This window comes from Azospirillum sp. UENF 111221 (genome assembly GCF_058780625.1).
In genome coordinates, this window is sequence record NZ_JBSNCH010000001.1 from 555128 (window position 1) to 612798 (window position 57671).

A 57671-nucleotide genomic window follows, 5' to 3' on the forward strand; every position below is an offset into this window, starting at 1 on the left:
AGTGCCGCCACCCCGTCCAGATCGTTGTGCTGGTCCAAATCGGGCCAGTGATGCAGCACGGTGCCGAAGCGGTGCAGGGCCTCCTCCCGCTCAGCCTCGTGACCGTCATATTGCAGGCTGACGAAGGCGATGCCGGGGATGCCGAAGATCGGTGACCATTGTGCGATCCGGCTGTAGGCGCCGGCCCGGTCCGCCGTCATCCGGCTGCTGCGCCAGCAGATGCCGACCCGCAAGCCCGGGCCGAGTGCTGCCAGCCTTTCGCGCCAATCCACCGCCAGCCCGGGGTCGGCGGTGAGGAGCGGACCGGTCGCACCGGAATCGACTCACGTCCGGCCGCAGCCGTGCCGCGACGCTGCCCAGCGGCGCGTGGCAATCGGCATCCCGCGGATCCGCGCTGGGCGCCCGGACCTCCGCCGCCGGCAGGGCGCGGGCGAAAAGCCCGACGAGGCGCGGGTCGCATTCGACGATGACCCTCCCCGCCTGACCGAGCAGATCGGGCAGCGCCGTGCCGAACAGGATCTCGTCGCCCAGACCCTGCTCTCCCCACACCAGGATGCGGCGGCCGGCCAGCGGTTCGCCCTGCCATTCGGGGATGCCGACGCGGCGGGACACGGCGTCGCCGGTGGCGAAGCGGTGGGCATAGTCCGCCCAGCCGCCGTCCAGATCGCCATCGGCCAGCCGCAGCAGGGCCCGGTTCATCCGCGCCTCGGCCCGGCCGGGGGCCAGCCTCAGCGTGCGGTCGGCCAACAGGGCGGCGAGCCGGCGCTCTCCCCGCATCAGCAGCGTGTGGCCGTGGTTGACCAGCACATCCGGCAGGTCGGGGGCGAGCGCCATCGCGTGGCGGTGGGCAGATAGCGCCTCGTCCCAGCGCCCGAGCCCGGCCAACGCCATGCCCAGGTTCGACCAGCCCTTGGGCGATGCCGGGACGAGGCGAAGCGACCGGTGGGACTGGCGGGCGGCCTCGGCGAAGCGGCCCAGTCCCTTCGCAGCCGCGCCGGCCGTGGTCAGCACCCCGGCAAGGGAGGGCGCCAGGGCCGCCGCACGGGTGCAGGCGTTTGCCGCCTCGGCGAAGCGGCGGGCGGCGAGCAGTGCGGCGGCGAGGTTGCCCCAGCTTTCCGCCTGCATCGGCCGCAGCCGGACGGTGCGGCGGTGCAGCGTGGCGGCCTCGGGCGCGGCGGCATCGGCCTGGAGCGCCACGCCGAGATTGCCCAGCGCCTCGGCAAAGGCCGGGTTCAACGCCACCGCAAGCCGGTGCCAGCGGATGGCTGCCTTGACCCGCCCGAGCCGGAGCAGGGTCAGGCCGCCGTTGGTCCAGGCGGCCGGCTGGGTCGGAAGCAAGGCGACGGCCTGCCGGTGCAGCATTTCGGCCTTCGCAAACCGGCCTTGCCGGTGCAGAGCGACAGCCTGTTTTGCGAGAACTCTCGCCTTCCAGGGTAATCCCCCTCTCCCCCGGGGAGAGGGTCGGGGTGAAGGGGACGCGGCGCGTTGTTTTCCCGAGAATCCGTGCTGTGCGGCCCCCTCACCCAGCCCTCTCCCCGGGGGGGAGAGGGTATCCGTTTGGGGGAGAGTGACTTCAACACACGCGCCATGTCGGCCATCGTCGCCGACAGCGGCTCGCCGGGGCGGGGCTGGAACAGCCGCATCGACGGATACCATGGGCGCACGCCGGCTCCCAACTGCGTCCAGTCGCGGGTGCCGAAGCGCCAGACCGGGGTGCCCAGCGCTCCAGCCAGTTCGCCGATCGACATGGCGGGCGAGATGACGAGGTCCAGCCCGGCGATCAGGGCGGCGACGCCGTCGAAATCGTCCTTGCGGTCGAGGTCGTCCCAGCGGTGCAGGCGGATGCCGAAGCGTTTCTCGGCCCGAAGGACCTCCTCCTCCACCTCGCCATATTGCAGCAGCACCCAGTGGATTCCGGGCAGCGCGAACAGCGGCGCCCAAGCGTCCAGCGCCAGATAGGCGGCGCTGCGTTCGGAGGTCATCATCTGGCTGCGCCAACCGATGCCGATGCGCAGCCCCGGACCGAGGGCCGCCAGCCGCTCGCGCCACCGCTCCACCAGCCCGGCATCGGGCACCAGCCAGGACGGTCGCGCTGGAAAATCGGCCAGCCGGCGGCGGAGAACACGGGGCAAGGACCCCATCGGCACGTGGCGGTCATAGTCCGGGATCGCCATCGCTTCCCGCCCCTGCCCGTCCAGCGCCTCCGCCCGCACCCTCAGGGTGGGAAAGGAGCGGGCGAACAGCGGGACCAGACGGCGGTCGATTTCCAGAATGGTGGAGACGGCCCGTCCGGCAAGCTCCGGGCAAAGGGCGGAGAACAGGATGGTGTCGCCCACCCCCTGCTCCCCCCAGATCATCAGGCGACGGCCGGTCAGATCCTCGCCACGCCAGGCCGGGGCATGGGGCTGGCGCCCCTGTCCGACCTGACCCGATCCGAATCGCCAGCCATAGCCGGGCCAGCCCCGGTCGAGATCGCCGGCTTCCAGCCGCAACAGGCCCTTGTTGAAGTGGGACAGCGACAGGTCCGGCCGCAGGGTCAGCGCGCGGTCGTAGCAGCGCTCCGCCTCACCGCTGTCGCCCAGCCGCTGGCGGGCCAGCCCCAGATTGCTCCATGCCTCGCCATAGGCAGGGTCGAGCGCCAGGGCGCTGCGGTAGCAGCCGGCGGCACCGGCATAGTCGTGCCGGCCCTGGCGCAGATGGCCCAGATTGTTACGGGACGGCGCCTCCAGCGGAGCGAGGCGGATGGCGCGGCGCTGGGACCGTTCTGCCTCGGCGAAGCGCTCGGCGCTGCGCAGGGCGTTGCCGAGGTTCGTGTGGGTTTCCGCCAGCACCGGGTCCAGCGCCAAGGCCGCATGCCACGCCCTCCAGGCATCGGCGGTGCGGCCGGCGGCGTGGCGGGCATTGCCCAGATTGTTCCAGGCGCCGGCGAAGTCCGGCCGGTGATGGACTGCCTGCCGGTGCAAGGTCTCCGCCTCGGCTGGGCGGCCCTGAGCGGCGCGGACGCTGCCGAGATTGTCCAGCGCATCGGCATGGTCGGGCTGGATGGCGGTTACTGCGTCGAAGCAGGTCGCGGCGTCCTCCAGCTGACCAAGAGCCTTAAGGCAAAGTCCTAAGCCATTGAGACAGAAAGGATCTCTGGGGTCGAGCCGCAGGGCATCGGCGTAGCGTTCCGCCGCGTCCTCCATCCGCCCCGCGGCGTGGAGTGCGGCCGCCAAGGCGGACAAGGCGGAGGCGTCGGCGGCCCCTCCGCCGAAGGCCGAGGCCATCCGCAAGGCCTCGACAGCCTCGTCCAACCGGCCGAGCTGGCGCAGGCTGACGGCGCGGTTGGTCCAGGGGCGGGGATCTCCCGGCAGCAGATCCGCGGCGCGGATGTGGGACGCCAACGCTTCGTCCGCTTTTCCGAGACTTTGCAGGGCGGCGCCGAGATTGAGATGGGCGTCGGCCAGGTCGGGCGACAGCCGTGCCGCCTCCGCATAGCGGTCCGCCGCCTCCGCCATCCGGCCTTGTGCCGCCAGCACAAGCCCGAGATTGAAATGGGCGCCGACATGGCCGGGATCGCGCTCCAATGCCCGGCGCTGTGCTGCCTCGGCCTCGGCAAGCCTGTCCAGACGCTGCAAGACGATTCCGAGATTGGCGTGATAATCCGCCACTCCGGGGACTAGATCGACGGCTTTGGAAATCAGATCAACGGCTTGAAGGTTGTCTTTGCGCTGATGGTTGAGAACGCCGAGCAGATGCAGGGCGTCGGCATGGAGCGGTTCGGCTTGCAAAACCCGCCGATACAGGGGCTCCGCAGCGTCCAGCGCTCCTTGCTGATGATGGCGCAGTGCCTCGGCAAACCAGTCGGCAGGATTCACAGTTCACCTGAGGAAAGTCTGGTAAGCAGCTGAACTGCCTTTTGTATGGCGTCTTTGACGCCATCGCCGGCATTGGGCTGGATGCAGCGCATGCAGGGAAACCAGGGGCGAACCGCGGTGCCGAGCTGGGTCCAGTCGCGGCGGCCCAAACGCCAAACCGGAGTGCCGAGCGCTGCCGCCATCTCCCCGGCGGACGACGCCACGGTGACCACAAGGTCGAGGTTCGCCATCAGGGCGGCGGTGCCCTCCAGATCGGCGATCAGGTCAAGGTCGGGCCAACGGTGGAGGCACACGCCCAGGCGCTCCTCGATGGCGGCGATCTCCGCTTCCCGCCCGTCATATTGCAGGCTGACGGCATGCAAGCCGCGCAGGCGCAGCAGGGGCGCCCAATCCTCCAGCTCCGTGTAGGAGTGGCGGCGTTCGGTGGTGAGGCGCTGGCTGGTCCAGGCGATGCCGATTTTCAGGCCGGGTCCGAGAGCGTCCAGACGCGACCGCCATGCCGCGGTCCGCATCGGGTCAGGCTTCAGCCAGCCGGCGGGCGGCGGTGGGACGGGAGCGGTCCGCCAAAGCAGGCGTGGCAAGGAGCCGAAGCCCAGATGGCAGTCGGCGTCGGCCGGCCGTCGCGTCGGTTCCCGCACGGTGGTGCCGGGGAAAGAGCGCTGGAACAGCGGGACCAGCCGCGGTTCGCATTCGACGATGGTGCCGGGAAAGCGTGCCAGTGCCTCCGGCAGCAGGGCGCCGAACATCAACTCGTCGCCCAGCCCCTGTTCGGCCCACAACAGCAGACGGCGTCCGGCGAGGTCGCCACCGTCCCATTCCGGGACGTTAAAAGGGCGCTTCGGCTTCAGTCGGCCGGACTCGAAGCGGACGGCGTAGTCTTTCCACCCCTCGGCCAGCCGACCCTGGCGCAGGCGCAGGATGGCCCGGTTGAAGCGGGCAAGCGCCTGCGCCGGATCGGCCTCCAGGGCGTGGGTGAACGCCTGCTCGGCAGCTGTTTCGTCACCGAGATCCTGAAGGGCGAGCGCAAGATTGGTGTGGGCGGCGGCATAACCCGGCCGCAGATCCAGCGCCCGGCGTTGCAGATCGGCGGACTCCAGAATCCGTCCTTGCAGGCGGCGGATGGTGCCGAGATTGGTCATCGCCTCCGCCATTGTCGGGTCGAGCCGCAGGGCGCGGGCGAAGGCCTCGCCGGCCGGGGCGTTCCGGTCGGCAGATTGGAAGGCAAGGCCATGGGCGTTCCAGCCCTCGGCATCCGCCGGCTCCAGCATCAGATGGCGGCGGTGGGCCGACAGAGAATCGACACCGCGGCGTTGCAGCGATCCCGCCAGGGCGAGGGCGGCCGGCGCATGATCCGGCCGGTGGGCCAGCACAGCACGCAAGGCCGCCTCCCCTTCCTCGCTCCGTCCCAGATCGAGCAGGACAAGGCCGAGTGCGGCGCGCGCTTCATGCAGGGAGGGGTTGGCAGCCACTGCATGGCGCAGCAGCGGCTCCGCCTCCGCCGAGCGGCCGAGACTGCGCAGCACGGTGCCGAGGTTGCCCTCTGCTTCCGCATAATCGGGACGGGCGTGCAGGGCGGCACGATAGGCGTCGGCAGCGTCTGCCGCCTTGCCCTGGGCATTCAGCGCGTTGCCCAGCGTGTTCGCCGCCTCCGGAAACGGGCGGCGCAGGCGCAGGGCGTTGCGGGCGGCGCGTTCCGCCTCGGCGGGGCGGCCGAGCGCCTGGAGGGCGTAGGCGAGGTTGGCGTGGTAATCGGGAACGTCGCGTCTGGCTGATACCGCCTGCCCGATCAGGTCGGCGGCATCGGTGAAGCGGCCGGTCTGGCAGGCGATCATGCCCAGCAGGTGCAGGGCGTCCGGTTGGCGTGGCTGGGCGGCGAGCGCTTGGCGGTAAAGCGCATCGGCTTCTGCCAAACGGCCGGACTGGTGCAGCGGCACGGCCTGCGCGACCAGCGCTGCGGCGCTTGCCGCAGCGGTGTTGCCGGATTTGCGCTGCCCGGAAATGCGCTGGTTACTCATGCCCCGTGCCGTTCCTGTTGGCTACGGGTAAGGGATAGCACGATTCCAGTGCGGTGGAATGGGGGCGCGGCAGTCACCGCGCCCCCAGCCCTCCCTTGAGTTACGCCCCCACGCCGACAGGCGGGGTGGGAGCGGCGTTGACCGGGTCGGCAAGCTGGGCATCGACCACGGCGACGGCGGTCATGTTGACCAGGCCGCGGGTGGTGACCGACGGGGTGACGATGTGGACCGGCCGCTGGACGCCCAGCAGGATCGGACCGACATTCTGCGCCTCGCCCAGGATCTTCATCATGTTGAAGGCGATGTTGGCGGCGTCCAGGGTCGGCATGACCAGCAGGTTCGCCTCTCCCTTCAGCCGGCTGTCGGGCAGCACTTCCTTGCGGATGGCCGGGGCCAGGGCGGCGTCGGCATGCATCTCGCCGTCGATCTCGACATCCGGCATCTGCTCGGACGCCAGCTCCACCGCCGCGCGCATCTTGCGGGCGGACGGGGTGTCGGCGCTGCCGAAGTTGGAGTGGGAGAGCAGGGCCACCTTCGGCTCGATGCCGAAGCGCTTCACCTCGTCCGCCGCCAGCCGGGCGATCTCGGCCACCTGCTCGGCGGTCGGGTCGGGGTTGACGTAGGTGTCGGTGATGAAGTGGACGCCCTTCTGCGAGATCAGCGCGTTCATCGTCGCGGCGACCTTCACGCCGTCGCGCAAGCCGATCAGGCCGCAGATGTGCGCCCAATGCTCGTTGAAGCGGCCGGTGGTGCCGCAGACCAGCGCGTCGGCTTCGCCGCGGCGGACCATCAGGGCGCCGAAGACGGTGGGCTGGGTACGGACCACGTTGGCGGCATGGCTGGGCGAGACGCCGCGGCGGCCCATCAGCTTGCGGTAATGTTCGGTGAAGTTGTGATAGCGCGGGTCGCGGATGATCTCGATGACCTCCACGTCCTGGCCGATCTTCAGGCGCAGGCCCATCTCGGCAATGACGCGCTCGATCACCTCGCGGCGGCCGATCAGCACCGGATGCGCGATGCCGTCGTCAACCACCACCTGGGCGCAGCGGATCACGCGCGGATCCTCGCCCTCGGCATAGACGACGCGCTTGGGCGCGGTCTTGGCCTTGGTGATGACCGGCTTCATGAACAGGCCGGACCGGATGACGTACTGGTTCAGCTGGTCCTGATAGGCGCGGAAATCGGCGATCGGCCGGGTGGCGACGCCCGAATCCATCGCGGCCTTGGCGACGGCCGAGGAGACTTCGACGATCAGGCGCGGGTCGAAGGGCTTGGGCAGGATGTAGTCGGGGCCGAAGCGCAGCAATTCACCGACATAGGCCGCAGCCACCACGTCCGACGGTTCGGCGCGGGCGAGGTTGGCCATCGCGTGTGTCGCCGCGATCTTCATCGCCTCGTTCACCGTGGTGGCGCCGACGTCCAGCGCACCGCGGAAGATGAAGGGGAAGCACAGGACGTTGTTGACCTGATTGGGGAAGTCGGAGCGGCCGGTGGCGATGATGGCGTCCGGACGGGCCTCGCGGGCCAGATCCGGCATGATCTCCGGCTCCGGATTGGCGAGCGCCAGGATCAGCGGCTTGTCGGCCATGCGGGCCAGCAGCTCCGGCTTCAGCACCTTCGCACCCGACAGGCCGAGGAAGATGTCGGCGCCGTCGATGACGTCGGACAGCGTGCGCGCCTCGGTATTGTGCGCGTAGGCGTCCTTGTACTCGTTCATCTCCTCGTTGCGGCCCTTGTGGACCACGCCGATGCGGTCGACCAGCCAGACATTCTCGCGGCGAACCCCCAGCGACAGCATCAGGTCCAGACACGCGATGCCGGCGGCCCCGCCGCCGGTGGAGACGACCTTGACTTTCGAGATGTCCTTGCCGACCAGGGCCAGCCCGTTCAGCACGGCCGCACCCACCACGATGGCGGTGCCGTGCTGGTCGTCGTGGAACACCGGGATCTTCATGCGCTCGCGGCAGCGGCGCTCGATCTCGAAGCAGGCCGGGGCGGCGATGTCTTCCAGGTTGATGGCGCCGAAGGTCGGCTCCAGCCGGACGATGGTATCGACCAGACCATCGACGTCCAGCTCGTTCAGCTCGATGTCGAAGCAGTCGATGCCGGCGAACTTCTTGAAGAGGACGGCCTTGCCTTCCATCACCGGCTTGGCGGCCAGCGGTCCGATGTTGCCCAGCCCCAGCACCGCGGTGCCGTTGGTGACGACGGCAACCAGATTGGCGCGCGCCGTCAGCTCCGCCGCCTTCGACGGATCCTCGGCAATGGCGGTGCAGGCATGGGCCACGCCCGGCGAATAGGCCAGTGCAAGATCGCGCTGGTTGGCCATGGGCTTGGTCGCGACGACTGCCAGCTTGCCGGGCCGCGGGTTGCGGTGATACTCGAGCGCCATCGCCTCAAAATCGCCGGACATCGGGTCTCTTCCTCCGGTTAACGAGATTTCAGTTAATTCTTTGGGTTCACTTCACCTGGATGGCGGTTATAGCCCATTCGGACTGATGCGCCAACCACTGGGAATACAGAAAGGGACGATTCGAACCAAATCGAAGCGTCCCCCTGATCTTACAGGAACCTTTGCCGGGCCGGATGGATCATCTTTGGAATTTCCAAAACCGGCCCGCGCATGCTTGCCGCGCGTCTTGTGCAGCTGCTCACAGACGGGCCAGGGCCGGCTCCTTGAAGTGCTGCTGGTATTCGGCGACCGCCTTGCTCTCGTCGAACTCGCCTTCCATCTTGGCGACGACCACGGTGGCCACGCCGTTGCCGATCAGGTTGGTCAGCGCACGGGCTTCCGACATGAAGCGGTCGACACCCAGCAGCAGCGCCAGACCTTCGATCGGCAGGACGCCGGTGGCCGACAGGGTGGCGGCCAGCGTCACGAAGCCGCCGCCGGTGACCGCCGCCGCACCCTTGGAGGTCAGCATCAGGATGACCAGGATGTAGAGCTGCTGCCAGATCGTCAGGTCGACGTTGAAGGCCTGGGCGATGAAGATCGCGGCCATCGACAGGTAGATCGAGGTGCCGTCCAGGTTGAAGGAGTAGCCGGTCGGGATGACGAGGCCGACGACATGCTTGGAGCAGCCGAACTTCTGCATCTTCTCCATCATCCGCGGCAGCACGGATTCGGAGGACGAGGTGCCGAGGACGATCAGCAGCTCCTGGCGGATGTAGCGGATGAAGTTCCAGATGCTGAAGCCGTAGGCCTTGGCGATGCTGCCCAGCACGACGAAGATGAAGATCGCCATGGTGAGGTAGACCGAGGCCATCAACTGGCCGAGAGCGGTCAGCGACGAGATGCCGTACTTGCCGATGGTGAAGGACATGGCGCCGAAGGCACCGACCGGGGCGACGCGCATCAGGATGCCGATCACGCCGAACAGCGCATGGCTGATCTTGTCGAAGATGTCCTCGACGACCTTGCCCTTCTGGCCCATGGCGGACAGTGCGACGCCGAACACCACCGCGAAGAACAGGATCTGCAGCATGTCGCCCTGGACGAAGGCGCCGACCACGTTGTCGGGAACGATGCCGACGACGAAGTCCATGAAGCCGTGTTCCTTGGCGGAGGTGGCGTATTTCTGCACCGCGTCGGCCTTCAGCTGGCCGGGGACGATGTTCATGCCGGCGCCGGGGCGGACGAGGTTGACGACGATCAGGCCGATGCCGAGCGCGAAGGTGGTCACCACCTCGAAATACAGCAGGGCCTTGCCGCCGACCTTGCCGACCTTCTTCAGGTTGCCGATGGAGGAGATGCCGGTCACCACCGTCAGGAAGACGATCGGGCCGATGACCATCTTGACCATCTTGATGAACAGATCGCCCAGCGGCTTCATCTCCACCGCGATGGACGGGTAGAAGTGCCCCAGCAGGATGCCGATGCTGATGGCGGTCAGAACTTGGAAGGTCAGGTTGGTGTAGAAGGGCTTTTTCACCGTGCCCTGGTTCATTGCACCCCGGTGGCCGGCGGTCGCGTCTGCGCTCATGCTGCTCTCTCCTCGTGGCGTTCCTCAGAACGGCGTTCCTGGCGGGGTGCCCGTTCTTTCGTCCGGCATTCGGCGCCGGCTGGGCGGGCGGCCCCCAACTGATTGCCTATGAAAGCAAGCGATGGGCCAATTGCTGAATCCAGCAACATCAAGCATTTGGCGAAATGGCGAGGGCGAGAATCCGCACGACACGGGGTCCGGCGATGTGCGAAAATCCACACACTTCACAGCGCTGCGGCATCATTGTTGCGGCGCAGCATGATCAGGGGCCGCGTTGCTTATCCATCCGGGCGAACAGGCGACAGAATTCAACCACCATCCCCACCCCGGCCGTGACGCTCTCGCCGGCGGCGCAGCTGGTGGCGCGGGCGCTGGAACGGCCGCGCCGGCTGCTGCTGGCCGCCCTGCTGCTGGGCGTGCCGGTGGCGGCCGGGCTTGCGGCGGGCTGGGCCTCGTCGCTGGCGCAGGAGGATCTGCGGGAGAGCGCCCGGGCGCAGCTGGCGCTCTACAACGCCAATCTGCGGGCGGAGCTGGAGCGGCATGCCGCCGTACCGCTCGCCCTGGCGCAGGATGCGGAGGTGCGCGCTCTGCTGGCCAACCCGACGCCGGATGCCGTCGACCGGCTGAACCGCAAGCTCCAGGACATCGCCCGCGCGCTGGATGCGCTGGCGCTCTATGTGATGGACGCCAAGGGAACGACGGTGGCCGCCAGCAACTGGAACAGTCCGGCCAGCTTCGTAGGCGAGAATTTCTCCTACCGGCCCTATTTCCGTATGGCGATGGACCAGGGCGAGGGCCACCATTTCGCGCTGGGCACGACGTCGCTGGTGCCGGGCTTCTACACCGCGAACCGGGTGGTGGCGGAAAACCGCACAGTGGGGGCGGTGGTGCTGAAGCTGGGCTTCGACCGGCTGGAAGCGGCCTGGACGCCGGGGCAGGAGAGGCTGCTGGTGACCGACCGCGACGGGGTGGTCTTCATCACCAACGTGCCGTCCTGGCGCTATCACGCCCTGCCCCGCCGCCTGCCGATCAGCCTGCCGATCATCCCGGAAGGCACCAGCGAGGGGCTGGACGTGCTGCCCTGGGCCTTCGGCGGTGCTGCCGACCGCATCGCCCTGGAGGAGAAGGACGGGCAGAGACGCTATCTGCTGACCTCGGTCGCCATGCCCGGCGGCGACTGGACCCTGCACAGCCTGACCAGCCTGGACCCGGTGACTGCCCATGCCTGGGTCGCCGGTCTGCTGGCCGCGGCGTCGGTGGCGATGGCGGCGCTCGCCGCCTATGCCGTGGCGCTGCGCCGGGTCGCCCTGGTGGAGCGGATCGCCCTGCAGGAGGAATCGCGGGCGGAGCTGGAGCGCCGGGTCGCCGCCGCCACCGCCGACCTGCGCGCGGCGGAGAACGAGTTGACCCAGGCGGCCAAGCTGGCGGCGCTCGGCCAGATGTCGGCCGGCATCGCCCATGAGATCAACCAGCCACTGGCCGCCATGCGCAGCTTCGCCGACAACGCGGTGGTGCTGCTGGAACGCGGGCGGCTGGACTCGGTGCGCGACAATCTGGCGGAGATCGCCGAGCTTACCGACCGCATGGCCGCCATCACCCGCCAGTTGAAGGGGTTCGCCCGCCGCGCCTCCGGCACGCTGGGGTCTGTGTCGGTGCAGGGCGCGGTGACCCAGGCGCTGGCCCTGCTGGAGGCCAAGCTGCGGCGCGACGACATCGTCGTCGAGGCCGATCTGCCCGACCAGCCGGTCCGGGTGGTGGCTGAGGATGTGCGGCTCCAGCAGGTTCTGGTCAATCTGATCGGCAATGCCGCCGACGCCATGCGCGGCTGTCCGGTGCGCCGCCTGCGCATCGGGCTGGTCGCGGCCGAGGGGGAGGCCCTGCTGAGTGTCGCCGACACCGGCAGCGGCATCGCCGAGGCCGACCTGCCCCGCCTGTTCGTCCCTTTCTTCACCACCAAGGAAGCCGGCGAGGGGCTGGGGCTCGGGCTGTCGATCAGCCATGGCATCGTCGAGGATTTCGGCGGCAGCCTGACCGCCGCCAACCGCACCGGGAAGCCCGGCCATGGCGCCGTCTTCACCCTGCGGCTGACCGCCGCGGAGCAGCCTCCCAAGGAGCAGAGTCAATGAGCCGGTCCATTCCCGAGGTCGCCGGCACGGTGGCCGTCGGCAGCGTGATCTTCGTCGATGACGAGCGCGCGGTGCGGCTGGCCGGGCAGCAGGCGCTGGAGCTGGCGGGGTTCGAGGTGACGGCCTGCGACGGGGCGGAGCGTGCCCTGCGCCATGTCGGCCGCGACTGGCCGGGATGCCTCGTCACCGATGTGCGCATGCCGCAGATGGACGGGCTGGCCCTGCTGGCGCGGGTGCAGGAGATCGATCCCGACCTGCCGGTCATCCTGATCACCGGCCACGGCGACGTGCCGATGGCGGTGGAGGCGATGCGCAACGGCGCCTATGATTTCCTGGAGAAGCCCTTCCCGTCCGACCGGCTGACCGAGGTGGCGCGGCGCGCGGTGGAGAAGCGCCGGCTGGTGATGGAGAACCGCCGGCTGCGGGCGCAGATCGCCGGGGGCGTCGACCCGGCGGAGAGCATCGTCGGCCGCACGCCGGGCATCGAGCGGCTGCGCACCACCATCGCCGCGGTCGCCGACACCGACGCCGACGTTCTGGTGTTCGGCGAGACCGGCACCGGCAAGGAGATGGTCGCCCGCGCGCTGCACGCCGCCAGCGGCCGGCGCAAGAACCCCTTCGTCGCGCTGAACTGCGGCGCCATGCCGGAATCGATCTTTGAAAGCGAGCTGTTCGGGCATGAGGCCGGCGCCTTCACCGGCGCCGCCAAGCGCCGGGTCGGCCGGATCGAGCATGCCGGCGGCGGCACCCTGTTCCTGGACGAGATCGAGAGCATGCCGCTGGCCTTGCAGGTCAAGCTGCTGCGGGTGATCCAGGAACGGGTGGTCGAACCGTTGGGATCGAACGAGCAGGTGCCGGTCGACCTGCGGGTGGTCGCCGCCACCAAATCCGACCTGCGGCAGGCGGCGGATGCCGGGAAATTCCGGGCCGACCTCTATTACCGGCTGAATGTGGTGGTGCTGACCATTCCGCCGCTGCGTGAGCGGCGCGACGATATTCCCCTGCTGTTCCAGCATTTCGTCGCCCAGGCCGCCACCCGCTACAACCGCGAGCCGCGGGTGCCGAGCCGTGAGCAGATGCAGCGCCTGATGGGGCAGGACTGGCCGGGCAATGTCCGCGAGCTGCGCAATGCGGCCGACCGCTTCGTTCTTGGGCTGGAGGATGTGGCGCCGGTGGCGGTCTCGGCACCCTCCCCCCTGTCGCTGGCCGAACAGGTCGATCTGTACGAGAAAGGACTGATCCAGGCCGAACTCGCCCGCCACCGCGGCAGCGTGAAGGCCGCCATCGAGGCACTCAACATCCCGCGCAAGACCTTCTATGACAAGCTCAAGCGCTACGGGCTGAGCCGCGACGACTTCCTCGACTGAGGGCCTGCGACATTTTATGGCCCATTCGGCGAACGGAATGGTCATTGTCGCCGAAGGGTTATTGCGGCACCCTACCGGGGGTTGATCGGCGGCAATCTCGGGTGCGGCGATGGACGGGGTGAATTCAAAAGCCTTCCGTTTCTTCAATCGCAGGACGGGAGAGCATTTCTATACGGCGAGCACGGCCGAGCGGGACGGCATCATCGCCGGGATGGCCGACATGAGCTATGAGGGCGTCGCCTTCCTGCAAGGGGGCGGCGCCAGCGATCCGGTGTCGGTCGCCCGCTTCGTCAGGCTGGACACGGGAGAGCATTTCTACACCGCCAGCGTCACCGAGCGGGACTACATCCTCCAGAACATGGCGGACCGTTACCGTCTGGAGGACCCGCAGGCCTTCCTCGTCTCCGCAACTCCGGACCATCAATTCTCCCAGCCCGTCTACCGCTTCCTCGACACGGCGACCGGCAGTCATTTCTTCACCGCCTCCGAAAGCGAGCGGGACGGGGTGATGGCGAGCCTGTCGAGCTATCGCTACGAGGGGGTGGCCTTCTATGCGAAGCCCACTCCACCGCTTCCCCCTGCCCCGTCGGGCGCTTTCGACGAGACGTGGTATCTCCAGGCCTATCCGGACGTCCGCGATGCGGTGAATGCCGGCTGGATGACCGCCCGCACCCATTACGACGCCTTCGGCAGGCGCGAAGGCCGCATGCCGAACGACATGGCGGCGCTGGACGGCAACGACCATTGGATCGCCTTCGACGGAGCGCCCGGCCATGTCCGGATCCTGAATGGCGGAATCCGGCGACGACATCCTCGATGGGATCGACGGATACACCATTTCCACCAGCACCATGGTCGGTGCCTACAGCGGCTACAGCGACTCCAGTGACAGGCTGTTCGGCGAGACCGGCGACGACACGCTGTATGGTGCGCAGAACGACACGCTGAATGGCGGAAGCGGCAACGACACTTACTACGTCCATTCCTCCGGCGTGCTGGTGACCGAGGGGGCCGATGCCGGGACCGATGAGCTTGTCCTGATCGAGGACAGCATCAGCGGCTATTTCAACTATTCTATGCCGGTCAACGTCGAGCGGATGCGGGTTTTCATCAATCCGATCAACAACCCGTCGGTTCCCACCATCGCGGGAAGCGGCGTAAACGACTGGATCGGTGCCGGGAGCACCACGACCCAGATCCGCCTTTTGGGCGGTGCGGGCAACGACACGCTGAATGGCGGTTACGGCATGGGTGGCGGTGCGGTCGTGGAGGGGGGCGACGGCGACGATTATCTGCTGGCGGTCGGATACAACGACGCGCGCTTCTACACCTGGGTGGGATCGGCCAACGACACGCTCAGCGGCGGTGACGGCGACGACACTCTGGTGGCCTGGACCGGCAACGACCGCCTGACCGGCGGCAGCGGTGCCGACACCGTCCTCATCGATCTCGGCTCTCCGCCGAGCCGGCTCTGGCAGGATCCGAAGGCCTGGTCCTCCTATCCGGGGCTCGGCGGCAATTCCTATGTCCTGTGGTCGGGAACGACGGTGACGACGGTCACTGATTTCCAGCCGGGCGTCGATGTGCTGAGCTTCCGCCACACCTCGCTCAGTTTGTCCGACATCATGGCGCGCTTCACCGATCGTGCGGACGGAATGGGCGTGGCGGCCAGCTTCACCAACGGCGAACTCGGACTTCCGCCATCGGGGGTTACCGGCAACGGCTTCACGCTTTCGCTCGACAATGTGAAGCAGTGGCAGGTCTCGGCCAACTGGTTCTCGGTTTCCCCGACCTGACGGGATGGCCGCCCGAGGGCCCGGCAGGCCTGCCCTGCACCCCCCCCATCGGGGCAGTTGACGAACGCCCAAGCTTGCCAGCGGTCCTGCCGGTTCCCATGTGCCGTCTCCACCCGTCCGGCCGGCGCCGCGGGTGGTGCTGTGGGACGGACCTTTCCTTCGTTCCCGCTGTTGTACCGATAGACCGTGCAGCACCGACGTCGAAGGGGACGGCCTGAGAATGTCACCGAGGATTAGCACCATGACCCCCCGTCTCCTTGCGGAGCTTCTGGAACCGATCCTGACCGCCGCGGATGACGACGAAGAGGGCCTGTCGGAGGCCGTGAACCTGACCGCGGAGGCCATGGCGGCGCTGGGCGCCACCGTGCTCGACCCGAACGGGCAGCCGGCCCGCGGGGTGTCCGATGAACGGGCCGTCGTCGCCGCCTTGAACACCTACGCGCACAACCTGATGCGCGACGGCCGTCTGGACGATGTGGTCGAGGCCCTTCAAGTGGCCGAGCGGATCGGCCGCATCGCCCATCTGCCGCACCACCCGCGTACCGTCTGACAACTCTTTTGGGAGAAGGGCGCGGTCGTTCGTGGAAGCGGCTTTGCGGGTGCGGGAACTCCTTCGCTCCGTGCTGCCCCTCCGTGCTGCTTGAGCGACGTGCCACCCAGCGCTCAACAGGGGAGGAGCACTCGTGCCCACTGCGCCGCAGCCACATGCCCAGCCGTCCGTGCTGGCGAACCCGCTGGAAAGCGAGATCCTGTCCCGCCTCCAGGACGACCTGCTGCCGGACCATCTGCTGACCCGCCGCTGGTATGCGGCGAAGGACGCCGGACGGCCGGTCGTGCGCATCGTCGATGCCCTGCCGCTGCCGCTGGCCGGCGGGGCACAGGCCCAGCTCTGCCTGCTGCGGGTCGAACCGCCGGGGCGTGATCCTCAGCTCTATCAGCTTCCCCTGATCCTCGACCGCGGCACCGGCGAGGATGCATCGGCCATCGCCGGTTCCAACGATTTGCAAAGTCACGGCCGGCTGCGTGACGGCTATGCCGATGACGGCGTGGTCCGCGCGCTGCTGGGCGCCATCCTGAAGCGCGACACGGTGCCCGGCGAAACGGCGCTGTCCGCCGGCCTGACCGCCGGCCACACCCGTGCCTGCGAGGCGATGGCCGACCGGCTGCGCGCCGACGCCCCGCTGCACCGGATGACGGCGGAGCAGTCCAACACCTCCATCCGTATCGGCGACAGCGCCATCCTGAAGGGCCTGCGCAAGCTGGAGCCCGGCATCCATCCCGAACTGGAGGTCAGCCGATTCCTGACCGAGGTGGCGCAGTTCCCCAACACGCCGGCCCTGCTGGGCTGGGTGGAGCGGGCCAACAGCTCCGGCTCCACCACGCTGTGCGTCATGCAGGAACTGGTGCCGGAGGCGAAGGACGCCTGGGGGCATGTCACCGGCTACCTCAACGACCGCGTCGCCCGCTTCGCGGACAGTGACGCGGCCAAGGCCGCCGATGCCGACAGCGTCGCCTTCCTCCGCCTGCTGGGGCAGCGGACGGCCGAGCTGCACCGGGCGCTCGCCACCCCCGGCGGCGGCGACGCCTTCACGCCGGAGCCGGCGACGGCGGAGCGGCTGACGGAGTGGGCGGGCGGCGTGCGCAGCCTGGCCAAGCGCGTGCTGGAACGGCTGCGTTCCGCGGGGCCGGCGCTGGACCCGGCGATTTCGGCACAGGCCAACGCGCTTGCCGCCAGCGAGGCGGCGGTGATGGCGCAGATCGACGCGCTGATCCCGGCGACCGCCGATCTCAGCGCCATGCGGCTGCACGGCGACTATCACCTGGGTCAGGTGCTGGTGTCGCGCGGCGACGTGCAGATCGTCGATTTCGAAGGCGAGCCGATGCGCCCGCTGGCCGAGCGGCGGGCCAAGCATTGCATCCTGCGCGATGTCGCTGGGATGCTGCGGTCCATCGCCTATGCCGCCGCCATGGCGCGCGACGGGTTGCCGGCCGGTCTCGACGCGTCTGCGCGCGACGCCCGTACGGCGTGGCTGTCCTGGTGGGAGGGGGCGGCATCGGCCGCCTTCCTCGATGGCTACCGCACCGCCATCGGCGATTGCCCCGGCTTCCCGCGCGATCCGCAGGCGGCCCCGGCCCTGCTGAAGCTGTTCCTGCTGGAAAAGGCGCTGTATGAGGTCGGCTACGAGCTTGCCAACCGGCCGGGCTGGGTGGCGATCCCGCTGGCCGGCGTCACCGCCATCATCCGCGCCGATGCCGGCCCCGAGATCGCCAGCCGCGACCGTGACCGCATCGCCCCGGTGGACGAGCGGCGGCGCAGCCATTCCATGCCCTTCGGGGCGGAGGTGCAGGCCGACGGCTCCGTCCGTTTCTCGATCTGGGCGCCGTCGGTGGCGTCCGTGCTGCTGTCGCTCGACGACGGCGGGCAGCCGGTGGCGATGGAGGATCAGGGCGGCGGCTGGTTCAGCCTGACCACCGCGCGGGCGCAGGCGGGCAGCCGCTACCGCTTCGTCCTGCCGGACGGGCTGGCGGTGCCGGATCCGGCCTCGCGTTTCCAGCCGGACGACGTGCATGGCTCGTCCGAGGTGATCGACCCCGGCGTCCATGCCTGGACCGACGCCGCCTGGACCGGCCGGCCCTGGCACGAGACGGTGCTGTACGAGCTGCATGTCGGCACCTTCACGCCCGGCGGCACCTTCCTGTCGGCCATCGAGCGGCTGGACGATCTGGTCGAGCTGGGCGTCACCGCCATCGAGCTGATGCCGGTCGCCGACTTCCCCGGAACGCGCAACTGGGGCTATGACGGCGTGCTGCCCTTCGCGCCCGACAGCGCCTATGGCCGGCCGGAGGATTCTGAAGGTTCTGGTGCAGGAGGCCCATGCCCGCGGGCTGATGGTCTTCCTCGACGTCGTCTACAACCATTTCGGGCCGGAGGGGAACTACCTCCACGCCTTCGCCAACAGCTTCTTCACCGAGCGGCACAAGACCCCCTGGGGGGCGGCGATCAACGTCGACGGCGAGCGCAGCGGGCCGGTGCGCGACTTCTTCGTCCACAACGCGCTCTATTGGCTGGAAGAGTTCCACCTCGACGGCCTGCGGCTCGACGCCGTCCATGCCATCATCGACGACAGCGACCGCCATGTCCTGGAAGAGCTGGCGGAGCGGGTTCACAGCCATTTCCAGAACCAGCGCCATGTCCATCTGGTGCTGGAGAACGATGCCAACCAGGCGCGCTTCCTGGCCCGCCACCGCGAGGGCGACCCGCGCTGGCATTCCGCCCAGTGGAACGACGACCTGCACCATTGCCTGCACAGCGCGGCGACCGGCGAGGATGGCGGCTACTACGCCGACTATGCCCACGATCCGGCAAAATGGGGCCGCACCTTGGCGGAAGGCTTCTCCTTCCAGGGCGAGCCGTCGGCCTACCGCGACGGCGAGCTGCGCGGTGAGCCGTCGGCCCATCTGCCGCCGACCGCCTTCGTCACCTTCATCCAGAACCACGACCAGATCGGCAACCGCGCCTTCGGCGAGCGCATCTCCCACATCGCCAAGCCCGAGGCCGTTCGCGCCGCCACCATCCTCTATCTGCTGGGGCCCGGCATCCCCATGCTGTTCATGGGCGAGGAATGGGCATCGGCCAAGCCCTTCCCCTTCTTCTGCGACTTCGGCGACGAGCTGGCCGAAGCGGTGCGCAAGGGCCGGGCGGAAGAGTTCGCCAAGTTCCCCGAATTCCAGGACCCCGAGGCCCGTGCCCGCATCCCCGACCCCACCGCGCCGGAGACTGCGGAGTCGGCCAAACTGGACTGGGAGGCCCGCGGGGCACCGGGACATGCCGGCTGGCTCGACTGGTATCGTCGGGCGCTTGCCCTGCGGCGGGCGGAGATCGTGCCGCGGCTGGACGGCGTTCCCGGCGGTGCGTCGAGCCACGGCGTGGCGGGCAAGACCGGCCTGACCGTCTGCTGGAAGCTGGGCGACGGCAGCCGCCTGCATGCCTTCGCCAATCTGGCAGACAGCCCGGCGTCCGGCTTCCCCGAGGCCAATGGCCGCGTGCTGTGGACGGAGGGTGCCGGGCTGACCGGCGACACGCTCGGCCCCTGGTCGGTGGTGCTGTGGCTGGAGGAAGCCTCCGCACTCGACCGGCTGGCCGACCGCATGGGGGTGGAGCGCTCCTTCGACAATGCCGCCGGGGAAACCGTGACGGCCAGCGAGGACACCGTCCGCGCCCTGTTATCGGCCATGGGGGTGGAGGCGGGGGATGAGGCCGCCGCACTCGCCCATCTCGACCGGCTCGACGAGGAGGAGTATGGCCGCGCCCTGCCGTCGGCGGTGGTCCGCCGGGCGGGCGAGGCGGTCACCGTGCCGGTCACCCTGCCCCACGGCACCCGCACCCTGCGCTACACCCTGACGCTGGAAGGCGGGGAGACGCAGAGCGGCGTCGTCGGCTTCGGCAGCCTGCCGCGCTGCCGCTGCATCACCGCCGGGGACGTGACCTATGCCGAGCGGCGCCTGCCGCTGGGCAAGGTGGCCCAGGCCGGCTACCACACGCTGCGGGTGGAGACGGAGCATGGGATTGCGGAGACCCGCCTGATCCTGGCGCCCCCCCGCTGCCATCTGCCGACGCCGATGCTGGTGGGGGAAAAGCTGTGGGGTCTGTCGGCGCAGCTCTACACCCTGCGCAGCGGGCATGACTGGGGCATCGGCGATTTCGGCGACCTGCGGACGCTGGCCGACATCGCGGCGGCGCGCGGGGCGGCGGTGATCGGGCTGAACCCGCTGCACGCCATGTTCCTCGACAATCCCGAGCATGCCAGCCCCTATTCCCCGGCCAGCCGGCTGTTCCTGAACCCGCTCTACATCGACGTCACCGCGGTGGCGGAGTTCCTCGACGATGCGGATCTGCGGAAGGAGGTCGCCTCGCCGGAGTTCCGGCAGGCGCTGGACGCGGCCCGCGCCACGGCCAACGTCGATTACACGGCGGTGTCCGGGCTGAAGCTGCCGATGCTGGAAAAGCTGTTCGCCAGCTTCCAGGCCTCGGCCAAGCCGGAGCGCCGCGCCGCCTTCGACGCTTTCCGGACAGAGGGCGGCATCGGATTGGAGCGTTTCGCCACCTTCCAGGCGCTGCGCGAACGCTTCGCCGCCGAGGGCAAGGCGGATTGGCACCGGTGGCCGGCGGAATTCCACGATGCGACGGCCCCGGCGGTGGAGCAGTTTGCCAAGGAGCATTCCGACCGTGTCGCTTATTTCGCCTGGCTGCAATGGCTGGCGGACGACCAGCTGCGTCTGGCGGCGGAACGGGCCGCCGAACTCGGCATGGCCATCGGCTTCTACCGCGACCTCGCGGTCGGTGCCGATGCCAGCGGGGCGGAGACCTGGATGACGCCGCAGGCGGTGGTGGACGCCGCCCATGTCGGCGCCCCGCCCGACCTGTTCAACCCGGCCGGCCAGGATTGGGGGCTGCCGCCCTTCCATCCCCAGGCGCTGCGTGCGGCGGGATACCAGCCCTTCATCGATCTGGTCCGCGCCAACATGCGCCATGCTGGGGCGCTGCGCATCGACCATGCGATGGCGTTGCAGCATGTCTATTGGATCCCGGACGGCCGTCCGCCGGGCGAGGGCGCCTATGTCGCCTATCCGATGGAGGATCTGCTGGGCATCCTGGCGCTGGAAAGCCAGCGTCACCGCTGCCTCGTCGTCGGCGAGGATCTCGGCACCGTGCCGGAAGGCTTCCGCGAGCGGATGACCGAGGCCGGGGTGCTGAGCTATCGCGTCGTCTTCTTTGAATGGACCGAGGACGGCGCCTTCAAGGGGCCGGACGAGTATCCGGAACTGGCGCTCGCCACCGTCGGCAGCCATGACCTCGCCACGCTGCGGGGCTGGTGGGAAGGCGACGACATCACGCTGAAGGCCGAGACTGGCCTTTATCCGGCCGATGACGAGGAGGAGAAGCAGCAGGTCCGCCGGTCGGCCGACCGCGGCGCCCTGGTCGATGCCCTGCGTACCGCCGGGATCGCCCTGCCCGCCGGCTTCGACGCCGACAGCCCCTATGACGAGGCGCTGGACCATGCGGTCCACGCCTTCCTCGCCCGCACCAACGCCGCCCTGGCGGTGGCGCAGCTGGACGACCTGACGCGAGAGCGCGATCAGGTCAATTTGCCCGGCACCACCGACCAGTACCCCAACTGGCGCCGCAAGCTGTCGATGACGCTGGAGGAACTGGCCGACGCGCCGGAACCGGCGGCGGTCGCCGACATCCTGGCGGCGGCGCGTCCGTCCTCCGCCCCCGTCCGCACCTGACACCCTGGTCCTTTCCCACTCCGCCCTTCCCATTCCGAGGAGCACACACCCATGGCCCCCGCCGCCGGCAAGCCCATCCCTCGTGCGACGTACCGGGTCCAACTGAATGGCGAGTTCGGTTTCGACCGCACCGCCGCCATCGCCGACTACATCGCCCGTCTGGGCGTCAGCCATCTCTACGCCTCCCCCTATATGAAGGCGCGGCCGGGCAGCACCCACGGCTACGACATCGTCAACCACAATGAGCTGAATCCGGAGGTCGGCGACCAGAACGACTTCCGCGATCTGGTGGAGGCGCTGAAGCGCAACGGGCTGGGCCAGATCCTGGACTTCGTTCCCAACCACATGGGGGTCGGCGGCGCCGACAACGAATGGTGGTTGAACGTGTTGGAGTGGGGGCTGGAAAGCCCGTATGCCGGGTATTTCGACATCGAATGGGAATCCGACTACCGCTATCTCCAGGGCAAGCTTCTGGTGCCCTTCCTGGGCGACCAGTATGGCGCTGTTCTGGTGTCGGGCGGGTTGGATTCTGCGTTTCGACAGTGAGACCGGAAGCTTCGCCGTCTGGGCCTATGACAGCCACAAGCTGCCGGTGCGACCGCAGGATTACGGCACCATCCTGGGCACCGATCACCCGGATCTGGAGCGCATCGGCGACGCATTCGCCCATCTTGCCTATGCCCGGCCCCATCAGATCGCGCGGGCCGGCGTTCAGAAGGCGGAATTGGCGACGCTGGTTGCGACCCGGCCGGATGTGGCAGACGCGATCAACCAGCGGCTGTCCGTCTTCCGCGGCTATCAGGGAGAGATTGACAGCTGGGGCCACCTGCACGAGCTGATCGGCCGCCAGAACTGGCGCGTCGCCTATTTCAAGGTGGCCGCCGACGACATCAACTACCGCCGCTTCTTCAACATCAACGAACTGGCCGGCCTGCGCATGGACGAGCCGGAGCTGTTCGACGTTGCCCACCGCATGGTGCTGAAGATGGTGGAGGACGGCACGCTCGACGGCATCCGCATCGACCACATCGACGGGCTGATCGACCCCAAGGGCTATTGCGAGCGGCTGGTCGCCGCGTCCTCCAAGCCCTTCTATCTGGTGGTCGAGAAGATCCTGGCCCGGCATGAGCGGCTGCGCGAGGATTGGCAGATAGACGGCACCACCGGCTACGAATACGCCAACCTGATGGGTGGCCTGTTCGTCGATCCCAAGGCGGAAGAGGCCTTCACCCGTCTCTATGCCGACTTCATCGGCCGGCGCGACAATTTCGAGGAGGTGGTGCGGCAGTGCAAGATCCGCATCATGGAAAGCGAGATGGCGAGCGAGTTGAACGTGCTGTCGCGCAAGGCGGCGCGCATCGCTCGCTCCAACCCCGCCACCGCCGACTTCACCGCCAACATCCTGCATCAGGCGCTGAAGGAGACCATCGCCCGCTTCCCCGTCTATCGCACCTATGTCGACGGCGGCGTGCCGAGCGATCTGGACCGCCGCGACATCGACTGGGCGATCTCGCAGGCGCGGCGGGTCGAGCAGGGGCCGGACAGTTCGGTCTATGATTTCCTGCAACGCCTGCTGACCACCGATCTGGTGGCCGCGCCCAAGAGCGGCTACAGCCATCGGCAGGTCACCCGCTTCGCCATGCGCTTCCAGCAGTACAGCGGGCCGGTGATGGCCAAGGGGCTGGAGGACACCGCCTTCTACCGCTACAACCGGCTGGTGGCGCTGAATGAGGTCGGCGGCCATCCCGACCATTTCGGCGTCAGCGTCTCGGCCTTCCACCGCGCCAACCAGGACCGGGCCCGCAACTGGCCCGGCAACATGCTGGCCAGCACGACCCACGACACCAAGCGCGGCGAGGACACCCGCGCCCGGCTCTACGCCCTGTCGGAGATGCCGGAGGAGTGGGAGCGGCAGGTCCAGACCTGGAGCCGGCTTCTGCGCGCCCGCCGCGGCGATGTGGAAGGCACCGCCCCGCCCGACCGCAACGACGAGTATCTGTTCTATCAGCTGCTGCTCGGTGCCTGGCCGGCGGAGCTGACCGGTGCCTCGGTCGACCGGATCGAGCAGTCGGCGATGACCGCCTTCGCCGAGCGCATCGTCGGCGCCATGACCAAATCGATGCGCGAGGCCAAGGTGCATTCGACCTGGGCCGCACCCAACGAGGCCTATGAGGGGGCGGTCGTCAGCTTCATCCACGATGCGCTGGACGTGACCCGCCGGAATGCCTTCCTGGAATCCTTCCTGCCCTTCCAGGCGTCCCTGGCCCGCATCGGCATGGTCAACGGCCTCGCCCAGACCCTGCTGAAGCTGACCAGCCCGGGCGTGCCGGACATCTATCAGGGCTGCGAGCTGTGGAACCTCAGCCTCGTCGATCCGGACAACCGGCTGCCGGTGGATTATGACGCCCGCCGCACGATGCTGGAGGAGGTCGAGGGCCTCGTGGAGCATGGCGCGGTTGCCGGCCTGCTGGAACGCTGGACCGACGGTGCCGTGAAGCTGGCGGTGACCCGTCAGGCCCTGGCGGTCCGTGGCGAGATGCCGGAGGTCTTCGGCGCCGGCGAATATCTGCCGCTGGAGGCGACCGGCGAGCGTGCCGACCATGTGGTGGCCTATGCCCGCCGCATCGGGGACGAAACCGTGGTGGTGGCCGTGCCGCGGTTGGTCGGGCAGTTGGGCGAGAAGCCCGATTGGGGCAACACCGCCATCCCGCTGCCGCGCGGCGCCGGCTGGCGCAACCGCCTGACCGGCGTGGAGGTGGAGGGCGGCGACGCGGTGATGGCGGCGACGCTGTTCGCGGATCTGCCGGTGGCCCTGCTGTCCGCCGAGGGCTGACGGCCGGCCTGGAACGGAGCCGGCCTGGAACGGGAAAGGGCGCGCGGGTGACCGCGCGCCCTTCTTCTTTACCGTACTGCCCGGATCAGCGGGCGGTGCTGCCGGTGCCGGTGGACGAACCGCCCATGGAACCACCCATCGAGCCCGACGGCTGCTGCGTGCCGACCGGGCCGTCGGAGCCGGTGCCCATCGAGCCGCTGTTGCCCAGGCTGTTGCCGCCGGTGCCATTGGTCGAGCTGGAAGAGCCCGAGCCGGTCATCGACCCGTTGCCCATCGAAGACCCATTGGACGACGAGCCGCTGGTGGCGCCGCTCTTGCTGTCCACGCCGCCCATGCTGCCGCAGCCGAGCTGGTTGTTCGACGTACAGGGCGGGTTGGTCTGGTTGGAGTTGGTGCTTGAGCCGGCGCTGTTGGCCGCCGGGCTGCCGGAGATTGAACCGCTGTCGGCGGCGAAGGCCGGGGCGGCCATCAGGGCCAGGGCGGTGGCGGCGCCGATCATCAGGCTCTTCATGAGGATTCCTTTCGCTGTGCGGCCCATCAACGCCGGTGCGGCGGCGGGCCGGAAACTTGTCGGTGGGGGGCCGGTTCGTCCCCGCTTGCCATCACACCAACAGGCCCGGTCCGGAATGATCGCGCGGCAGGCGAAAACGAAAACGCCCGCCGAAGGGCGGGCGCTTCCTGACAACTCAAGGACGGTGAGCGGTCAGGCCGTGCGCGCCTTCGGCAGGCCGGCGGCCATGGCGGCGGAGCCGTGGAAGATCTCCAGCGCGGCCGGCGTAGAGGACGGGCGCAGGCCACCCAGGATTTCCCCGGCGGCGCCGACGGCCTGGACCAGCGCATCCGGCATCACCGGCTTTCGCAGCAGGCCCATGGCGAAGGCGCGGGCTTCGGCGGCATGGTGATCGAACCCGGTCATCAGCAGCGACGGAATGCCATTCTCTTCCCACAGGCGGCGGGCCAGGACCAAGCCATTCTCCCCACCGGCGAGATTGACGTCGACCAGCGCCAGTTCGGGACATTCGCGGGCACCGACCCGCGTAGCCTTGGCGGCGTCGCGCAGCGGTCCAACCACGGTATAGCCCGCATTCTCCAGAACGGCTTTCACGGCCGGACCGATCAGCGGATCGTCCTCGACGACAAGCACCTTCAAGACGGCATGCTCCCTTGAATGACGGTGCGGGCTTATAGCCCGTTCCATCCGGTTTCCGAAGCCTGTTCGGCTTCGATCAACTGAACCGCCCATGTTTGTCGCGGTTCCGCTCCGTTCAAGAGGTCGAAGGGGTACTCCCTTCCGGTCATGGCGCCCTACTGAACGTCCGGGTTGGAAACATACACCATCGCAGAGCGTTTTACCCGGACGCGAGAGAGGATACACGCAATGGCATTCGTTGAGATGACCGACACGTCCGGGGAAACCGTTTTGGTGAACCCCATCGCCGTCGCTTATCTGCGCAGCGCAGGCGACGGCGGCACCGATCTGTATTTTGCCGGCCGGGCGGAGCCGCTGCGGCTGACCGGGGCGCCGTCGGACATCGTCCGCGCCCTGGAAAACGCCGCACCCACCCCGCCCGATCCCACCCTGTCGCTGCTGGCCTGACGACAAGCTCAGGCGCGGGGGTAATTGGGGGGACGCTTCTCGAAGAAGGCGGTGATGCCCTCCGCCGCCTCCGCCCCGTGCAAGGCCTCGACGAAGAAGGCGGCCTCGCGGTCGAGCTGGTCGTCGGGCGCGCCGAAGCCGCTCTCGATCAGCCGCTTGGCCCGGCCGATGGCGAGCGTCGGCCCGTCCGCCAGCCGCTCCGCCCAGGCGAGCGCCTCGGCCAGCGTGGCGCCGGGCGCCACCACCCGGTTGACGATGGCGAGCTGGGCCAGCCGTGCCGCGCCGATCCTGCCGCCTTCAAACATGATCTCGGCGGCCAGCTGCGGCGTCGCGGCACGGGCGAGGAAGGCCGACGCTCCGCCGTCCGGGTTCAGTCCGACCTTCACATAGGCGAGCGTGAACACGGCATCCTCCGCCGCGACGATCAGGTCGCAGCCCAGTGCCACCGAGAATCCCGCTCCGGCGGCGGCCCCCTCGACGGCGGCGATCACCGGCTTGGGGCAGGCACGCATGGCGCGGGTCCAGCCATGGAAGTGCTCCAGGCTGGTGCGCGTCATCTCCGGGTCGGCCTTGGCGTTGCCGAGCAGCCGGCCCAGATTGCCGCCGGAACAGAAAGTGCCGTTGGCCCCGGTCAGGACGATGGCGCCCACCCCCGGATCCCCGGCCGCCTGCACCAGCGCGTCGCGGGCGGCGGCCATCATCTCCGGCTCCAGCGCGTTCTTGGTGGCCGCATCGTCCATCGTCAGCACCATCACGCGGCCCTGGCGCGCGACGGTCAGTTGTCCGCTTATAGCTCGGTTCCCTCCCGATTTTCGCCGCCCGGCCGGTATTTGAACATGCCTTCCGACGTGGCGATCAGGGCGCCGGTGTCGCCATGGCGGATCTCCGCCGCGATCCCGACGATCTTGCGCCCGCCGCCGCGCAGCCGGCCGGTGGCGATCAGCGTACCGGTGCGCGCCTGACCCAGGAAGCTCGTCGACAGGGACAGCGTCACCACCCGCCTTACCCGGCCGGGGAACGGACAGTATGTTGCCGAGAATCCGGAAACCGTGTCCAGAAGCGTCACCAGAACCCCGCCATGCACCACGCCGGCCCGGTTCAGGTGGCGGTCGTCGATGGCCATCGTCAGCTCCGCCTCGCCCTCCTCCCAGCGACTCAAGGCGTAGCCCAGCAAGCGCTGGAAGCCCGATTCCGGCTCCCCGTTCAGCAGATCGTCCATACCTTGTTCGTCCATCCCCTGCCCCATCACGCGGCCGTTTCGTGCGCGAAGTAAAGCGCGTGAAGGCGCTCCAGGTCCACCCGGTCGCCGCGCGGGAAGGCGCCCATCATCGGATGGTCCACCGCCGTCATGTCGGGGAGATCGAGGGGTGCTGCCTCGTCTGATCGTTGGTCACGCTGACGGATGTGAAAATGCCTGTCAGAAAATGAAACTGAATTTTGAAAAACGAAATATGTGTGGGGGATTGGAGGTCTGCCGCGCGTCTGCGCGGGCTTGCCAGCCGGACCGAAGCGGTTAACCTTTTTCCCGAAATCATGGCCCGGACCGTCGGGCCGATAAATCGCAGGAGGGTTTGGGATGATCGACCTCTATTTCTGGCCGACGCCGAACGGCCACAAGATCACGATCTTTCTGGAGGAAGCCGGGCTGGACTACAGCTTCAAGCCGGTGAACATCTCCACCGGCGACCAGTTCAAACCGGACTTCCTGGCCTTCTCGCCCAACAACCGCATGCCGGCAATCATCGACAACGCCCCGGCCGACGGCGGCGAGCCGATCAGCGTGTTCGAATCCGGCGCCATCCTTGTCTACCTTGCCGAGAAGACCGGCAAGTTCCTGCCCAGCGACGTGCGTGGGCGCAAGACGGTTCTCGAATGGCTGTTCTGGCAGGTCGGCGGCCTCGGCCCGATGGCCGGCCAGAACCACCATTTCGTCCAATACGCGCCGGAGCGCATCCCCTACGCCATGGAGCGCTACGTCAAGGAGACCAGCCGTCTCTATGGCGTGATGGACAAGCGCCTTGCCGACAACGAGTTCCTGGGTGGAGCCGAACTGTCCATCGCCGATATGGCGAGCTACCCGTGGATCGTCCCGCACGAACGCCAGCAGCAGGATCTGGACAACTTCCCCAACCTGAAGCGCTGGTTCACCGCGATCAAGGAGCGGCCGGCGGTGGTGCGCGCCTATGAAAAGGGGCAGGAGATCAATCCCAACCGCACGCCCACGGTGAACGAGGACAGCAAGAAGATCCTGTTCGGCCAGTCCGCCGACACGGTGAAGCGCTGAGATCGGGGTCCCAATTTCCCTCTCCCCCAAGGGAGAGGGAAATTGGGACAACTTCGGATAGGTACCTACCACTTCGCGGCACCCGTTTGCGCCGCGCAGACATTCGAGGGGCCCCGGCGTAGACGGGACCGTTCGTCTGACCAGCGTGTTGTTTTCGGTAGAGAATATCTACCGGAGATGCCGCGCCGATGAGCATCTGGCCACGCACCGACTCCGACGGCACCCTTCCGCAAAGGGCGACCGGTTCCACAACCCCAACCGGGATGCAGCCGGCCGAGTTGCGGCCGGCCGAGATACAGGTCGCCCTGCGCCCCCTGCCGTCGATGCCGGAGCTGGCACGGGCATGGACGGAGCTGGAAAGCCGGTCCGACCCCTCCTTCTTCCTGTCCTGGACCTGGATCGGGCCCTGGCTGGCGCAGTTGCCGGACGGGATCGAGCCGCAGCTGCTGGTCGCCCGCCAGGGGGGTGAGACGGTCGGGATGGCCCTGCTCTGCCCGCGCCTGCGCCGCCGGTTCGGGCTGCTGCCCAGCCGCTGCTGGATGCTGCACGAGACCGGCGACCGCAGCTATGATCGGCTGTTCATGGAGTATAACGGCATCCTCGCCGACCGCCGTGTCGCCGACGAGGTGACGGATGCGATGCTGCACTGGCTGGGCGAGCGGTTGAGCGCCAATGACGAGCTGGTGCTGGGCGGCCTGACCCTGGCGGCGGAGCGGGCGGCCCGGCGGGTTGCGGCGCGGACCGGCCACACGCTGCAACTGCGCATTGCCAATTCCGCCCAATGGGTGGACTTCGGCACGGTGCGCGCGGCGGGCGGCGATTTTCGCGGCGGGCTGGGCCGCAACACACGGGCGGCGGTGAACCGCAGCGAACGGCTCTACCGGGCCCGCGGTGACCTCGAACACCGCGTCGCCACGACGGTGGACGAGGCGCTGGAGTATTTCGCCGGGCTGGAGGTGCTGCATCAGGCCGGATGGCAGGCGCGTGGGCAGGCCGGCGCCTTCGCCAATGCCGCCTTCCGCCCCTTCCACGAAAGACTGATCGCCGAGGGGATGCCGCGGGGTGCCGTGCGGCTGAGCCGGGTGAGCGCCGGCGGGCAGGCGGTCGGCTATCTCTACAACTTCGTCCACCGCAACCGCGTTCTGAACTATCAGGGCGGCTTCGCCTTCGAGGCCGACAACCGGCTGAAGCCGGGGCTGCTGAGCCATGTGCTGGCCATCGAGGACGCACTGGCCCGTGGCGAGGATTGCTACGATTTCATGTCGACCCCGGCCGGACACAAGCCGCTGCTCTCCAACGCCGAACAGCCGATGAACTGGCTGACGCTCGGCCCCGACCGGTTCAGCCGGCGGATGGAGGCGCATGTCCGCCGGGCGCGCGGGGTGATGGCCGATGCGGTCAAGCGGTCGCTGCGCGGATGGATCGCGCCGGCCAAAGGGATTTGAGTGCGGGATCTGAATGGGGAGTTGGCGATGAAGACCGGGACGAAAGCCGGGCCGCTGGCCTGCGTGTTGGGCGACATGGATCTGGTGCGCCCGCTGGGGCTGGCCGGCATCCGCTGTGCCGTGGTCGGGCCGCCGGGCGGGGCGACCGCCCAGTCCCGCTTCACCGCGCAGGTGATCCCCTGGCAAGGCGGCAATGACAGGACGCTGGTCGACCGCCTGCTGCGCTTCGGCGCCGCCCAGTCGCAAAAGCCGGTGCTCTATATGGAGGAGGACGCCCAGCTGCTGATGGTGTCGCGAAACCGCGAGCGTCTGGCCTCCGTCTTCCGCCTTCCGCTGGCCGACGCCGAACTGGTGGAGACGCTGGTGGACAAGGGCCGGTTCCAGGCGATGGCGGAACGGCTGGGCCTGCCGGTGCCGCGCACCCGACGCCTGCACCCCCTGCCCGGCAGCGAGGCGCCGGATCTGGACCTGCGCTATCCCCTCATCGTCAAGCCGCTGACCCGCCGTCCGCCCTGGGACGAGATCGAGGGGCTGGGCAAGGCGATCCGGCTGGACGGGCATGATGAGCTCCGCGCCCTGTGGCCGCGCCTGATCCCGGTCGGCATCGAGTTGCTGGCGCAGGAGTTGATCCCCGGGCCGGAGACGCGGATCGAGAGCCACCATGTCTATATCGACGCCAGCGGTGCGGTGGCCGGGGAATTCACCGGGCGCAAGATCCGCACCTACCCCGTCGATTACGGCCACAGCACGGCGCTGACCATCACCGACATCGACGGCGAGGGCGCCGATGTGGCGGCGCTTGGGCGGGAGATCGCGGCAAAGATCGGCCTGCGCGGCGTCGCCAAGTTCGACTTCAAGCGCGACCCGGACGGCCGGCTGCACCTGCTGGAGATCAACCCGCGCTTCAACCTCTGGCACCATCTGGGGGCTGTCGCGGGGGTGAACCTGCCGGCACTGGTGCAGGCGGACCTGACCGGCCGGCCCCGCCCTGCTCCAGCCAAGGTACGCCCCGGCGCCTGCTGGTGCCACATCAGCAAGGACCGGCTGGCGGCGCGGGAAAGCGGCGTGACAACGGCGCGCTGGCTGGCCTGGGTGGCGCGCTGCGAGGCGAAGGCGATCACGCCGGACGACCCGATGCCCTTCCTGCGGCCGAAGCTGGACCGGCTGCTCGCCCGCATGCCCGGCGGCATCCGGTCCGCCCGCCTCGTGAAGCCATGACCCCCGACAACCCATGAAGATCGCCCTGATCTCCGACATCCACGCCAATCTGGAAGCGTTGCAGGCGACGCTCGACGCCATCCGGGCGGAGGGGGCGGAGCGCATCGTCTGCCTCGGCGACATCGTCGGCTACAACACCGACTTCGCCGCCTCCATCGCCCTGCTGCGGCAGGCCGGGGCGGTCTGCATCGCCGGCAACCACGACCGGGCGGTGGCGGGCCTGATCGGCACCGATGGGTTCAGCGGCCCGGCGGCGCGCGCCGTCGCCTGGACCGGGGCAAGGCTGGACGAGGACAGCCGCGCCTTCCTGGCCGGCCTGCCCCTGACCGCCGATGTGGACGGCACGCTGGTCGCCGTCCACGGCGCGCTGCATCCGGAGGTCGGCAAGGAGCTGGTCCGGCTGGACGATGACGGGAAGCGGGCCCTGAGCCTGCGGGCGCTCGCGGCGCATCCATCGGGCGCGCGGATCTGCGCCTTCGGCCACACCCACCGGGCCGGGTTGTGGGAATGGCGCGACGGCGCGGTGCATGCTTTGCCGCTGGATGGGGGAGCGGAGTTGCGGGCGGACGGGCTCTACCTGATCAACCCCGGCACGGTGGGGGAGCCGCGCGGCGCCGACGCCCGGGCCTGCTTCGCCTGTTACGACACCGCCGCACGCCGCGTCACCCTGCATCGCGTCGCCTATGCCCGCCGCGCCGCCCTGGCGAAGACCCGGAGGGCGGGGCTGGCGCCACGTTTTGCCGCAGTTCCCGCACCCATTCGGATGAAGTTGATCGAAATACTGAGACTTCTTGGGGTCTACGGGTGGTTGAAACGTGCTCTTCCCCGCCATGTGCCATCAATATGACAATCCCGTAACGCGGCTTTGCTTCAACAAAGACTGGAAAATGAGCATAATCCGGCACGGGGGCAAAGGTGACGCCGGGCTATGGACATTATCGGTATTTCAATCGGCGCTGCCGGCAGGGTGCGGACCCGGCCCGGCAGGACATCGTCGTCCCTGACCGCATCGCTGGCGCTGGGCCTTGTCATCGGCCTCGCCACGATTCTGCCGGCCGCGACCCTGCCGGCCCAGGCGCAGGAGACTGACGCCTCCCCCAAGGCGAGCGTGGCGGACAGCGGGCCGGTGCGGCTGACGATCCTCTACACCCAGGGCACCACCGACCTGGACGAGACCGCCGGGCGCGGCGGCATGGCCCGGCTGGCCGGCACGATCCGGCAGGAGCGGGCCGCCCATCCCAACCTGCTGGTCCTGCATGGCGGACAGACGTTGGCGCCGTCGGTGCTCGCCTTCTACGACCAGGGCGCCCACATCATCGACCTGCTGAACGGCATGACCATCGACGCGATGGCCGCGCTGAACCGCGAATACCACCATGGCGACGACCGGCTGAGCGCCCGCGCCTTCGAGGCCGGCTTTCCCATCGTCACCACCAACGCGGTCGACCGCTCCACCGGCCGCACGCCGGACGGTCTGGAGGCGGCGGTGGTGCTGACCGCCGGCCCCTTGCGCATCGGCGTGATGGCGGCGACGCCGGTGCTGACGCGGGAGACCACCCGAACCCAGCGCACGGAATTCCGCGACCCGGTGCGGGCGCTGACCGCCAAGGCCGCGGCCCTGCGGGCCGAGGGCGTCGATCTGGTGGTGGCGATGACCGGCTATGCCGGCGACACCCACCGCAGCGTGCTGGCCGCCCGCCCGGCCGACATCGTGCTGTACCAGGACCGCAGCCGCCCCTTCGCCGTCGATTACGACGGACGGTTCCTGTCCGCCACGGTCGGGCCGCAGGCCGCCTGGGTGCTGGCGATCGACCTGACGATACAGCGGACCGCCGGACCGGACGGCCAGACGGTGTTGACTTGGACCCCGGCGCCGCGCCTGATCGATACGGCGACGGTGGCGCCCGACCCGGCGGTGCTGATCCAGGCCAAGGCCTATGCGGCGCGGCTCGACACCATGCTGCGGATGGAGGTGGGACGTCTCACCGCTCCCCTCGACACCCGCAAGGAGTCGCTGCGGACGGGGGAGAATGCCTTCGCCAATGCGGTGGTCGACACGCTGCGCGAGGCGCTGGACGGCGACGTGGCCCTGTTCAACGGCGGCGGCATCCGTGGCGACCGCCAGTATCCGGCCGGCACTCTGCTGACCCGGCGCGACATCTACACCGAACTGCCCTTCCACGATGTCGGGGTGGTGCTGGACGTCTCCGGACAGCAGCTCTGGGATGCGGTGGAGAGCGGCGTGTCGGCGGTGGAGCAGTTGCAGGGCCGCTTTCCCCATCTGTCCAATGCCCGGGCCGAGATCGACCTCGCCCGCCCGCCCGGCCAGCGGCTGCGCAGCCTGTCGGTCGGCGGCAAGCCGGTCGCCTTGTCCGGCCGCTACCGTCTGGCGACCAGCAGCTTCCTGGCGGCGGGGGGCGACGGTTACGGCATCCTGGCCGGCGCACCGCGGCTGGTGGAGGACCGCAACACGGAATTCGTTTCCACCCAGATGATCGACCAGATCGCCCGCAGCGGCGAGTTCGTTCCCCGGCTGGACGGCCGCATGACGGTGAGGCGGTGATGGACGGGTTCTCTTCCACCGCCTTGTCGTCACCCCCCTTGCCGGCAAGCGATGCGGCGGTCATGGATGGCACGGCACGGCGCAAGCCGCAGGCGCCGCCGGGCCGCCCGCGGCGGTTCGGCATCGCCGTCCGCATCACGCTGGGCCTGTCGGTGATGGCGCTGCTGGTGCTGCTGATCGGCGGCGTGTCGATGTCCTCCTTCCGCCTGTTCCGGGCGGAGGTGGCGGCGCTGTCCACCAACACCCTGCCGGAAGTGATCACCAGCGCCGAACTGCACGGATCGTTGCAGAAGCTGGTAGCGCAGCTGCCGCAGCTCGCCGCCGCGGCCTCGACGCCGCAGCGCCGGTCCATCTATGACGGGCTGGTGACGGAGCTGGATTCGATGCAGCTTCTGGTCGCCCGCATGCGCGGTCTGATGAAGGAGGGCGATCCCGGCGCGGGCGAGCGCGACGGCAATGTCCGCCTGCTGGAGCAGACCCGCTCCACCCTGCTGATCCTGGCCGCCACGGTCGCCGACCTGAACGCCGAGGTCACGCGCCAGATCGAATATGGCGACCGCCAGGCCGAAGCCGCACGCGCGCTGAGCCGGCTGGCGGCGGCGATCGAGAGCATGCCCGACACCGGCGCCTGGGCGGCCCGCATCGGGGCGCTGATGGCGCGGGCGGCGGGGGCCACGCAGCTGGATCATCTCAGCCGCCTGAAGGGCGAGGCGCGGTCCGCCGAACGCACGCTGGCCGAACTGGCCCGCCTGTCGGGCGGCGCCCCGGACCCCACCGGGCAGATGATGTCCACCGTGCAGGAGGAGCTGTTCTCCCTGCTGGTGGCGCCGGGCGGGCTGTTCGAGAGCGCCATTGACAGGCTGCAGGCGCGCAACCGCGCCCAGGCGCTGACCGGTCAGGCCCAGGTCCTGGTCGAGACGGTCGAACGCTCCACCCGCACGCTGTACAATTCCATCCGCGACCAGTCGGCCGAGCGCACCGATGCGCTGGCGGCGCTGATCGCCGAACGCACCCGCACGGTGATGGTGCTGGCCGGAACATCGCTTCTGCTGGCGGTGTGCGTCTATTTCTTCTTCCGCCGGTTCCTGTCGACGCGGCTGGTGGCGATGAACCGGGCGGTGCTGGCCCGGCTGTCGGGAAGCCGCCAGTCCCCCCATCGCGGCATTGCGGCGCCGGCTGGCCGGCCGGGTCGGGCCGACCAGCCGGTTCCGGTCGATCAGCCGGTTCCGGTCCCGGTGGACGGCGACGACGAGATCACCGACATCGGTGCCTCGATCCGCTATTTCATCGAGGAGATCGACCGGCGCCAGCAGGCCCTGGCCGACAACGAGCGGCGCTTCCGCGATCTGGTCGAAGGCTCGATCCAGGGCATCGTCATCCATCGCGATTTCCATGTGCTCTATGCCAACGACAGCTTCGCCGCCATGCTCGGCATGACGGTGGCGGAGGTGGTTGCCCTGCCCTCCCTGCTGTCGGTGGTGGCGGTGACGGAACGCCAGGCGCTGATCGAGGGGTACGACCGGTTGCTGGAGAACGGGCAGTCGACGCCGCGCCGCCGCATCCGAGCCTGCCGGTCCGACGGCGCCGGGCTGTGGGTGGAGCTGACCGGCCGGCGCGTCGACTGGATGGACGGCCCGGCGATCCAGGCGGTGGTGGTCGACGTGACGCGCGAGGTGGAGGCGGAGCATGCCCTGCGCCAGTCGCGCGATGCCGCCGAACGCGCGCTTGACGAACTGAAGGCGACCCAGGCCAGCCTGATCCAGGCGGAGAAGATGGCCTCGCTCGGCCAGCTGGTCGCCGGCGTGGCGCATGAGGTGAACACCCCCATCGGCATCACCATCACCGGCGCCTCGCAATTGCAGGCGCTGATCGGCGAGCTGTCGGACCGCCACACGGCGAACGCGCTGAAGAAGTCGGACTTCCAGCGCTTCCTCAGCGACGGGATGGAGATGGCCAGCCTGATCCTGTCCAACAGCACCCGTGCCGCCAACCTGGTGCAGAGCTTCAAGCTGGTCGCTGTCGACCAGTCCAGCGACGAGCGCCGCCCCTTCCTGCTGCGCGATTACATCGACGAGCTGCTGCGCAGCCTTCACCCGACCTACAAGGCGCGGACGGCCCTGACCATCGACGTCGCCTGCCCGGCCGACCTGGAGCTGGACGGCTATCCCGGCGCGCTGTCGCAGATCCTGACCAACCTGATCATGAATGCGCTGGTCCATGCGCTGGATCCGGAACAGCCCGGCCGGATCGCCATCGCCGCCCGGCTGCTCGGTCCCGACATGGTGGAGCTGTCGGTCGGCGACGACGGCAACGGCATTGCACCGGACGTGCTGCCCAAGAATCTTCGATCCCTTCTTCACCACCCGGCGCGGGGCGGGCGGCAGCGGGCTGGGGTTGCACATCGTCTACAATCTGGTGACCGGCCGCCTGCACGGCACCATCGGGGTCGAGAGCCGCCCCGGCGAAGGCACCCGTTTCACCCTGCGCTTTCCCCGAGTCACCGCGGGCGCCTAGAACCGGCGGCGGCTTTCCCATCCGTCCGATCCCGCCTGCGTTTGTCCGCAGACGATCGGACATGCGCAGGTATGGCACCGTCCGCCCAATCCAGGCCTGCCCGCCGGTGCCGGTTGAATTCACGTGCAAACAGTCGGTTTCCTATACAAGCTTCCAGTGTTTTTACCGTTATGCGGGAGCTTGATCGCAATGAATTTTAATCGGCGAGATTTTTTGGCAACGGCAACTGCTGTTGCGGGTGCATCCCTGCTGCCGTTCGGCCCGGCGCGGGCGGCAACGGCGAAATACGTTCGCTACAGCGCGACCAGCGACGAAGGCAGGGCGATGCTGCGCAGCTACGCCACGGCGGTGCAGAAGATGGTGGCCCTGCCCCCGGACCATCCGCACAACTGGTTCCGCAACGCCTTCGTCCATTTCATGGACTGCCCGCACGGCAACTGGTGGTTCTATGTCTGGCACCGCGGCTATATCGGTTATTTCGAGGAGACGGTGCGCAAGTACAGCGACAATCCGAATTTCGCCTTTCCCTATTGGGACTGGACGCTCCTGCCGCAGATCCCCAGCGAGATGTTCGACGGCGCCCTGACCCCGGTCAGCGAAGCCTTCCTTCCCTACACCAAGGATCTGACCACCTTCACCGCCTACATCAAGCCGGCGATGAAGGCCTATTGGGACACGCTGAACGAGGCCCAGCGCAAGCAGCTGGACCTTCGCGGCTACAGCAGCTTCGACAAGCTGTGGGACGACGTCACCGGCTGCAGCCACGGCAAGTGCGATCCCGGCAACCAGGCCTTCGCCGCGACCGACCGTGCGCGCTACCTGACCCGCGAGAACCCGAAGCTGGACGACAAGACGGCAAAGGCCTGTTCGCCCCACACGGTGCTGACCGGCCTGCTGCCGGTGGACTACTACAACGCCGACGTGACGCACAGCTTCACCAGTTCCAAGACGGCGTCGCACAACGTCATGCCGGGCAAGGACACCCAGTTCTCGGTGCTGGAAGGCCAGCCGCACAACCTCGTCCACAACTACATCGGCGGCGTCGGCCCGTGGGATCCGGGTCCCTACGGCAACATGACCAACTTCCTGTCGCCGGTGGATCCCGTCTTCTTCCTGCACCATTCGAACATGGACCGCCTGTGGGACGTGTGGACGCGCAAGCAGCAGCGGCTGGGCCTGCCGATCCTGCCGACCGACAAGGAGGAGCTGTCGCAGCTGTCCCGCGAACCCTTCCTGTTCTTCGTCCGCGCCGACGGCAGCTATGTCCTCGACGGCCGCGCCGGTGACTATCTCAGCACCGAACGGTTCCAGTACGAGTACCGGCATGGCTTCGGCGACGCGGAATCGGCACAGGTGGCGGCGGCCAAGCCGTCTGCTCCGGTCAAGGGCACGGTGGCCAAGGGCGTGGGATCGGTCCAGCTGTCGGCGGCGCCGTCCAGCCCGGTGGTGATGGCAGTCAAGGTGACCCGCCCGGCCGGCAGCAACGCCCCGCGGAACTTCGACCTGCTGATCAACGCACCGGCCGGCGTGACGACGGTGGCGGCGGACAGCCCCTATTACGGCGGCACCATCGGCTTCTTCGGTCCGGCCATGCACGGCATGGCGGACGATGCCACCTTCACCCTGCCGCTGCCCGAGCCCGCGCGCACCGCGGCACTGGCCCAGAGCCCGGCCGCGCAGGCGCCTGCGCCGGCAACCGCAACGCTGGAGGTCCGCATTGTCCCGTCCAACGGCTCCGCCACCGCCGCGCCGGCGGTCAAGGGGGTCTCGCTCCACACCCTGTAAGGCGGCTTGGCAGGCCGGCAGGTTGTCGGCCGCCCTGCTCGCGCTGCTGGTCCTCCTGACGGGCCAGCCCGCGGGCGCGGCACCGGCCGGTCAGTCCGGGAGACCGGACGGGAATGGGGAAACGACGCTCGCCCTGCCGCATCCGCCGCGGCAGGGCGAGGCCGCCATCCTGGCGGTCACGCTGGGCGTGCTCACCCGTGGGCAGACGGTGGAGGTCACGACGATGGACGGCCAGCTCATCGGAACCGCCGCCCCTTTCGGCCCCCAGCGCGGTCAGGGCGCCGGAACGGTCACCATTCCAGTGCCGGCCGGGGCCATACGCGACGGTCGCCTGACGCTCCGCCTGCGCATCACCGCCTCCGGCTCCCCTCCCCGTCCGCCGACGGCCGAGGAGGTCGGAGAGCTGCGGCTGTCCGTCATCGGCCCACCGCCCTGATGGCGGCGGTCAGCGCACCGGCCCGTCGAACCAATGCCGGCCCTGGCGGTCTTCCACCTCGATCACCCAGACGTCGGGGTCGTAGCGGAGCTGGCGGGCGATGTAGGCGTCGGCATCGGCCTCCGGCACCGGGTCGGCGCCGGTGCCGCGCGCCCAGAACAGCCGCTCGCCATCGGCCTCGCGTGTCTGGACCAGCACGGAGAAGGTCCGGTCGAGCCGGTTGATCTTCAGGATCACGGTGCCGCGGCTGGGATCGCCCTTGCGGACCACAGTCATCGCCACGCCCTGGGAATCGGCCGTGCGGATATGGGCCGAGACCCAAAGATGCGTCGGAAGGCGGTCGTCCATTGCCGTGACGGGCTCCTGATCGTCAGCTCTCGCTGACCTGGGATTTTCGCTGGTCTTCGACCCTCGCTCTGCCCGGCCGGCCGGTGTAGAGAAGAGGGCATGGCTACACTCCTGGACGCTCTCAACGCCGCCGTCAACCACCACATGGCCGGCCATGCCGATGCGGCGGCCGACGCCTACCGGAGGATTCTGGCGGCGGACCCGGCCCAACCCGACACGCTGCACCTGTCCGGCGTCCTGCGGGCGCAGACGGGCGAGCCGGCGGCCGCCGTGCGATGGATCGCCCGTGCGGTGCGCGTCCGTCCGCCCGCCCCGGCACCCTGGGGCCATCTGGGGGCGGCCCTGCGGGCGGCGGAGATGCCGGAGCGGGCGGAACCGGTTCTGCGACGCGCCCTGGCGCTCGATCCGGCCGACGGCGACGCTCTCGAGGCTCAAGGCGCCTCCCTGCATGCGCTGGCGCGCTACCCCGACGCGCGGCGCTGGCTGGAGCGTGCGGCCCGACTTCGGCCCGGCCATGCGGCGACCTTGCTCAATCTCGGGACCGTCCTGCGCGACCAGCGCCGTTTCGACGAGGCGGAGGCCTGCTTCGACGCCGTGCTGGCGCGCCAGCCCTCAAGTGCCGACGCCCATCTCGCCCGCGCGGTCGGACGGCTGGTGCGCGGCGACCTGCGCGCGGGATGGCAGGGGTTCGAGCATCGCTGGCAGCGCTTCGCCACCCCGCCCTGGGCCGGACAGCCACCGGGTGGCGCCACCATCCTGCTGCACATGGACCAGGGCTTCGGCGACGCCATCCAGTTCGTCCGTTATGCCCCGCTGGTGGCGCAGATCGCCGCGGCGGGCGGCGGGCGGGTGATCCTGGAAACCCATATGCTGCTCTACCGCCTGTTCAACCGCTGCCTTGGATCGTCGATCCAGGTGCTGTCGCGCGGCGAGGATCCGCCGCCGCATGACATCCATTGCCCGCTGATGAGCCTGCCGCGGGCCTTCGGCACCGGCCTGTCGGACATTCCGGCCGCCGTGCCCTATCTTGCCCCGGACCTCGGCGACGTTGCCCGCTGGCGCGACCGGCTGGACGGGCTGGATGGGGCGGCGACGGGCGATGCGGCTCTCCGGGTCGGGCTGGTGTGGGCCGGCAATCCCCAGCACCGCAACGACCGCAACCGCTCGATCCCGGCGGCGGCCCTGCTGCCGCTGCTGATGGTGCCGGGCGTGCGCTTCGTCAGCCTGCAGACCGGCGAGGCCGCCGCCGGGCTGGACCGCCTGCCCGGCGTGAGGGTGCCGAACGCGATGGAGCGGGTGCGCGACTTCGCCGACACCGCCGCCATTCTCGCCAACCTCGACCTGCTGGTGACGGTGGACACCGCCATCGCCCATCTTGCCGGGGCGATGGGCGTGCCGTGCTGTCTGATGCTTCCCCATGTGCCGGACTGGCGCTGGCTGCTCGACCGGGCCGACAGCCCTTGGTACCCGTCGCTGCGCCTGTTCCGACAGCCGCGGCCCGGCGACTGGGCCACGACGCTCGGCACCGCCGCCGCCGTGCTGAAGGCGCAGGCAGCCCGCGCCGTCCGGACCGCCCGGTAGAGGCGGCAACTTCGGCGGGAGCTTTCTGCCCCTCCGGCCCGGCGGCACTAGGCGAAACTTTCCTACCGGGCGGCAATTTCCGGCCCCGCCATACAGCTTGTTCAAAGAATACAGTGTTTTCAATGGCTTGAATCCGGAGCGGGAGTTGGCACTCCGCTTGCTAGATAGGGCGCAGAAGACCTTTGCCCTTTCTTTCGGAGACCCCCGGCCATGAGCATCTTCGGTTCGATGACAACCGCCGTTCTCGGCCTGAATGCCCAGTCGAAGGCGCTCGGACATATTTCGGACAACATCGCGAACAGCTCGACCATCGGCTACAAGCGTGTCGATTCGGCCTTCGAGACGATGGTCCTTCAGTCCAGCCAGCGTCTGCACGAGCCGGGCGGGGTCACGGCGCAACCGGTCTTCATGAACAACATCCAGGGCAGCCTGACCCAGGTGCAGAGCCCGACCAACATCGCCATCCAGGGCCAGGGCTTCTTCAGCGTCACCAAGGTGGCGACCCAGGGCTCCAGCACGCTGGTGCAGACGCAGACGGGCACGGTCAATTCGTCGGCCGCCTTCTACACCCGCGCCGGCGACTTCGAGCTGGACAAGAGCCGCTATCTGGTCAACAGCGCCGGCTACGCCCTGAACGGCTGGCTGGTCGATCCTGTGACGGGCGTCCTGCACAAGGACCAAGTGGCGCCGATCCAGGTCAACTCGCTGATCGACAAGCCGGTGGCGACCAACACCATCGATCTGGCGGCCAACCTTCCGGCAACGCCTAAGGAAGGCGAGAAAGTCCCCGACAGCAGCATCCAGATCTTCGACAGCCAGGGCAATCCGCGCACCGTCAACTTCAAGTGGCGGCAGCAGGCGGACAGCAGCTGGCGCATGGTCCTGGACGCGCCGGGCTCCAACACCAAGCCGGTCGACGGCACCTTCACCGGCAACCCCGCCACCGTGACCTTCGGCCAGAACATCGCCGGCCAGACGGCGGTGGCGCAGGTCAACGTCATCACCATCGCCGGCAACAACACCAACGGCCAGGACAACCTGCGCATCGGCGACACCTATTCGGTGAAGGTCGACGGCACCAACTACAGCCTGAAGATCACCGCCGACAACATCGGCTCGATCCGGACCTACTCCGGTCTGGCCGGTGCGCTGGCCAACCAGATCAACTCCGCCTCGCCGGCGGCGTCCGTGCTCGCCACCTCGTCGGGCCAGACGATCCGCGTCACCGCCCGCGAACCCGGCACGCCCTTCAAGCTGAACACGGACGTGGTGTCCGGCACCAACACCACCAACACCATCGTCAACCAGACCTCGACGGCGGCGACCGCCAGTGCGGGTGAGATCGACAAGTTCCAGTTCCCGCAGACCCAGGTCGAGGTCGGCGACTCCTTCACCATCAACGTGAACGGCACGCCGATCAGCTACACGGTGACCGCCGCGACCTATCAGAGCTATTCGTCGGTGAGCGACGTCGTCTCCCAGTTGGCCGGCAAGATCAACCAGGCGCTGGGATCAAGCGTTACCGCCTCGTCGGCCGGCAACATCCTGTCGATCCAGGCCAATGCGGTGAACACCAACGTCACCTCCAGCGCCACCGTGACCAACTCCTCCACCGCGGTGAACACGATGAGCTCGCTGCCGTCGGTCTCCAGCGTGGCCGGCGTCCGCCAGAGCCGCACCGTCACCCTGACCGGCACGCCGGGCGACATCGGCACCCAGTACACACTCAGCATCAACGGCACGGCGGTGACCTACAGCACCACCGGCGAAGAGATGACGATGGAGGACATCACCGCGGCGCTGGCGAACAAGATCAACTCCAACACCTCGCTGCCGGTGACGGCTACCGCGCAGGGCGGTGTCATCACCGTCACCTCCAAGACCGCGGCCAGCCCGACCAACACCAACACGATGACCGGCACCGGCACGGTGACGCTGAGCGGATCCACGGTCGACATCGGCGACACCTACAACATCACGGTCGGCGCCACGACCTATCCGCTGACGATCACCAACGCCAATTACGGCCTGTACGACACGCCGGCCAAGGTCATGCAGTATTTCGCCTCGGTCGTCCCAGGTGCTACAGCCAGCGGCAACACGCTGACGGCGGCCGGTGCGACCGGCACGGTCGTCGACGCCCCCGCCGCCCAGTTCACCCTGGACCAGAGCGCCGTCGCCGGCCAGACGCCGGCCCATATCGGCCTGACCTTCGGCAAGACGCCGGAGACGGTCGGCACGCTGACCAACATCTCCACGGCCCTGGTCGGCACCGGCTCGGCCGTCAGCGCCGCCAACCAGTCCGCCGGGTCCGACGCCAACGTCACCTTCACCGTCGATTACGGCTTCGGCCCGCAGCAGATCACGCTGAACCTCGGCAAGTACCAGAAGCCGGGCGGCCTGACCCAATATGCCGGCGAGGAGATCAACGTCACCCAGCTGGTCCAGAACGGCGCGCCACGCGGGCAGTTCAAGGACGTGGTGTTCGGCGACAACGGCACCGTCATGGTCAACTACGACAACGGACGGTCGAAGATGGTGGCGAAGGTGCCGATCATCACCTTCAACAACCCCAACGCCCTGCAGCGCGAATCCGGCGGCGTCTTCATCGAGAGCGAAGAGGCCGGCAAGCCGAACTTCAACGATCCGGAGACGAACGGCGCCGGTGCCGTGGTGGCGAACAGCGTCGAAAGCTCCAACGTCGACATCGCCGACGAGTTCACCAAGATGATCGTCACCCAGCGGAGCTATTCCGCCAACGCGAAGATCGTCACCACCTCGGACGAAATGCTTCAGGAAGTGCTGGGGCTGAAGCGCTAAGCGCGGCCCTGACCTTTTGATGTCCTGATCGCTTCCCTACCGATCGCCAGCTTTCCGATCGCCGGTTCCCTGATCGTTTGAATGGGGGCGGCAGCCGTCCCGGCACCGCCCCGACCATCCCGATCCGTGAAAGGTCTCCCGCCATGTCCCTCTTCGCAGCCTTGAACAGTGCCACGGCCGGGCTGCGCACGGTCCAGTCCAGCGTCAAGCTGGTTTCGGACAACATCGCGCAGGCCAACGACCCGAACCGCACGCGCCATACCGCCCAGCAGTCGGTGGACGCCAGCGGCCAGGTCGTCAGCACGACCTATCGCCGGGAGGTCGACAAGGCGCTGATGGCCCAGGTCATGGACCTGACCTCGCGCGATGGCGGATCGCAGGTGACGACCACCTATATGCAGCAATTGGGCGACCTGATGCGGACCACCAACGGGACGCCGCTGCTGAACGACTATTCGGACAAGTTCCAGGCCGCGATCAAGACGCTGTCCACCTCGCCGGAGGACGAGACCGCCCAGTACCAGCTGGTCCAGGCGGCCGAAAACTTTTCGCGCGAAATCCGCCGCGTGTCGGAGGGGGTGGAGCAGATCGACCGCGACATGAAGACCGACATCACCAAGTCGGTCGATACGGTCAACGACCTGCTGAAGCAGATCAATTCGATCAACAACGACATGGTGTCGCTACAGGGCCAGGGGCCGCCGCCAACACCGTCGCCGACAAGCGCGACGGGCTGGTCCGCGAACTGAGCACCTATATGGGCATCCGCACGGTGGAGCGGCCGGACGGCCGGCTGGCGATCTTCACCCCGTCGGGTCTGGCGCTGGTCGATGCGCAGCCGGCAAATCTTTCCTATGACGGCGGCAACATCAACCTACAGGTCGGCAATCAAGTCACCTCGATCAACAACCACCTGACCACCGGCAAGCTGGGCTCGCTGATCCAGATGCGCAAGGACGGCTCGACCACCGAGCCGCCAACCCCGGCCAGCGGCGACCCGACGACGGAGATCATCCGCAAGCTGCGCTCGCAGCTGGACGAGTTCGCCAAGGCCTTCACCGGTCCGACCAAGCCGGGCGAGCCCACCAGCTTCGCCGACGCCTACGACAATGCCAGCCCGGCCGCCGCCGGCGAACAGGCCAACCAGTTCTTCACTGGAACCGACCGTTTCACCATCACCATCAACGCCAAGCTCCTGGACAACACCAGCAAAATCAAGCAGTCCGCCATCGACGACATCGTCAAGGCGGTCAATGCCGCCGGCCGCAGCTTCAATGCAGACGGCCTGCAGATGAAGGACACCACCTACAGCGCCATGGGCAGCGCCATCACCGGCACCTGGATGGCCGCGGCCAAGACCGCCAGCACCGCGGCCACCTCCAACAAGGAGTCCATGCAGCTCCTCAGCGAGCGCTACCAGTCGCAGACCGGCGTGAACATCGACGAGGAAATCGCCCAGCTCCAGCAGCTCCAGACCTCCTACCAGGCTTCGGCACGGGTCATGCAAGTGGCCAATGCAATGTTTGATGCGCTGGAGGCGGTGGTCCGATGAGCTCGATAACGGGAGTCAGCAGCTACTCGAAATATCTGAGCCTTGTCCGGAACCTGTCCGGGGGCCAGAACGACATCAACAAGCTGTCCGAACAGCTGACCACGGGGAAGAAGTCGGTCGATCTGAACGCCTATGGTCCGGAGGTGCAGAAGCTTCTGGACCTCAGGGCGGAGATGGCGAAGAAGACCAACTACATCCAGAGCATCAACACCGCCGCACCGCGCGTCGCCGCGACGGACAAGGTGCTGACCTCGATGGAATCCATCGTGTCGAGCTGGACCTCCAGCACGACCTTCCCCTTCCAGCCCGGCCCGGCCAGCGTCACCACCCCGACCAACACCAATCCCGACGGGATGAAGCTGTCGATCGACGCGTCCAAGTCGACGCTGACGGTCGGCGCCAAATACACGGTCACCGCGGTCCCGTCGCAGCAGGGCACCAACGGCACCTTCGACGTCACCGTGACCGACGGTCTGGGCGGCAAGACCACCCGCGCCATCAACCTGGGGACCACCCCGCCCAACGACGGCAAGGGCTACAACTTCAACATCTCCGGCGGCCCCGGCGAGGGCGCGATCCTGAACCTGACCTTCGACAGCCTGAAGGCGGCGTCGAGCAGCAGCTTCTCGGTCAGCTTCCCGCAGGCCGACCAGGTCAAGGACCGCGCCGAAGGCGCCATGCGCGACATCCAGGCCCTGCTGAACCAGCGCTTCGGCGACCGCTACCTGTTCGCCGGCTCGCGCTTCGGGACGGAGCCGGTCACCGACCTGACGGCGACGACGCAGACCAGCAAGATCACCCTGAACGGCGCGGTGGTGAACACCGACGATTATTTCGAGGTGACCGTCTCCGGCAAGACCTTCGGCTATCAGATCCAGGCGTCCGACCCGAAGACACTGACCTTCGTCGCCCAGACGCTGACCACCCAGATCAACGCGGCCACCCCGCCGCTGCCGATGACGGTGTCGACCTCCAACGGCATCATCTCCCTGGTCGGCCAGCAGCCTGGGCAGAAGTTCGACCTGTCCGCCCGCGTCGTCAACTCCGCCACGGTGGAGAACACCGCGACTGCGCCGTCGACCACCCAGGCGCCGACGGCCACCCTGCCGCAGATCGACCGCTTCACCCTGAACGGCGCGGCGGTGGACATCGGCGATACCTTCGAGTTCACGGTCGCGGTCGGCGATCCCGACGATCCCTATAACCAGAACTATTATCTGAAGAATCCGACCGAGCCGCACGACCTGCCGCCCTATCAGTCCTACAAGGTCAGCTACACGGTCAGCGACACCGACTATGCCGCCGGCGTCACCAATGTCGGGCAGGTGGCCGACAAGCTGCGCCAGCAGTTCGGCAATCTGAACCCTGCCCCGCCGGTCACCATCGACGCGCTCGGCAACGGTCCGGGCATCGCGCTGACCAGCACAGCCAATGCCGATCCCAACCACCCCGGCCGCTCGTCGCTGTTCTCGACCAGCGCCAAGGTGACGAACGGGTCGCTGCAGAACACCATCTCGGTCGGAACGCTGCCGCCGGAGCAGGACAGCCAGACCGCCGTGCCCAATGCCGAGCCGCCGGACCTGCCCTTCTACGATTCAGAATATCTGACAAAGGGCAAGAATGCCGACGCGTACCGCAAGTCGCAGGTGACGATCGACGACAATTTGAACCTGACCTATGGGGTCAGCGCCGACGATCAGGCGTTCCAGACGCTGGTGAAGGCGATGCAGCTGGTGCGGACGGCGGCGGCCAACCCCGGCAAATGGACCGAATACAGCACCCAGGCGCGCGAGATGCTGACCCAGGCATCGGACCAGATCCGCTCGGTCCACGCCAAGGTCGCGTCCGACGCCGCCACGCTGGAGACCAACAAGGACGCCCACACGGACTCGGTCGCCACCCTGACCGACCGTCTCGCCAACATCGAGGGCATCGACCAGACCGAGGTCGCGGCCCGGCTGAGCAGTGCGATGAATGTCCAGCAGGCGACCTACACCGTTGCCGGCCAGACCCAGAAGCTGTCGCTGCTGAATTATCTGGCCTGAAAAAGACTAGCCTGAAAAAGAAAGGGGCGGCCGGACCGGCCACCCCCCTTGCTTTCCGTCAGAGTCCGCAGCCAATCACTTGGAGCGGCCGGCCGACTGGGTGAAGTTGTCGTAGGGCAGCTCGGCCACGCGGAACCACAGCTGCACCTCCTCCAGGAAGGGCTTCCAGCTGTCGTAGACGGCCTTGAAGTCCGGGTTGGTCTTCGCGATGTCGTCGTACAGCTCGAAGGCGATCTTGTGGGCGGCCTCCATCAGGTCGCGCGGATAGGGGCGCAGCAAGGCGCCCTTGGCGACCAGACGCTTCAGCGCCTTGGCATTCTCGGCGTCGTAGCGGGCGGTCATCGCGCCGTTCGCCTCGGCGCAGGCCGCGGTCATGATCGCCTGATAGGACTTGGGCAGGGCTTCCCATTCCTTCTGGTTGATGTAGAGCGAGACCTGCGGCCCGCCTTCCCACCAGCCCGGATAATAGTAGTATTTGGCAACCTGGACGAAGCCCAGCTTCTCGTCGTCATAGGGGCCGACGAACTCGACCGCGTCGATGGTGCCCTTTTCCAGCGCAGGGTAGATGTCGCTGCCGGCGATCTGGGTCGGGGCGGCGCCCAGCTTGGCCATGATCTGGCCGGTGATGCCGGCGATGCGGATCTTCAGGCCGTTGAAGTCGGCCAGCGACTTGATTTCCTTGCGGTACCAGCCGCCCATCTGGGCGCCGGTGTTGCCGGCCGGGAACTGCACGATGCCGTGCTTGGCGAAGAAGGTGCGCATCACCTCCTGGCCGCCGCCATACTGGAACCAGGCATTCTGCTGGCGGGCGTTCGGGCCGAAGGGGATCGCGGTGTCGAAGGCGAAGGTCGGATCCTTGCCGACATAATAGTAGCCGCAGGTGTGGCCGCACTGGACGGTGCCGTTCTGCACGGCGTCCAGCACCTGAAGACCGGGGACGATCTCACCGGCGGCATGCACGCGGATCTGGAACTTGCCGTCGGTCGCCTCCGACACGCGCTTGGCGATCAGCTCGGACGTGCCGACGAGGATGTCGGTGCTCTTCGGGAAGCTCGACGCCAGACGCCACTGGATGGTCGGCTGGCTCTGCGCGATGGCCGGGGCCGCGAGGGTCGAGGCGGCAACGGTCGAAACGGCACCGACACCGGCCTTGGTGAGAAACGCTCTTCTTTCCACTCCCGCTACTCCGCAAGATTATTGCTATTGCCGACAATTTCCACGACCCGCGATGAATCAGGGAATTTCAGCGACTTAGGCGAGAGCGTAACAAAGCATCCGATGCGGCGCCCTGCATCGCATAAATGTGCATGCCTGCCTTTCGAGGGTGTAGCCGGCACCCTCGAAGAGCTTATGCGGGGGAGGCTCAGGCCGGGTTGCGCAAGCGTCCCAGGAAGACCGACAGCGGCGGCATCACCAGCGTCCGTCCGTCGGCGGTCAGCTCGGGCACCGGGGCGCCGGGCGCGCGGGGAACCAGCAGGGCTTCCGGCTCGCCACGGCCGCGCAAGGCGAATTCGGCCGGCCGGTCGGCCATGTTGAAGACGGCGAGCAGGCGGTCGTCGCCAGTGCTGCGCTCGCCCATGCAGCGTTCGAAGGACAGCAGGTCGCCATGCTCCTCGACCGCGGAAACGCCGCCACTGCGCAGCGCCTCCAGGTCGCGGCGCAGCGAGAGAGCGGCCCGCCACACCGCCAGCGGGCTGCCCGCCGTCCGTTCCTGCCGGTCGACGGCGAGGCCGCGATGGATGTCGGGCACCGGCAGCCAGGGGTCGGCGACGGTGAAGCCGGCATGGGGCTCGCCGGCCCGCCAGGGCATCGGCGTGCGGCTGCCGTCGCGTCCCTGGAAATCGGGCCAGTAGGTGATGCCGAACGGGTCGCGCAGCTGGTGCTGCTCCAGCACCGCGTTGGGCAGGGCCAGTTCCTCCCCCTGATAGAGGCAGACGGTGCCGGGCAGCGAGGCGGCCAGCATCGCCAGCAGGGCGTTGAAGGCCTGTGGATCGGCACCGGCCGGCAGCCAGCGGCTGGCGGCCCGCTCCACATCGTGGTTGGACAGGCTCCAGCAGATCGAGTCCGGCCGTCCGGCGGCGCTCAGGGCCTGGGCGAACCCCTTGGCGCTGAAAGGCTGCTTGGCCAGCGACAGGGTGTAGGCGGCGTGCAGTCCCTGCGGCGTGCAGTAGGCGGCGATGCGCTGGCCGGCGCCGGGCTGGCTGGACAGCTCGCCCAGAAGGACGCGGCCGGGATAGCGCTCAACGGTCTCGCGCAGGCGGGACAGGATGCTGCCGATGGCCGGGTGCATCATGTCGTAGATGTGCTGCTGCAAGGCGAAGGGCTTCAGCGGCGGTTCGGACCCGCGCCAGACGGCGGCGGGGTTGGAGCGCAGCTGCGGGTCATGGGCGAAGAAGTCGACGGCGTCGATGCGGAAGCCGTCGACCCCGCGCTCCATCCAGAATTCGGCCGTCTCGCACAGTGCATCCATCGCCGCGGGGTGGTGCAGGTTCAGCGCCGGCTGGCTGGACAGGAAATGGTGCAGGTAATATTGCCGCCGCCGCGGCTCCCAACTCCAGGCGGCGCCGCCGAACACCGACAGCCAGTTGTTCGGCGCGGTGCCGTCGGGCTTGGCGTCGGCCCAGACATACCAGTCGGACTTGTCGTTGTCGCGCGACCGGCGGCTTTCGACGAACCAGGGATGGGCGTTGGAGGTGTGGCCGCAGACCAGATCGACCAGCACCTTCAGGCCCAGCCCGTGGGCGCGCTCGATCAACCGGTCGAAGACGGCGAGATTGCCCATGCGCGGATCCACCGCCCGGTGGTCGGCGACGTCATAGCCGAAGTCGGTGCGTGGCGACGGGTAGAAGGGGCTGATCCACACCCCGTCGACACCCAGCGAGGCCACATGGTCCAACCCCTCGATCACGCCGTCGAGGTCGCCCCAGCCGTCGCCGCCGTGGTCGCGGAAGCTGAGCGGATAGATTCGGTAGAGCGCCGCCCCGTTCAGCCAGGACAGGTTCGGGCCGGACGATTGGGAAAGGGAGGGAGTGTGGGGCAAGGCAGCAGGCTCCGCGCCGGGTGGTGCACATGCGGGTCGCAGAGGTGCGGCTCGCGGTATCAGCTTCCTGCCTCATGGCTAACGAAAGGTTACCGACCGTTCGTCGTCACAGGACTAGGACGTTCGACAGGACCGGCCATCGGGGCAGAAACTTGCGGGTGGGTGCCCTGGGACTTGGCCGCATTGAGGCGCTGCGGCTATACCAGCGGCGCGGTCATGGCGGGTCTGGCCGAGAGGCGGAAATGCGGCGGGACGGGACGGCGGTTGAAATGGCCATGGCGAAAGGCGAAAAGCGGCTGGGCCGTTATCGGCTGCTCGACCTGATCCGTCAGGACGGCGACCTGCAGCTGCACCGCGCCCTGGACGCCAAGGGGCAGGCGGTGGCGCTGTGGACCGTGCCGCTGGCCCGCCTGTGCGCCGATGCCGCCGGGCTGGAGCGGTTCCGGCGGATGGCGGGCGCCGCGGCGCGGCTGTCCCACCCGGCCATTCCGGCAATCCTGGCCTCCGGCGAGCTTGCCGGCACCGCCTTCGTCGCCACCGCACCGGCCGATGGGCCGACGCTCGCCACGAGGCTGGCCGACGGACCGCTGGAGTGGGAGGACACCGTCGCCACTCTGGACCGCGTGCTGGATGCGCTTGCCGCAGCCCATCGGGCCGGCGTGATCCATGGCGCGCTCGGTGTCGACACCGTGCTGCACGCCGGACCGGCGTCGGTGGTCGCCGGGTTCGGCCGTGCGGCCTTGGCCGCGGCGGCGGTGGACCGGCGCAGCGATCTGGCGGCCGCCGTGGGGCTGACCGAACGGCTTTTGGCCGGGCACGACCAGCGGCCGGGGGTGTCGGCCCTGCTGGCGACATTGCGCGACGATGGGGCTGGAGCGTTTCCGGATGCAGGTGCGCTGCTCCGGTCCGTCACCGCGTTGACGGGAGCGTCCGTTTCGTCGGCCGGCGCGGCACCGGCGCGTGCCCGCCGCTGGCCCCGGTTGCTCGGCGGCGTTGCCGTACTGGGCGGTTTGGCTGCGGCAGCGGTCCTGAACCGGCCTGCCCCGTCCGTGCCGCCACCTATGGCTATGGCCGGAGACGCAGCACCCGAACCCGAACCGGCATCCCAGCCGCCTGCACCGCCCTCGGCACCGCCCTCTGCGCTCCCCCCTTCATTGCCCCCGGCCCCTCCTCCGGCAGCCCCCCGGCAGCCGCCGGTCGCGGCGGTGGCGGAGGCGCTGCGCTCCATTCCCTGTGTGCTGGTCGGCGTGGAAACGACCGGGGGAAGCTGCTGGTTTCGGGAACGGTCGCCGGGGAGCGGGCGGAGACGGCGGTGCGCGAAACGGTCGAGAGGCTTGCCGCCGGCTGGGACCATGGCTTCGACCTCGCCACTGCGGATGCGCAGTTCTGTGCCCCTCTGGGCAGCGTCGCCACGGCGCTGGATACCAACCGGGCCTTGGCCGAGCCGTTGACGGTGAGCCTGCTGGAGGGGCCGGCGCTGAATGCCGACGATCCGTTGATGCTGGAGATTCCGGGCGCCGGCCCGTCCGGTCCGGTTGCAGGTCGATTACTTCACCATCGACGGCGTCGTCGTGCATCTGCTCCCCAACCCGTCGGACAGTGCCATCGCCCTTGCCGCAGGCGCATCGCGCCGGCTGGGCGAGAGGGGGGAGGACGGGAAGCCGGCGAACGGGCGTTCCTGGACCATCGGCCCGCCCTATGGAACCGAACTGCTGCTGACCATCGCTACGGCGGAGCCTCTCTTCGCCGCCCCGCGGCCGGAGCAGGAGCCGGCAGCCGACTATCTGGCCGCATTGGCCGACGCGCTGGCCGCGCTGCCGGAGGATGCCCCGGCGGCGCTAGCGGATGCGCGTTTCATCGCCACCGGGCCTTGACCGGCAGGGTGACCGGGAAGGCTCGATAGATCGATCCTGCCGGGACGGTCAGGCGGTCGCGGCGAAGCGTCCGACCACCACCGTCACATTGTCCATTCCTCCAGCCGCGTTGGCGGCATCCACCAGCGCGGCGGCGGCCAGGGCGGGATCGGATTCCTGGCGCAGGATGCGGGCGATGACGCCGTCCGGCAGCATGCCGTTCAGCCCGTCCGAACAGAGCATGACGACATCGTCCGGCATCAGCGACTGCACGCTGACCTCCGGCTCCACATCCTCCGCCGTGCCGAGAGCGCGGACGATGATGTTCCGTTGCGGTGCGGTTCCGCGCGCGCCATTGTCCAGCCATATCTGATAGAGGCTGTGGTCGCGGGTCAGGGTGCGCAGCTCCCCGTCGCGCAGGCGGTAGACCCGGCTGTCGCCGGCATGGAACACCGCCATGCAGGCGGTTCCGGGAATCCGCCAGACCCCGGCAACGGTGGTGCCCATGCCGCGCCCCGACGAGAATCCGCGGGCTTGATTCAGCTCGTGGATCGCCCGGTTGGCCTGCAGCACCGCGGACCGTGCAACCGACAGCGCATGGCGTACCGCCGGTTCGGTCGCCGCCGGGTCGGTCTGGGTGCGGTCGGCATCGTCACGCTTCGCCAAGGCGATCGGATCGGACGGGGCTTGGTCCCGCAGGATGCCGGATATCACCTCGACCGCCTTGCGGCTGGCGATGTCGCCGCCGGCGTGACCGCCCATGCCATCGCAGACGACCGCAAATTCCCCGGCAATGCCTACCTGGAAATCGTCCTCGTTGCGGGACCGGGCGCGGCCTACGTCGGTCAGGCCGGCGACGGTCAGGGCAAAGGCGGCGTTCGGCATTCAGGCGGCGGCTCCCGTCTCGCATCTGGGCCGGCTCGATCGGAACCGGTCCCATCAGGGCCGAAACCACCGGCGGGATACCGGCGGCAATGGAAAGGAGCGGCGGCCGTTTGCCCGATAATGGCGCATGCCCCGTGAAAGATACAGCGGCGATTGCACTGGGGGGTACAGGCCGGAGATTGAAAGTGCCGGGAGGTTGCAGCGGTCGCTGCCCCGGCGATGCTCCGCTGGTGTCGGGCATCCGATGTGCTAAGGTTTCCCGATAGGCCGTCGGACGAGGAATGGACCGCCATGGTCGGCAGTATCGGCATCGCTCTCAGCGGCTTGACCGCCCAGACCCGGCGGCTCGACGCCTCGGCCGCCAACGTCGCGAATGTCCGCTCCACCGGGGCCGTTCCGACCACGGACGGTAGCGCCGACGGTAAGCGTGCGGCCTATCAGCCCGTCGCGGTCGCGCAGAGCGATGCCAACCCCGGCACGCGCGCCACCTTCACGCCGATCACGCCGGCCTATCTGCAGGAGTATGCGCCCGACGACAGCGCGGCGAACGGTGACGGCATGGTCGCGGCGCCGAATGTCGATCTGGCGACCGAGCGCATCAATCAGATGGCGGCCAGCCGGGCCTATGGCGCCAATGCCGCGGTCGTGCGTACCCAGGACGAGATGCAGACGTCCCTGCTCGATTTCAAAAGTCTGATTGTCGAGGTCAGCCGGCTACAGGTCAGACCGTGATGTTCAGGTTCTGCCCACGGGTCGGCGTAACATTGCCGCCACCGGAGCCGCCACCGGAGCCATTGCCCGACTGAATCAGGGTTTCGACCGTCGCTTGCTGCTGTTCGGAATTCTGGTTCAGCGCCTTGACGCCGAAAGCCATCTGCCCCTGTGCCTGCATCAGCGACATTGCCGCGCCGGCGGTCGATGACGTGACATCCATGGCCATCCTGCCCCCTGCAAACCGTGCCCTTGAAACAGGGCGTCCTCAGATCACGACGTTAACCCGACCGGCGGATGTGCCGGCGGAAGACGCTGTGACCGAAGCGGAGTGTGCCACAAATGCCGCGGCGGCGGAAGCGGTCGACGTGACCGGGGCTGCGGTCCGGGGGGCGGTGCCGGCCGTCGCCGACCTATCGGTCGCACCGCGCCCATAAGCCGCAGACTGCCCGCCAGCTTGCCCTTCCGTTTGGCCGCCCTGACCGCTGTCGCCGACGGTCAGCTTCAGCAGCGAGGCACGCTCCGCGTCCTTTTCCTTCTGCTGGGCTTCCTTGTACTGCTTCAGGGCGGCTTCGGTCGGAATCTGCGAAACGGTCTTTCCGTTGGCGGGGTCGCGGTACAGCATCACCAGCCGCGAAGCGTCAGTGTCATAGCTGAAGGCGATGGTCGGGAAGCGGTTGACCAGCGGATCGGTTCCACCGGTCGTGTCGGCGTCCGCCTGAGGGAGGGGGCTGGAGGCCGGAGTCCGGGTGCCAGCCCCTGGTTCGACGGCATCGCTGCCGCGGGGCGTCATGAAGGCGAACGGCCGCGAGACCGTCGATGTGGCCACCGCCACGTTCATGACCAGATTGTCCGGATCGGTGAATATCGAACATTAAATTACCTTAACCTGGACTGTGCGTAAAGAGTTTCTTTACACTTATTTGGAGTGGGGATTCTAACCCATATGGGGGAAAGGGATTTCCAGCAGGGAAAATATTTATGTCGAAAACTAAGATCTTCCCCTCCACAGGCTTGCGGTGGCGGCATCGGTCGTCCTAAAGCGTTGAGCCATGGCCACCATCCTCGAAGCCTTGACGCTGGCGCTCGACCTGCATCTCGTCGGCCGTTTCGGCGAGGCGCAGGAACTCTACACCCGCATCCTCGATGTCGAGCCGGAGCAGCCGGACGCCCTGCATTATCTGGGCGTCCTCGCCGGACAGATCGACCGGGGAGAGTTCGGCCTGACGCTGATAGGCAAGGCGCTGCTCCTGCGGCCCGAGGCAGCGGACATTCACGCCAACCGTGCCAATCTGCTGCGCGGGCTCGACCGGCCGGACGAGGCGGAAGCATCCTACCGTCGCGCGCTGGCGCTGCGCCCCGATTTTGCGGAGGCCTGGACCGACCGCGCCTTCGCCCGCCATGGCCGCGGCGATCCGGCCGCCATCGACGCCACCGCCACGATGCTGGAGCGCGCCCTGCGGATCGAGCCGGCGCTGGATCCGGCGAGGGAAAGGCTTGTCGGTCTGCTGCATGCGCGCGGCCGGCTGCGGCTGGAGTCCGGTCAGGCGACGCCGGCGCTGTCCGACCTGATCCGGGCCGCGGTACTCGACCAGCAAGATGCCGACATCGCCTTCCTTCTGGGCAATGCCCTGTTCGCCGCCGGGCTGCGCGCGGATTCGGTGATCGCCTTCCGCAACGCCCTGGCCCTGGTGCCGGACTTCCTGTCGGCGGCGCTGAATCTCGGCATCGCGCTGGCCGCGACCAACCATGCCGCCACGGCGCTGGCCCCGCTCCGCCATGCCGTCCGCATCGACCCGGCCCATCCGGCGCCCCGCGACACGCTGGCCCTCGCACTGCGTTCGCTGGGCCATGCCGAGGAGGCTGACGCGCTGGTCCGCCCGCCGCCAGCCCCGCCGCCGGCCAAACCGGATCCCAAGCCCGCTCCGTTCCGCCGGCCGCGCCGGCGTTCCTAAATCTTTGGCCTAAAACGCCGGCCGCTCGGCCAGCACCACCAGCCCGGTCACCGGTTCGCCGCTCTCGAAGCGCAGCCGGTCGTGGTCGCATCGCCGCAGCACAAGTCCGGCATTCGCCACCGCGGTGCGGATGTAGGAGTCGGCATGGGCATAGCGGCCGTGGGTGGCGACGCGGTGGGGCCGTCCGTCGGCCGTGTCCAACGCCTCCACCGTGAAGGCCAGCCGGCCGCCGGGGCGCAGCGCGGCGCAGGCGGCAGCCAGAGCGTCATCGAGGATGCCGAAATAGCAGAACACGTCTGCCGCCATGATCAGATCGAAAGCCAGCCGATGCGCCGTCAGGAAGCCGACCAGTTCCGCCTCATGCAGCCCGTCATACAGGCCGCGGGCACGGGCGCGGCTCAGCATGCCCTCCGACAAATCGACACCGACCAGCCGGCGGGCATAGGGCCGGAGCGCTGGCGCGCACAGCCCGGTGCCGCAGCCGGCATCCAGCACGTCGAGGTCGCCGGCAGGCTCTTCGTCGGACAGCAGACCGGAGAGAAGGGCCGGCGCCCGGTAATCCAGCTCGGCCAGCTTGCGGTCGAACTCATCGGCGAACAGGTCGAAGGTCTGGCGCACATAGTCGTCGGGCGCGCGCGGGTCGGCCTCCTCACCGGCGATGGCGGCGCCGATGTGGCGGGCCAGCGGGTTGTCAGGATGGTCGCGCCGCCACAGCCGGGCCAACGCCGCGGCATCCTCCTCCCCGCCCTGTTCGTGCAGCAGATAGAGCACGGCGCCGAGATTGTCATGGGCATCGGCCCAGTCCGGCCGAAGGCCCAGCGCCCGGCGGTAATCCACCGCCGCCCCGCCGAAGCGGCCGAGGTCGCGCAACAGGTTGCCGCAGTTGTTCCACGCCTCCGCATGGTCGGGGCGAAGGGCCAGCGACTGACGGAAGGCGGCTTCCGCCTCAACCGGCCGCTCCGCCTGACGCAGGACGGAGCCGAGATTGTAGTGCGCCATCCCCTCATGCAGGCCGTGGAAGACGGCGGCCCGGTAGGCGGCGGCGGCCTCGTCCAGACGGCCAAGCGCGCGCAGGGCGTTGCCGTGGTTGTTGTGGGTGCCCGCGAGTGTCGGGTCGGCGGCCAGAGCCCGGGCATAGAGCGGCTCCGCCCCCGCCGCGTTACCGGCCGCGGCCAGAGCGTCCGCCTGCCGGCTGAGCTTCACCGCGGGTGGCACGGCCATTCCCGCCAGTCCCCTGCGCACCCCGCCCCGCAAGGACGAGCGTGACCCTGCCATCGCGTGTTCCCCCCTTCTCCCGCAGGTCGATTCCCCGCCGATATCAATGGCATCTTTACCGTGATCCACCGATGATGGCACTCCCTTTGAGGGTGCGGGCAGTCAGGGACGGGGCCGGAACGTGGCGAAGCACACCAACATGCTGGCGCAGGCAGTGGCACACCATCAGGCCGGGCGTGTCGCCGAGGCGGAGCGCGGCTATCGCGACGTGCTGGCCGCCGACCCGCGCAACGCCGACGCGCTGCATCTGCTGGGGGTGCTGGCCCTGCAATCGGGCCATGCGGACGAGGCGGTGACCCTGATCGGCAAGGCCCTGGCGCAGGCCAGGGGAGTCGCCGATTACTGGGACAATCTGGGCAGCGCGCTGTTCGCCGCCGGACGGCCGGACGAGGCGGCGCAGGCCCACCGCAACGCCACCATCCTGGACCCGCAGGGGGCGCAGCGGCGGCACAATCTGGGCAATGCGCTGGCAGCCCTTGGCCGTCACGACGAGGCGCAGCGGGCCTTCGCCACGGCGCTGGCGCTGAAGCCGGATTATGCCAAGGCTTGGTACAATCTCGGCAACGGCCATGCCGCACTGCACCGCTATGACGGGGCGGTGACGGCGCTGGACCGCGCGGTGCGGCTGGCGCCGAGCATGGTGGAGGCGCACAACAATCTCGGCGACGCTCTGGCGATGGCCGGCCGGCTGGACGAGGCCATCGCACAGCACCGGCTGGTGACCCGGCACCGGCCCGACGATGCCACCGCCTTCTACAATCTGGGCGCCGTCCTGCAACAGAAGGGCGCCTTCGAGAGTGCCGAGATCGCCTATCGTCAGGCGCTGAAACGCAACCCGCGCCACAGCGCCGCGCTGAACAATCTGGGCAGCGTCCTGAAGCGGCTGGGCCGTCCCGATCAGGCGGAGCTGTGCCACCGGCAGGCGCTGGACCTGCACCCGGAGTTTGTGGAGGCGCGCTACAATCTCGGCAACGCCTTGCAGGCGCAGGGGCGCTACGAGGAGGCGGCGGCCTGCTTCGAGGAGGCACTGGCTCAGCAGCCCGACCTCGCCACCGCCACCTACAACCTGTCTCTGCTGGCGCTTCTTCACGGCGACATCGCGCGCGGCTGGGCCGGGTACGAGCGGCGTTTCGCCGCCGGCGAGGCGGTGCCGAACCGGCGCTTCCCGATTCCGCGCTGGGATGGAGCGGTGCTGCGCGGCAAGAGGCTGCTGATCTGGCGCGAACAGGGCGTTGGCGACGAGATGATGTTCGCCTCCTGCTATCCGGACGTCGTCGCCTGGGCAGGCGGACCGGTCACCATCGAATGCGATCCGCGTCTGGTGCCGCTGTTCCGCCGCTCCTTTCCGAAAGCCACGGTGCGGGCTGAAAGCTGCACCGGTGACGCTTTCGGCGAGCCCTTGCGCGAAACCATCGATCCGCCCGACTGCGACCTCCAGGTTGCGGCGGGCGACCTGCCGGAACTGCTGCGCGGCAGCCTGTCCGCTTTCGAGCCGC

The 57671-nt window shown here is 68.6% G+C and carries 44 protein-coding genes and 2 pseudogenes (2 of these 46 running past the window's edge); 28 read left to right on the top strand and 18 right to left on the bottom strand.

Going from position 1 to position 57671, the window contains the following annotated elements; all coding sequences use genetic code 11:
• The 7 genes and pseudogenes from ACWPN3_RS02540 to ACWPN3_RS02570 all read right to left on the bottom strand — a co-directional run.
• Positions 1-200: the 5' portion of a hypothetical protein gene (locus ACWPN3_RS02540; protein WP_492261043.1), read on the bottom strand. 259 nt of this gene lie to the left of the window's left edge; 200 of the gene's 459 nt are visible here — the first part of the coding sequence; the start codon lies at positions 198-200; its stop codon lies off the left edge, out of view.
• Positions 106-1362 carry a tetratricopeptide repeat protein gene (locus ACWPN3_RS02545; protein ID WP_492261044.1) on the bottom strand — a complete coding sequence of 419 codons (1257 nt, stop codon included), beginning with the start codon at positions 1360-1362 and terminating at the stop codon, positions 106-108. The genes ACWPN3_RS02540 and ACWPN3_RS02545 overlap by 95 nt, the downstream gene beginning before the upstream one ends.
• Positions 1296-3617, bottom strand: coding sequence for a tetratricopeptide repeat protein (locus tag ACWPN3_RS02550; protein ID WP_492261131.1), 2322 nt, complete (start codon positions 3615-3617; stop codon positions 1296-1298). Before ACWPN3_RS02550 ends, ACWPN3_RS02545 begins: the two co-directional genes overlap by 67 nt.
• Positions 3618-3710: 93 nt before the next feature.
• Positions 3711-3857: pseudogene (locus ACWPN3_RS02555) on the bottom strand (tetratricopeptide repeat protein); the annotation flags it as partial.
• A complete protein-coding gene (locus ACWPN3_RS02560) occupies positions 3854-5872 on the bottom strand; it encodes a tetratricopeptide repeat protein (protein ID WP_492242634.1) in 2019 nt (672 codons plus the stop codon). The pseudogene ACWPN3_RS02555 and the gene ACWPN3_RS02560, both read right to left, overlap by 4 nt.
• A gap of 100 nt (positions 5873-5972) precedes the next feature.
• Positions 5973-8285, bottom strand: coding sequence for an NADP-dependent malic enzyme (locus ACWPN3_RS02565; RefSeq protein ID WP_492261045.1), 2313 nt, complete (start codon positions 8283-8285; stop codon positions 5973-5975).
• Between the two features lie 238 nt (positions 8286-8523).
• The gene (locus ACWPN3_RS02570; RefSeq protein WP_376959885.1) at positions 8524-9855 is read right to left on the bottom strand and encodes a dicarboxylate/amino acid:cation symporter; all 1332 of its coding nucleotides are present in this window, start codon (positions 9853-9855) and stop codon (positions 8524-8526) included.
• A 332-nt stretch (positions 9856-10187) separates the two neighbouring features.
• Here ACWPN3_RS02570 and ACWPN3_RS02575 point away from each other — a divergent pair, with 332 nt between their 5' ends.
• From ACWPN3_RS02575 to treY, 9 genes are all read left to right on the top strand, one after another.
• A complete protein-coding gene (locus ACWPN3_RS02575; RefSeq protein ID WP_492261046.1) occupies positions 10188-11981 on the top strand; it encodes an ATP-binding protein in 1794 nt (597 codons plus the stop codon).
• The gene (locus ACWPN3_RS02580) at positions 11978-13348 is read left to right on the top strand and encodes a sigma-54-dependent transcriptional regulator (protein ID WP_492242631.1); all 1371 of its coding nucleotides are present in this window, start codon (positions 11978-11980) and stop codon (positions 13346-13348) included. The genes ACWPN3_RS02575 and ACWPN3_RS02580 overlap by 4 nt, the downstream gene beginning before the upstream one ends.
• Positions 13349-13457: 109 nt before the next feature.
• Complete coding sequence (locus ACWPN3_RS02585) at positions 13458-14237, top strand: hypothetical protein (RefSeq protein WP_492261047.1); 780 nt, start codon at positions 13458-13460, stop codon at positions 14235-14237.
• Positions 14137-15144: a calcium-binding protein gene (locus ACWPN3_RS02590; RefSeq protein ID WP_492261048.1), complete on the top strand. Its 1008-nt coding sequence runs from the start codon at positions 14137-14139 to the stop codon at positions 15142-15144. The genes ACWPN3_RS02585 and ACWPN3_RS02590 overlap by 101 nt, the downstream gene beginning before the upstream one ends.
• A 241-nt stretch (positions 15145-15385) precedes the next feature.
• Positions 15386-15694, top strand: coding sequence for a hypothetical protein (locus ACWPN3_RS02595; RefSeq protein ID WP_109450133.1), 309 nt, complete (start codon positions 15386-15388; stop codon positions 15692-15694).
• A gap of 133 nt (positions 15695-15827) precedes the next feature.
• Positions 15828-18590, top strand: coding sequence for a putative maltokinase (locus ACWPN3_RS02600; protein ID WP_492261049.1), 2763 nt, complete (start codon positions 15828-15830; stop codon positions 18588-18590).
• A gap of 166 nt (positions 18591-18756) precedes the next feature.
• Complete coding sequence (gene malQ / locus ACWPN3_RS02605; RefSeq protein ID WP_492261132.1) at positions 18757-21435, top strand: 4-alpha-glucanotransferase; 2679 nt, start codon at positions 18757-18759, stop codon at positions 21433-21435.
• A 51-nt stretch (positions 21436-21486) separates the two neighbouring features.
• Positions 21487-21981 (top strand): alpha-amylase family glycosyl hydrolase, encoded by a 495-nt coding sequence (locus ACWPN3_RS02610; protein ID WP_492261050.1) that lies wholly within the window; start codon positions 21487-21489, stop codon positions 21979-21981.
• On the top strand, positions 21932-24268 hold the full coding sequence (treY, locus tag ACWPN3_RS02615; protein WP_492261051.1) for a malto-oligosyltrehalose synthase: 2337 nt from the start codon (positions 21932-21934) through the stop codon (positions 24266-24268). Before ACWPN3_RS02610 ends, treY begins: the two co-directional genes overlap by 50 nt.
• Before the next feature lie 85 nt (positions 24269-24353).
• Here treY and ACWPN3_RS02620 read toward each other — a convergent pair whose 3' ends face one another.
• Positions 24354-24779 (bottom strand): hypothetical protein, encoded by a 426-nt coding sequence (locus tag ACWPN3_RS02620; RefSeq protein WP_492242627.1) that lies wholly within the window; start codon positions 24777-24779, stop codon positions 24354-24356.
• 192 nt (positions 24780-24971) lie between these two features.
• On the bottom strand, positions 24972-25412 hold the full coding sequence (locus tag ACWPN3_RS02625; RefSeq protein WP_244592578.1) for a response regulator: 441 nt from the start codon (positions 25410-25412) through the stop codon (positions 24972-24974).
• A 249-nt stretch (positions 25413-25661) separates the two neighbouring features.
• Here ACWPN3_RS02625 and ACWPN3_RS02630 point away from each other — a divergent pair, with 249 nt between their 5' ends.
• The gene (locus ACWPN3_RS02630) at positions 25662-25865 is read left to right on the top strand and encodes a hypothetical protein (protein ID WP_247873193.1); all 204 of its coding nucleotides are present in this window, start codon (positions 25662-25664) and stop codon (positions 25863-25865) included.
• A gap of 8 nt (positions 25866-25873) precedes the next feature.
• Here ACWPN3_RS02630 and ACWPN3_RS02635 read toward each other — a convergent pair whose 3' ends face one another.
• Together ACWPN3_RS02635 and ACWPN3_RS02640 are read right to left on the bottom strand one after the other, a co-directional pair.
• Positions 25874-26656: an oxepin-CoA hydrolase, alternative type gene (locus tag ACWPN3_RS02635; protein ID WP_492242679.1), complete on the bottom strand. Its 783-nt coding sequence runs from the start codon at positions 26654-26656 to the stop codon at positions 25874-25876.
• Positions 26653-27099 carry a PaaI family thioesterase gene (locus ACWPN3_RS02640; RefSeq protein ID WP_492242626.1) on the bottom strand — a complete coding sequence of 149 codons (447 nt, stop codon included), beginning with the start codon at positions 27097-27099 and terminating at the stop codon, positions 26653-26655. Before ACWPN3_RS02640 ends, ACWPN3_RS02635 begins: the two co-directional genes overlap by 4 nt.
• Positions 27100-27441: 342 nt before the next feature.
• Between ACWPN3_RS02640 and ACWPN3_RS02645 the strand changes: the two genes are divergently transcribed.
• The 8 genes from ACWPN3_RS02645 (at position 27442) to ACWPN3_RS02680 (ending at position 38110) form a co-directional block, all read left to right on the top strand.
• Entirely contained in the window at positions 27442-28149 is a 708-nt protein-coding gene (locus tag ACWPN3_RS02645; RefSeq protein ID WP_377810772.1) for a glutathione binding-like protein, read from the top strand.
• 188 nt (positions 28150-28337) lie between these two features.
• Positions 28338-29594 (top strand): GNAT family N-acetyltransferase, encoded by a 1257-nt coding sequence (locus ACWPN3_RS02650; protein WP_492261052.1) that lies wholly within the window; start codon positions 28338-28340, stop codon positions 29592-29594.
• A 27-nt stretch (positions 29595-29621) separates the two neighbouring features.
• The gene (locus tag ACWPN3_RS02655; protein WP_492242624.1) at positions 29622-30812 is read left to right on the top strand and encodes a carboxylate--amine ligase; all 1191 of its coding nucleotides are present in this window, start codon (positions 29622-29624) and stop codon (positions 30810-30812) included.
• A gap of 13 nt (positions 30813-30825) precedes the next feature.
• The gene (locus tag ACWPN3_RS02660; RefSeq protein ID WP_492242623.1) at positions 30826-31659 is read left to right on the top strand and encodes a metallophosphoesterase family protein; all 834 of its coding nucleotides are present in this window, start codon (positions 30826-30828) and stop codon (positions 31657-31659) included.
• Positions 31660-31740: 81 nt separating this feature from the next.
• Positions 31741-33375 (top strand): bifunctional metallophosphatase/5'-nucleotidase, encoded by a 1635-nt coding sequence (locus ACWPN3_RS02665; RefSeq protein ID WP_492242622.1) that lies wholly within the window; start codon positions 31741-31743, stop codon positions 33373-33375.
• A 62-nt stretch (positions 33376-33437) separates the two neighbouring features.
• Positions 33438-36089, top strand: coding sequence for a PAS domain S-box protein (locus ACWPN3_RS02670; protein ID WP_492261053.1), 2652 nt, complete (start codon positions 33438-33440; stop codon positions 36087-36089).
• A gap of 124 nt (positions 36090-36213) precedes the next feature.
• Positions 36214-37674 carry a tyrosinase family protein gene (locus tag ACWPN3_RS02675; protein WP_492242620.1) on the top strand — a complete coding sequence of 487 codons (1461 nt, stop codon included), beginning with the start codon at positions 36214-36216 and terminating at the stop codon, positions 37672-37674.
• A gap of 22 nt (positions 37675-37696) precedes the next feature.
• Complete coding sequence (locus ACWPN3_RS02680; protein ID WP_492242619.1) at positions 37697-38110, top strand: hypothetical protein; 414 nt, start codon at positions 37697-37699, stop codon at positions 38108-38110.
• Between the two features lie 9 nt (positions 38111-38119).
• Here ACWPN3_RS02680 and ACWPN3_RS02685 read toward each other — a convergent pair whose 3' ends face one another.
• Positions 38120-38458: a DUF1491 family protein gene (locus tag ACWPN3_RS02685; protein ID WP_109050458.1), complete on the bottom strand. Its 339-nt coding sequence runs from the start codon at positions 38456-38458 to the stop codon at positions 38120-38122.
• Between the two features lie 99 nt (positions 38459-38557).
• Here ACWPN3_RS02685 and ACWPN3_RS02690 point away from each other — a divergent pair, with 99 nt between their 5' ends.
• The 5 genes and pseudogenes from ACWPN3_RS02690 to ACWPN3_RS02710 all read left to right on the top strand — a co-directional run bounded on the left by ACWPN3_RS02690 (position 38558) and on the right by ACWPN3_RS02710 (position 46456).
• Complete coding sequence (locus ACWPN3_RS02690; RefSeq protein ID WP_492242618.1) at positions 38558-40039, top strand: tetratricopeptide repeat protein; 1482 nt, start codon at positions 38558-38560, stop codon at positions 40037-40039.
• A 210-nt stretch (positions 40040-40249) separates the two neighbouring features.
• A complete protein-coding gene (locus ACWPN3_RS02695; protein WP_109450165.1) occupies positions 40250-42859 on the top strand; it encodes a flagellar hook-basal body complex protein in 2610 nt (869 codons plus the stop codon).
• Between the two features lie 416 nt (positions 42860-43275).
• Positions 43276-43859, top strand: a pseudogene (locus ACWPN3_RS02700) (FlgK family flagellar hook-associated protein); the annotation flags it as partial.
• 393 nt (positions 43860-44252) lie between these two features.
• Complete coding sequence (locus ACWPN3_RS02705; protein ID WP_492261133.1) at positions 44253-44411, top strand: flagellar basal body rod C-terminal domain-containing protein; 159 nt, start codon at positions 44253-44255, stop codon at positions 44409-44411.
• Complete coding sequence (locus ACWPN3_RS02710) at positions 44408-46456, top strand: flagellin (protein ID WP_492242615.1); 2049 nt, start codon at positions 44408-44410, stop codon at positions 46454-46456. The genes ACWPN3_RS02705 and ACWPN3_RS02710 overlap by 4 nt, the downstream gene beginning before the upstream one ends.
• A 75-nt stretch (positions 46457-46531) precedes the next feature.
• Here ACWPN3_RS02710 and ACWPN3_RS02715 read toward each other — a convergent pair whose 3' ends face one another.
• Together ACWPN3_RS02715 and ACWPN3_RS02720 are read right to left on the bottom strand one after the other, a co-directional pair.
• The gene (locus tag ACWPN3_RS02715; protein WP_109450171.1) at positions 46532-47632 is read right to left on the bottom strand and encodes a TRAP transporter substrate-binding protein; all 1101 of its coding nucleotides are present in this window, start codon (positions 47630-47632) and stop codon (positions 46532-46534) included.
• 187 nt (positions 47633-47819) lie between these two features.
• Entirely contained in the window at positions 47820-49496 is a 1677-nt protein-coding gene (locus ACWPN3_RS02720) for an alpha-amylase family glycosyl hydrolase (RefSeq protein ID WP_492261054.1), read from the bottom strand.
• A 269-nt stretch (positions 49497-49765) separates the two neighbouring features.
• On the opposite strand from ACWPN3_RS02720, the gene ACWPN3_RS02725 reads away from it, so the two are divergent.
• Both ACWPN3_RS02725 and ACWPN3_RS02730 read left to right on the top strand, forming a co-directional pair.
• Entirely contained in the window at positions 49766-50947 is a 1182-nt protein-coding gene (locus tag ACWPN3_RS02725) for a protein kinase family protein (protein ID WP_492261055.1), read from the top strand.
• A gap of 84 nt (positions 50948-51031) precedes the next feature.
• Positions 51032-51370 (top strand): hypothetical protein, encoded by a 339-nt coding sequence (locus ACWPN3_RS02730; protein WP_492261056.1) that lies wholly within the window; start codon positions 51032-51034, stop codon positions 51368-51370.
• Between the two features lie 48 nt (positions 51371-51418).
• Here ACWPN3_RS02730 and ACWPN3_RS02735 read toward each other — a convergent pair whose 3' ends face one another.
• Positions 51419-52234, bottom strand: a complete 816-nt coding sequence (locus tag ACWPN3_RS02735) for a PP2C family protein-serine/threonine phosphatase (protein WP_109450175.1) — start codon at positions 52232-52234, stop codon at positions 51419-51421.
• A 291-nt stretch (positions 52235-52525) separates the two neighbouring features.
• Here ACWPN3_RS02735 and ACWPN3_RS02740 point away from each other — a divergent pair, with 291 nt between their 5' ends.
• Positions 52526-52966: a flagellar basal body rod protein FlgC gene (locus tag ACWPN3_RS02740; protein ID WP_492261057.1), complete on the top strand. Its 441-nt coding sequence runs from the start codon at positions 52526-52528 to the stop codon at positions 52964-52966.
• Here the strand turns inward: ACWPN3_RS02740 and ACWPN3_RS02745 are convergent.
• Positions 52956-53174, bottom strand: coding sequence for a hypothetical protein (locus ACWPN3_RS02745; protein WP_492242611.1), 219 nt, complete (start codon positions 53172-53174; stop codon positions 52956-52958). The two genes, ACWPN3_RS02740 and ACWPN3_RS02745, sit on opposite strands and share 11 nt — an antisense overlap.
• Positions 53175-53213: 39 nt before the next feature.
• The gene (locus ACWPN3_RS02750) at positions 53214-53786 is read right to left on the bottom strand and encodes a hypothetical protein (RefSeq protein ID WP_492242610.1); all 573 of its coding nucleotides are present in this window, start codon (positions 53784-53786) and stop codon (positions 53214-53216) included.
• Positions 53787-53997: 211 nt separating this feature from the next.
• Between ACWPN3_RS02750 and ACWPN3_RS02755 the strand changes: the two genes are divergently transcribed.
• On the top strand, positions 53998-54900 hold the full coding sequence (locus ACWPN3_RS02755; RefSeq protein WP_492242609.1) for a tetratricopeptide repeat protein: 903 nt from the start codon (positions 53998-54000) through the stop codon (positions 54898-54900).
• 9 nt (positions 54901-54909) lie between these two features.
• On the opposite strand, the gene ACWPN3_RS02760 is transcribed toward ACWPN3_RS02755, so the two are convergent.
• Positions 54910-56121 carry a class I SAM-dependent DNA methyltransferase gene (locus ACWPN3_RS02760; RefSeq protein ID WP_492242608.1) on the bottom strand — a complete coding sequence of 404 codons (1212 nt, stop codon included), beginning with the start codon at positions 56119-56121 and terminating at the stop codon, positions 54910-54912.
• Between the two features lie 175 nt (positions 56122-56296).
• On the opposite strand from ACWPN3_RS02760, the gene ACWPN3_RS02765 reads away from it, so the two are divergent.
• On the top strand, positions 56297-57671 hold the beginning of the coding sequence (locus ACWPN3_RS02765; RefSeq protein WP_492261058.1) for a tetratricopeptide repeat protein. Its footprint extends 2561 nt past the window's final position; the window shows 1375 of its 3936 coding nt (coding positions 1-1375); its start codon is at positions 56297-56299; the stop codon falls past the right edge of the window.

Bases quoted from the DNA above. Each gene is read 5' to 3' on its own strand.
- ACWPN3_RS02545 (WP_492261044.1), bottom strand. From the start codon at position 1,362: ATGCTGCACCGGCAGGCCGTCGCCTTGCTTCCGACCCAGCCGGCCGCC.
- ACWPN3_RS02560 (WP_492242634.1), bottom strand. From the start codon at position 5,872: ATGAGTAACCAGCGCATTTCCGGGCAGCGCAAATCCGGCAACACCGCT.
- ACWPN3_RS02565 (WP_492261045.1), bottom strand. From the start codon at position 8,285: ATGTCCGGCGATTTTGAGGCGATGGCGCTCGAGTATCACCGCAACCCG.
- ACWPN3_RS02570 (WP_376959885.1), bottom strand. From the start codon at position 9,855: ATGAGCGCAGACGCGACCGCCGGCCACCGGGGTGCAATGAACCAGGGC.
- ACWPN3_RS02580 (WP_492242631.1), top strand. From the start codon at position 11,978: ATGAGCCGGTCCATTCCCGAGGTCGCCGGCACGGTGGCCGTCGGCAGC.
- ACWPN3_RS02585 (WP_492261047.1), top strand. From the start codon at position 13,458: ATGGACGGGGTGAATTCAAAAGCCTTCCGTTTCTTCAATCGCAGGACG.
- ACWPN3_RS02590 (WP_492261048.1), top strand. From the start codon at position 14,137: ATGGCGGAATCCGGCGACGACATCCTCGATGGGATCGACGGATACACC.
- ACWPN3_RS02595 (WP_109450133.1), top strand. From the start codon at position 15,386: ATGACCCCCCGTCTCCTTGCGGAGCTTCTGGAACCGATCCTGACCGCC.
- malQ (WP_492261132.1), top strand. From the start codon at position 18,757: ATGGGCGAGGAATGGGCATCGGCCAAGCCCTTCCCCTTCTTCTGCGAC.
- ACWPN3_RS02610 (WP_492261050.1), top strand. From the start codon at position 21,487: ATGGCCCCCGCCGCCGGCAAGCCCATCCCTCGTGCGACGTACCGGGTC.
- treY (WP_492261051.1), top strand. From the start codon at position 21,932: ATGGCGCTGTTCTGGTGTCGGGCGGGTTGGATTCTGCGTTTCGACAGT.
- ACWPN3_RS02620 (WP_492242627.1), bottom strand. From the start codon at position 24,779: ATGAAGAGCCTGATGATCGGCGCCGCCACCGCCCTGGCCCTGATGGCC.
- ACWPN3_RS02630 (WP_247873193.1), top strand. From the start codon at position 25,662: ATGACCGACACGTCCGGGGAAACCGTTTTGGTGAACCCCATCGCCGTC.
- ACWPN3_RS02640 (WP_492242626.1), bottom strand. From the start codon at position 27,099: ATGGACGAACAAGGTATGGACGATCTGCTGAACGGGGAGCCGGAATCG.
- ACWPN3_RS02645 (WP_377810772.1), top strand. From the start codon at position 27,442: ATGATCGACCTCTATTTCTGGCCGACGCCGAACGGCCACAAGATCACG.
- ACWPN3_RS02650 (WP_492261052.1), top strand. From the start codon at position 28,338: ATGAGCATCTGGCCACGCACCGACTCCGACGGCACCCTTCCGCAAAGG.
- ACWPN3_RS02655 (WP_492242624.1), top strand. From the start codon at position 29,622: ATGAAGACCGGGACGAAAGCCGGGCCGCTGGCCTGCGTGTTGGGCGAC.
- ACWPN3_RS02660 (WP_492242623.1), top strand. From the start codon at position 30,826: ATGAAGATCGCCCTGATCTCCGACATCCACGCCAATCTGGAAGCGTTG.
- ACWPN3_RS02665 (WP_492242622.1), top strand. From the start codon at position 31,741: ATGGACATTATCGGTATTTCAATCGGCGCTGCCGGCAGGGTGCGGACC.
- ACWPN3_RS02670 (WP_492261053.1), top strand. From the start codon at position 33,438: ATGGATGGCACGGCACGGCGCAAGCCGCAGGCGCCGCCGGGCCGCCCG.
- ACWPN3_RS02675 (WP_492242620.1), top strand. From the start codon at position 36,214: ATGCTGCGCAGCTACGCCACGGCGGTGCAGAAGATGGTGGCCCTGCCC.
- ACWPN3_RS02685 (WP_109050458.1), bottom strand. From the start codon at position 38,458: ATGGACGACCGCCTTCCGACGCATCTTTGGGTCTCGGCCCATATCCGC.
- ACWPN3_RS02690 (WP_492242618.1), top strand. From the start codon at position 38,558: ATGGCTACACTCCTGGACGCTCTCAACGCCGCCGTCAACCACCACATG.
- ACWPN3_RS02695 (WP_109450165.1), top strand. From the start codon at position 40,250: ATGAGCATCTTCGGTTCGATGACAACCGCCGTTCTCGGCCTGAATGCC.
- ACWPN3_RS02705 (WP_492261133.1), top strand. From the start codon at position 44,253: ATGCAGCTCCTCAGCGAGCGCTACCAGTCGCAGACCGGCGTGAACATC.
- ACWPN3_RS02710 (WP_492242615.1), top strand. From the start codon at position 44,408: ATGAGCTCGATAACGGGAGTCAGCAGCTACTCGAAATATCTGAGCCTT.
- ACWPN3_RS02725 (WP_492261055.1), top strand. From the start codon at position 49,766: ATGGCCATGGCGAAAGGCGAAAAGCGGCTGGGCCGTTATCGGCTGCTC.
- ACWPN3_RS02735 (WP_109450175.1), bottom strand. From the start codon at position 52,234: ATGCCGAACGCCGCCTTTGCCCTGACCGTCGCCGGCCTGACCGACGTA.
- ACWPN3_RS02740 (WP_492261057.1), top strand. From the start codon at position 52,526: ATGGTCGGCAGTATCGGCATCGCTCTCAGCGGCTTGACCGCCCAGACC.
- ACWPN3_RS02745 (WP_492242611.1), bottom strand. From the start codon at position 53,174: ATGGCCATGGATGTCACGTCATCGACCGCCGGCGCGGCAATGTCGCTG.
- ACWPN3_RS02750 (WP_492242610.1), bottom strand. From the start codon at position 53,786: ATGAACGTGGCGGTGGCCACATCGACGGTCTCGCGGCCGTTCGCCTTC.
- ACWPN3_RS02755 (WP_492242609.1), top strand. From the start codon at position 53,998: ATGGCCACCATCCTCGAAGCCTTGACGCTGGCGCTCGACCTGCATCTC.
- ACWPN3_RS02760 (WP_492242608.1), bottom strand. From the start codon at position 56,121: ATGGCCGTGCCACCCGCGGTGAAGCTCAGCCGGCAGGCGGACGCTCTG.